Here is a 57,671-nt window from a genome sequence, read left to right on the forward strand (position 1 = left end):
GACGTGGAAGGTTCCAACCCTCGCTCGTGTGGTCAACGGCTGGTCGATGAACACCGACACCATGGGCGTCTATGGCAACTACTACCTCAAGCGCGCGATCGTTGCGCAGATCGGGCTCGGTGCCAACTTGCCCGAGGATGCGATTTATCCGCTGAACATCGGCGATGTCGAAGGCAAGCCACTCGATGGCTCGAACAAGTACGTGCTGCATTTCGACAAGGGTGAAACGCCACCGGTAAACGCTTTCTGGTCGATCACCTTGTACGACCCCGAGGGTTTCCAGGTCGGCAATGCGCTCAACCGCTTTGCAGTCAGTAGCTGGATGCCGTTCAAGACTAATGCCGACGGTTCGCTGGACATCTACCTCCAGCACGAAAACCCCGGCAAGGACCTTGAAGCCAATTGGCTGCCGGCACCGAAGGGCGGTTTCAACCTGACCATGCGTTTGTATGGGCCCAAGCCCGAGGTTTTGAACGGCAAGTGGAATCCGCCACCGGTCAAGCCAACCTAGTTCCGCGTTTCAGGCCTAAAAGCAGCCGACGATCATCGGCTGTTTTTACGCGTCCAGCTTCCCGTCCCGCCGCCGGCACCGCCCGTTCCACCGCCCGCCGCGCCCGTGCCACCTCCCGCGCCAGAGCCGCTGTTCCCGGCATTGCCACCATTTCCGCCATCCGAGGAGCCCGATCCGCTATTGCCGCGGTTAGTGTTTTGATCGCTCGAGGGTTGGCCAGGGTTATTGTTGGGCACCATGGTCGAGCCGCCGAATGAGCCCGACCGGGTACCTTTCGCATCAGCGCCATCTCCTGGGGCAGCAAAAATACCGACGCACAGGGCGCACAGCACTCCCGCGAGTAACAGCGAAGTCATTTTGATGGTCATCAGGATGCGCCTCCAAAGATGAGTCGTTACCTGATGATGGTATGAAGGGCAGGGCGGTGGGTGCCGGCTGGTTGACGAGTGGCTGGTGTGCAATTACAGGGCAGCAGCCGTCGATTGGCGATGGTTGTGTCAACGGTTCTTCAATTGCTGCAATGGCTTGCGTTATCCAGGCGCCAGGGCCCAGCATGGCTGCTATGGTCAGTGAACGTTCGGCGAGTGCGTTGGTAAAAAAGCATTGCGAGCGTCGCATCCCGATCAGGCAATCGATTTGACAGGATCAAGTGCATGGATATGACTGCCGTTACCCTCGTCACCGCTCCCCGTCATACGCCGATAACCCGTAACCTGGTGTTTGTCGTCGGCCTGCTGTTTGTTCTGGGGGTGCTGATCGCGTTGTTGGCCTTGTTCAACATTGCCGGACGGCTGGATGCGCAGGACCTGGCCAAGACCACTTTCTACACCCAGCGTGCGCTGGAAAATCGCATCACCGCCTCGAAAAACTACATCGCCAGTTATGCAAACTGGACGAGCGCCTACGACCATTTGGACGGCAAGGTTGATGTGCAATGGGCTTACGTCGAGCAGAACCTGGGCAAAACCCTGTTCAGCATCGATCACTACGATGGTGTCTTCGTGGTCGATCGTCAGCAAACCAAATACGCCTTGGTGCGCGGGCTTCAAGTCCAGGAGGCGGCGACCACCTATCTTTCGGCATCCATGGCGACACTGATAGAAGCAGTCCAGCGTCAGGAAAGCCTCATTGACCCGATCAGCCAGTTCACGCTGTTCGAGGGCAAGCCGGCATTGCTGACGGCTGCTGCAATCGTTCCCAATGACGAAAGGCCGGCGGTCGATCCCCAAAGCACCTCGGTGCTGGTGTTCGTCGACCAATTAAGCCCTGACAAGCTCAGCACCCTGAGCACCGATTACGGTTTGCATGATTTAAACCTGACGCCTGATAACGCCATCGCGCCCGGCAGCCCGGCCGTGGCACTGGCGGACACCGGCTACAGTCTGGTTTCCCGACTTGAGCAACCGGGTCATCAGTTGCTCTGGTCGTTGCTGCCGCCATTGGGCGGCGCGCTGTTGGTGCTGGCGTTGTTAACGGCTTATTTCTTCCGGTATGTCTTGCGCACGTCCGGGCACGTGGATGCCAGCTACACCAGCCTCGATTTATCGAACCAGGCGCTGGAGGCCAGTGAAGAACGTTTTCGTGCAGTGGCTGAGGCTGCTTCCGACTGGATCTGGGAAATCGATGACAAACATTGCATCTCTTATCTGTCAGGACGTTTCGCCACCGTCACCGGTTTTTCCGATCAGCAATGGATAGGGCAGGACATCGGGCAACTGCTCAATTGCGACACGCTGCCCTTGTCGCTGTGGCTGCATAAGCTCAATGAAGAACAGCCCGTCAGCCATTTGCGCTGCTCCTATCGCGATCAGTCGGGGCAACAGCGTATCTGCCGGGTTTCGGCACGACCGATCCATCGCAAGGGCGCGGTAGTGGGCTATCGCGGAACGGCCAGCGACATCACCGATGAAGTCGCCGCCCATGCCCAGATCCAGCATCTGTCGTTGCACGATGCCCTGACGGGGCTGCCGAATCGCAACAAACTGGCGCGTTTCCTCGACGAGGCCCTGGCGCTTAAAGAGCATTCGGCAGCGCTGGTGCTGCTGATGATCGATCTGGATAACTTCAAGCCGATCAACGATTCCCTCGGTCACCCGGCCGGCGACGCGGTATTGCTGGAAGTGGCCACCCGATTGCGCGAGTGCACGCGGGACATCGATCTGGTCGCGCGGCTCGGTGGTGATGAGTTTGTGCTGGTGCTCAACGGCATGGACAGCCACGCCGAAATCGACCGGTTCTGCGAACGTTTGCTCGAAAGCCTGCAGCAGCCGATTCATTACGAGCATCACACGCTGCACATCGGCGCGAGCATCGGTGTGGCCTTGAGTCGGCGTCAGGGGCACATTCCCAATGAGCTGATCCGGTGTGCCGACATTGCGCTGTATCAGGCTAAATCCGACGGCAAGAGGACCTGGTGCTACTTTGCGCCGCACATGAACGATCAGATCCAGCACCGTCGGCAACTGGAAAACGACCTGCGCCGGGCGATCAAGAACAACGAGTTCCTGATGCACTACCAGCCGCGCTACAACATGGACGGCAAGCAGGTGGTCTCGGTGGAAGCGTTGCTGCGCTGGCAGCATCCGGAGCAGGGGCTGCTGAGCCCCGACGAGTTTATTCCTTTGGCCGAGCAGACTGACCTGATCGTGCCTTTGGGGCGCTGGGTGTTGCGCGAAGCCTGTGAAACGGCCCTGACCTGGCCCGGTGCGTTGATGGTGTCGGTCAATTTGTCGCCTGTTCAATTTGCCCGCAGCGATGTGGTGGAGGACGTCAGGGAGGCATTGATCCAGAGCCGTTTGCCGGCCAGTCGCCTGGAGCTGGAGATCACCGAAAACGTGATGCTCATCGATGTGGAGGGCGCGTTGACGACCATGAATGCGCTCAAGGAGCTGGGCGTGCGGTTGAACATGGACGACTTCGGTACCGGCTATTCGTCCCTGGGTTACCTGCGCACGTACCCGTTCGACGGGATCAAGATCGACAAGCGTTTCATCTCGTCCATGAGCGGCGGCGGCAATGACCGCGCCGTGGTGCAGGCGATCATCAACCTTGGCAAAGCCATGGGCCTGACCGTGACCGCAGAGGGCGTCGAGACCCTCGAGCAACTGGACTTCCTGGTCTCGGACCAGTGCAACGAGGTGCAGGGTTTCTACTTGAGTCGGCCTATGGAAAAGCAGGCGTTACTGCCATTGCTCAAGGCGTCGCATGACGAGTTTCCCGTGTAGCGCCGCGCCTTTAGTCGCCTGACTCGCTCGGAGAGGCAACTGCCAGCACGCCCCCCGGTCACAACTGGATATCGACCCTGCGTTGCGAGCGTTGGCCCATGAAGAACCTGAAAATCGCGACATTCAACGTCAACGGCATGCGCGCCCGACTGCCGAACTTGCTGGCCTGGCTTGAGCGAGAGCAACCAGACATCGCCTGTTTGCAGGAGCTCAAGTCAGTCGACAGTGCATTTCCCGTCGCCGAGCTTGAGGCCGCGGGTTATGGCGCGCTCTGGCAAGGACAGTCGTCGTGGAACGGCGTGGCAATTCTGGCGCGGGACGCGCAGCCGCTGGAGAGACGTCGAGGCCTGCCAGGCGATGACAGCGACACCCATAGCCGGTATCTGGAGGCCGCCGTGCACGGGATTCTGGTGGGCTGTCTGTACCTGCCCAACGGCAATCCGCAGCCGGGGCCGAAGTTCGATTACAAGCTGGCGTGGTTCGAACGGCTGATCCACTACGCGCAGACGCTTCAGGCCAGCGAGCATCCTGTGGTCCTGGCCGGTGACTACAACGTGGTGCCCACCGACCTCGACATTTACAACCCGCGATCCTGGCTGAAGGATGCGTTGCTGCAACCTGAAAGCCGCGAGTGTTATCAGCGCCTGCTGGCCCAGGGCTGGACCGATTCCTTGCGCCATCTGTATCCGCAGGATCGGCTCTATACCTTCTGGGATTATTTTCGCCAGCACTGGCAAAAAAACTCGGGGCTGCGCATCGATCATCTGTTGCTTAATCCGGTGCTGAGCCCTTATTTGCAGGAGGGCGGAGTGGATGCCTGGGTTCGCAACGAGCCCCACGCGAGTGATCACGCGCCGGCGTGGATTCGATTGAGTCCGCGTAAGCGGCGTTGAGTTTGAAGTGTGTGGCGATTGGCTAAATCAATTGTCGGTCGAACCGCTTTTTCCCTTATACATGGCGCCCATCGGTGGAGAAATCCGGCCCCTGCATAAGGACTGAGCAATGAGCGAGCCACAGCTGACGAATCTTGCGTTGTACCTGCAGCGCCTGGGCTTCGACGCGCCTCCGGCGCCGACCCTGGAAACCCTGCACCAACTTCAACTGCGCCACACTGGCGCCTTTCCGTTCGAAAACCTCAGCACGTTGTCGGGCCAGCCGGTGCTCATTGACCTGCCGTCTATCGAGCAAAAGGTCCTGCACGACGGTCGCGGCGGTTACTGCTACGAACTCAACAATCTGTTCCTGGCCTTGCTCCAGGCACTGGGCTTCGATGCTCGCGGTTTCTCCGGCCGAGTGGTCATGGGCCAACCCGAAGGCGCATGGACCGCCCGCACACACCGCTTGAGCCTGGTCACCCTGGACGGCGTGCGCTACATCACCGACGTTGGCTTCGGCGGCATGGTGCCCACCGCACCGCTGATGCTCGATACCGTGGTTGAACAGTTCACACCTCACGAACCGTATCGCATCGAGCAGCACGAGGATGGCTACACCCTGCGCGCCAACGTCGCCGGAGAATGGCGGGCGATGTACATTTTCGATTTGCAGCGCCAGGAAGACATCGATTACGCCGTTGGCAACTGGTATGTCTCGACCCATCCGGAATCGCCGTTCGCCAGGCAACTGATGGTGGCGCGCACCGGCGAAGGGTGGCGCCGCACCCTGAACAACGGCAGTTTTGCGATTCATCGGATCGGCCGTGAGACTGAACGACGGCAAGTGGCTGATGTGGACGAATTGATGGATTTGTTGCGCAACGAATTCGACATTCGGGTGCCGCGGGAAGTGGCGTTGCGTCGGGTTATTGAAGGGCTGATTCAACAGCCCTGAACCTCACAGCTCAAGCCCCTCCTGCACCACCGACAGCAGGGTGTCTTCGGTCATGGCGATCGCATCCGGTTGTTGCCCGGATTGATCGATCGCCTGCAGCCACCACTGTGTCTCGCCGTGTTCGCTCACGGTTCGCAGCATCGAGAGTGCTTTTCCTTGAGTGTGGATTTCGATCCGCCCGGCACCATCCTCGGTGAAACGAGCGACAGGGTCGAAAGTGATGCAGTGGTGATTGCCTTCAATCAGTAACTGGTCGATCGCGTAGTCATAGGTCTCACCGTCGGGATGACGCTCGAAGACGTGCGTGGGCACTCGCCGAATGTTCAGGCCCGCTTCGCTGAGCGGCGCCAGCCAGGCTTCGACGAGGTGGTACAGCTCGTAAACCTGTGCAGGCCAACTGTCGATCTGCTGGTCGGCGCAGTGTGTCGCGTCGGCACTGGACTGCTGGGTTTGCTTCAGTTTCGCAGCGAGTTGGTCAGCCTTACTCATATCGATTTCCTATCGTGGTCTCAAAAAGAGCGTACCCCTATCAAGGTAGTGCACGTCTTGCCTTGCGTCATGTTGTCGGGAGGTTTTGGCTTCAAGGGGCTTGCCGACAATGAGTCTCGCGGGCTTGGAATGGCCATCTGTCCATAATCTGACTGATTAGTTGTATACAACTCTATAGACATTTGTCCTGAGTCTTGCATACAGTGTGCGCATAACAAAAACCAGGGAACCCCCCAACCATGAAAACGCCCCATGTTTCACACCAACGGCCCGAGGACGAAAATCTCGGGATCGGCGCGAATATGGCTTACGGCCTGCAACACGTTCTGACCATGTACGGCGGCATCGTCGCGGTGCCTTTGATCATCGGCCAGGCAGCCGGGCTCTCGCCGGCGGACATCGGTTTGTTGATTGCTGCTTCACTGTTTGCGGGGGGCTTGGCGACATTACTGCAAACGCTGGGTTTACCGTTTTTCGGTTGCCAATTGCCGCTGGTACAGGGCGTGTCGTTCTCTGGCGTCGCGACGATGGTGGCAATTGTCAGCAGTGGCGGGGAAGGCGGGTTTCAATCGATTCTCGGGGCGGTGATTGCCGCGTCGTTGATCGGCTTGCTGATCACGCCGGTGTTCTCGCGAATCACCAAGTTTTTCCCGCCGCTGGTCACCGGCATTGTGATCACCACCATCGGCCTGACGCTGATGCCGGTGGCCGCACGCTGGGCCATGGGTGGCAACAGCCATGCCCCGGACTTCGGCAGCATGGCGAACATCGGTCTGGCGGCGGTGACGCTGGTGTTGGTGCTGCTGTTGAGCAAGATCGGCAGCGCGACCATCTCCCGCTTGTCGATCCTGCTGGCGATGGTCATCGGTACGGTGATTGCGGTGTTCCTTGGCATGGCTGACTTCTCGTCCGTCACTCAAGGCCCGATGTTTGGCTTCCCGACGCCGTTCCACTTTGGCATGCCGACCTTCCACTTCGCCGCGATCCTGTCGATGTGCATCGTGGTGATGGTGACGCTGGTGGAGACCTCGGCCGACATTCTGGCGGTGGGTGAAATCATCGGCACCAAAGTCGACTCCAAACGCCTGGGCAACGGTCTGCGTGCCGACATGCTGTCGAGCATGTTCGCGCCGATCTTCGGTTCCTTCACTCAAAGTGCCTTCGCCCAGAACGTCGGACTGGTGGCAGTGACCGGGATCAAGAGCCGCTTCGTGGTGGCTACCGGCGGTTTGTTTCTGGTGATCCTCGGCTTGCTGCCGTTTATGGGCCGCGTCATCGCCGCCGTACCGACTTCTGTCCTTGGCGGCGCCGGTATCGTGCTGTTCGGCACCGTGGCCGCCAGCGGTATTCGTACGCTGTCCAAGGTCGACTACCGCAACAACGTCAACCTGATCATCGTTGCCACCTCCATCGGCTTTGGCATGATCCCCATCGCCGCACCGACTTTCTACGACCACTTCCCAAGCTGGTTCGCCACGATCTTCCACTCGGGCATCAGCTCGTCGGCGATCATGGCCATCGTGCTGAACCTGACCTTCAACCACCTCACTGCCGGTAACTCCGATCAGCAGTCGGTGTTCGCGGCGGGCACTGAGCGCGTCCTGCGTTATCAGGATCTGGCAGCGTTGCGCGAAGGGGATTATTTCAGCGAAGGAAAACTGCGTGATTGCGACGGGAATGAGATTCCGGTGGTGGAGACGGACCATGAGCATGCAGAGCCGCGGGCGATGCATGCAAAAAGCAGTGAGCATGTTTGACGCCGGCACTCGCTGAAAAAGGCCGATCTGTTGAAGAGACAGATCGGTTTTTTTTGCTTTTCCGTCAGCCACAAAAAAGCCCCCGAACCTTTCGATTCAGGGGCTTTTCGATTTTTCTGTCTGGCTCCACGACCTGGACTCGAACCAGGGACCCAGTGATTAACAGTCACTTGCTCTACCAACTGAGCTATCGCGGAATGGCGTGTATGTTACTGATTCAAAAAGAGAAGTCAAGCACCTGTTGGCAATTTGACGGGTTCATGGGGACGGGCGGTGGTTTATCGACCGCGGGCGGTTACCAGAACCGCCTCAGAGGTCTACCATGGCGACCCGGAAGTGGTTACACGCGCTGCCGGCCATTCGCCGAAAAGGTACGCGCCATGAATTACCCAGCCACCACACCTCGCCACAACGGGGTGTTCGCATGAGCATCGCTCAGATCAGCCTGCCCAAAGGCGTCGGCCCGCACGCCGAAAAACTGTTCGACGCAATCACTCAGGCCAGCACCGCTGATGAATTGAACCGTGCCGGTGGCAAGGCCGAAGGGTTTGTCCTGGGCCTGGAAAGCACCAAGGCCATCAAAAGCCAGGTCGCTGAATCGCTCTACGTCGCCTATGACGACGCTGCCAGCCAGCGGGCAACCGAACTGGCTTAACCGCCGAAGGTGACGGTGGCGAGCATCAGTTTGGCGTACAGCATGGTTGCGGCCAGTTGCACCAGCCACAAGGCCAGGCCGCCGAGAAACACGCCGGCAGCGACTTGCATCACCAGGTTGTTACCGCGTTTGGCTGGGGTGCGAGGCACGAAGTGGTCCAGCTCATCGCGGTCGGCGCGTAGGTCATCGTTTTTCATGTGGGTTCTCAAGAATTCTCGGGTGTACATAAAACCTGTGGGGGCGAGCCTGCTCGCGATGGCGGCGGCACATCTTGTATCTATATGACAGAAAGACCGCTATCGCGAGCAGGCTCACTCCCACATTTAATTTGTGTGGAGTTTAAAGGGCGCAGCTGCTGCTTTGAGATTTATCTGCGGCCAATAAAAACGGGAAGCCATGTGGCTTCCCGTTTTTCGTATCACTGGGCGATTCAGATCACCGCAACGATGGCCTTGGTCACGACGTCGATGTTGCTCTGGTTCAGCGCGGCCACGCAGATGCGGCCGGTGTCCAGGGCGTAGATGCCGAACTCGCTGCGCAGGCGGGTCACTTGCTCAACCGTCAGACCGGAGTAGGAGAACATGCCGCGCTGACGGCCGACGAAGCTGAAGTCGCGTTGTGGCGCGTTTTTCGCCAGCAGGTCGACCATCTGGATGCGCATGCCGCGAATCCGCAGACGCATTTCAGCCAGTTCTTCTTCCCACTGGGCACGCAGTTCCGGGCTGTTCAGTACAGCGGCGACGATGCTTGCACCGTGGGTCGGCGGGTTGGAGTAGTTGGTGCGGATCACGCGTTTGACTTGCGACAGCACGCGCGCGCTTTCTTCTTTCGATTCGCTGACGATCGACAGGGCGCCCACGCGCTCGCCGTACAGCGAGAACGATTTGGAGAAGGAGCTGGAGACGAAGAAGGTCAGGCCCGATTCAGCGAACAGGCGCACGGCAGCGGCGTCTTCGTCGATGCCATCGCCAAAGCCCTGGTAGGCCATGTCGAGGAACGGTACGTGACCTTTCGCTTTGACGACTTCCAGCACGTTGTTCCAGTCCGCCGGGCTCAGGTCCACACCGGTCGGGTTATGGCAGCAAGCGTGCAGGACGACGATGGAACCGGACGGCAGGGCGTTCAAGTCTTCCAGCAAGCCAGCACGGTTCACGTCGTGGGTCGCGGCGTCGTAGTAGCGATAGTTCTGCACCGGGAAACCGGCCGTTTCGAACAGCGCGCGATGGTTTTCCCAGCTCGGGTCGCTGATCGCCACGACGGCGTTCGGCAGCAGTTGCTTGAGGAAGTCGGCACCGATTTTCAGGGCGCCAGTACCGCCAACGGCCTGGGTGGTGATGACGCGGCCAGCGGCGATCAGCGGCGAGTCATTGCCGAACAGCAGTTTTTGCACGGCCTGGTCATAGGCGGCAATACCGTCGATTGGCAGGTAGCCACGGGATGCGTGTTGAGCGACGCGAATCGTCTCGGCTTCGACAACGGCGCACAGGAGTGGAATTCGCCCCTCCTCGTTGCAGTAAACACCGACCCCCAGGTTGACCTTGTTGGTACGGGTATCGGCGTTGAATGCTTCGTTGAGGCCCAGGATTGGATCGCGTGGTGCCATTTCGACAGCGGAGAACAGGCTCATTTTGCGGCGGCTCTGAATGGAAAATGGAGGGACGTGTCGCGCTCCAGCCGAATGCACTAGAGCGGTGCACAAACGGGGAGCTAGTATAGAGGCCATCTGCGATTAATGGCGACAGACGATTCGGCTTTTGCGGTAAGTTTTTCCGATTATTTCTCGACCGTTAGTCGATTGGCACCGTCAAAGGTTTTACCTGATGTAGGACGATTGCCTTGAAAGCGAGGGCAATCGGCTCCACATTGAGCACAATCCAGTTTTTTCCTCGGGCGACATCGGTCGTTTGCGGTCTTTCCGTTGCTGCCCGGCTCACCCGGACAGGCGCGAACCCAGAGGTTTTTCATGTCTGAATTCCAGCTAGTCACCCGTTTCGAGCCCGCCGGCGATCAGCCGGAAGCCATCCGCCTTATGGTCGAGGGCATCGAAGCCGGGCTGGCGCACCAGACGTTGCTCGGTGTGACCGGCTCGGGCAAGACCTTCAGCATCGCCAATGTAATCGCCCAGATTCAGCGTCCGACCCTGGTGCTGGCGCCGAACAAGACCCTGGCTGCGCAGTTGTACGGTGAGTTCAAGGCATTCTTCCCGAACAATGCCGTCGAATACTTCGTTTCGTATTACGACTACTACCAGCCCGAAGCCTACGTGCCGTCATCGGACACGTTCATCGAGAAAGACGCCTCGATCAACGATCACATCGAGCAGATGCGATTGTCCGCGACCAAGGCGCTGCTGGAGCGCAAGGACGCGATCATCGTCACCACGGTGTCGTGCATCTACGGTCTGGGCAGTCCGGAAACCTATTTGAAGATGGTTCTGCACGTGGATCGCGGCGACAAGCTCGATCAGCGTGCATTGCTGCGTCGCCTGGCAGACCTGCAATACACCCGCAACGACATGGAGTTTGCCCGTGCGACCTTCCGGGTCCGCGGCGATGTGATCGATATCCACCCGGCGGAATCCGATTTCGAAGCGATCCGCATCGAGCTGTTCGATGACGAAGTCGAGAGCCTGTCCGCCTTCGATCCGCTGACCGGTGAAGTGATCCGCAAGCTGCCGCGGTTCACGTTTTATCCGAAAAGCCACTACGTCACCCCGCGAGAAACCCTGCTGGATGCCGTCGAAGGGATCAAGGTCGAGTTGCAGGAACGCCTGGAATACTTGCGCTCCAACAATAAACTGGTGGAAGCCCAGCGCCTGGAGCAGCGCACCCGTTTCGACCTCGAGATGATCCTTGAGCTGGGTTACTGCAACGGCATCGAAAACTACTCGCGCTACTTGTCCGGTCGCGAATCGGGCCAAGCGCCGCCCACCTTGTTTGATTACCTGCCGGCCGATGCCCTGCTGGTGATCGACGAATCCCATGTCAGCGTGCCGCAGGTTGGCGCCATGTATAAGGGCGACCGTTCGCGTAAAGAGACGCTGGTGGAATACGGTTTCCGCCTGCCGTCCGCACTGGATAACCGGCCGATGCGCTTCGACGAGTTCGAAAGCATCAGCCCGCAGACGATCTTTGTCTCGGCCACGCCGGGCAATTACGAGGCAGAGCACGCCGGTCGCGTGGTCGAGCAACTGGTCCGCCCGACTGGCCTGGTGGACCCGCAAATCGAAATCCGTCCGGCGTTGACCCAGGTCGACGATTTGCTTTCGGAAATCGGCAAGCGCGTCGCGCTGGAAGAGCGGGTGCTGGTCACCACGTTGACCAAGCGCATGTCTGAAGACTTGACCGATTACCTGGCCGACCACGGTGTGCGGGTGCGTTATTTGCACTCCGACATCGACACGGTGGAGCGGGTCGAGATCATCCGTGACTTGCGTCTGGGCACCTTCGATGTGCTGGTGGGGATCAACCTGCTGCGTGAAGGCCTGGACATGCCGGAAGTGTCGCTGGTGGCGATCCTCGATGCGGACAAGGAAGGCTTCCTGCGTTCCGAGCGCTCGCTGATCCAGACCATTGGCCGGGCGGCGCGCAACCTCAATGGTCGGGCGATTCTTTATGCGGATCGCATCACCGGTTCCATGGAGCGGGCGATCGGCGAGACCGAGCGTCGTCGCGACAAGCAGATTGCCTTCAACCTGGCCAATGGCATCACGCCCAAGGGCGTGTTCAAGGACGTTGCCGACATCATGGAAGGCGCCACCGTGCCGGGTTCGCGCAGCAAGAAGCGCAAAGGCATGGCCAAGGCCGCCGAGGAAAGCGCCAAGTACGAAGCGGAATTGCGTTCGCCGGGGGAAGTCGCCAAACGCATCAAAGCCTTGGAAGAGAAGATGTACGCGTTGGCGCGGGATCTTGAATTCGAAGCGGCGGCGCAGATGCGCGATGAAATTGGCAAGTTGCGTGAGCGGTTGATCACCGTCTGATTTGCTGCGCTCGTACTGGCCTCTTCGCGGGCAAGCTCCACAAAGTCTATGGTGCACCTTGGCTTAAATGCCCTGCTCACTGGAGCCGGGCGGGCAACGCCTGTTACCATTCGCCCCTTGTTTTATCTTCATTTCGAGACTTGCCATGACCACCGTCCGCACTCGCATCGCGCCATCGCCTACCGGGGATCCCCACGTAGGTACCGCTTACATCGCTTTGTTCAACTACTGCTTTGCCAAGCAGCACGGCGGTGAGTTCATCCTGCGGATAGAAGACACCGACCAATTGCGTTCGACTCGCGAGTCCGAACAACAGATTTTCGACGCCTTGCGCTGGTTGGGTATCGACTGGAGCGAAGGCCCGGATGTTGGCGGTCCGCACGGTCCTTACCGTCAGAGCGAGCGCGGCGACATTTATCAGAAGTACTGCCAGCAGTTGGTCGAAATGGGCCATGCATTCCCGTGCTTCTGCACCGCTGAAGAACTCGACCAGATGCGCGCCGAGCAAATGGCCCGCGGCGAAACCCCGCGTTACGACGGCCGTGCGCTGTTGCTGTCCAAAGAAGAAGTCGCGCGTCGCCTGGCCGCTGGTGAGCCGCACGTGATCCGCATGAAAGTGCCGAGCGAAGGCGTTTGCGTGGTGCCGGACATGCTGCGTGGCGACGTCGAGATCCCGTGGGATCGCATGGACATGCAAGTGCTGATGAAGACCGACGGTCTGCCGACGTACTTCCTGGCCAACGTCGTCGATGACCACCTGATGGGCATCACCCACGTCCTGCGTGGCGAAGAGTGGCTGCCGTCGGCGCCGAAACTGATTCTGTTGTACGAGTACTTCGGCTGGGAGCAACCCGAGTTGTGCTACATGCCGCTGCTGCGTAACCCGGACAAGAGCAAGCTGTCCAAACGCAAGAACCCGACCTCGGTGACGTTCTACGAGCGCATGGGCTTCATGCCGGAAGCGATGCTCAATTACCTCGGTCGCATGGGCTGGTCGATGCCGGACGAGCGGGAGAAGTTCTCGCTGCAGGAAATGGTCGACAACTTCGACCTGAGCCGCGTCTCCCTCGGCGGGCCGATTTTCGACATCGAGAAACTGTCGTGGCTCAACGGCCAATGGCTGCGCGACCTGCCGGTGGAAGAGTTCGCTTCACGCCTGCAAAAATGGGCGCTGAACCCGGAATACATGATGAAGATCGCGCCCCACGTGCAGGGCCGCGTCGAAACCTTCAGCCAGGTTGCACCGCTGGCCGGTTTCTTCTTCGCCGGTGGCGTGAACCCGGACGCCAAGCTGTTTGAATCCAAAAAACTGTCGGGCGATCAGGTGCGTCAGTTGATGCAGTTGATTTTGTGGAAGCTGGAAAGCCTGCGTCAGTGGGAGAAGGACAGCATCACCGCAACGATCCAGGCGGTGGTCGAATCCCTGGAACTGAAATTGCGTGACGCCATGCCGCTGATGTTTGCCTCGATCACTGGCCAGGCCAGTTCGGTGTCGGTGCTCGATGCGATGGAAATCCTGGGGCCGGACCTGACCCGTTTCCGTCTGCGCCAGGCGATCGACTTGCTGGGCGGCGTGTCGAAGAAGGAAAACAAGGAGTGGGAAAAACTCTTGGGCAACATCGCCTAAGGTTGTTTGATCCTGCGTAGGAGCTGCCGAAGGCTGCGATCTTTTGATCCTGCTCTTCGGCGCCACCCCGGTTTTGCAGGGGGAGGGCGGTAAGTGATTGTTATGTCGGCAAAAAACTTTGAAATATTTTAAAAATAAGTTTGACAGCCTTCCGATGCGCCATTAAGATTCGCCCCGTCCTCAGCGATGAGGGGCTATAGCTCAGCTGGGAGAGCGCTTGCATGGCATGCAAGAGGTCGACGGTTCGATCCCGTCTAGCTCCACCAATTTACACTTCAAGGTCTGGCCACACCGGCCTTGAAGCGATCACCACTCAGCGGTGATCTGTTGTATAGAAGGGTTTGCGTCCCCTTCGTCTAGTGGCCTAGGACACCGCCCTTTCACGGCGGTAACAGGGGTTCGAGTCCCCTAGGGGACGCCAGTTTTACAGAAGCGATGTTGCAAGATGTCGCTCCGCCGCGAGGCGAAAAATCCGGGGCTATAGCTCAGCTGGGAGAGCGCCTGCATGGCATGCAGGAGGTCAGCGGTTCGATCCCGCTTAGCTCCACCAATTTTACAGTTCAAGGTCTGGCCACACCGGCCTTGAATCGATCAGCTCTCAGCACTGATCAGTTGTATAGAAGGTTTTGCGTCCCCTTCGTCTAGTGGCCTAGGACACCGCCCTTTCACGGCGGTAACAGGGGTTCGAGTCCCCTAGGGGACGCCACGATTACCCGCTCTGCGGGATTTTATAAGGGTCATTCAATTATTGAATGGCCCTTTTGTTTGTCTGGCGTTTGGCCAAATCCCCCTATTTCTTTCAAACTGTTCTTCAGACCAGCGGTCACAATCACGACTTGCGTAAAATTATTATGAGAATAATATTCTAGTCGTAATATTCGGAGGCAACGATGAACGATAAAAAAGCTCAAACCCGCGAACGCATCCTCAAGGCTGCCAGCGCAGCGCTGATTCAGCGCGGCCCGGCCGAACCGAGCGTGGGCGAAGTGATGGGCGCGGCCGGCCTGACCGTCGGCGGCTTCTACGCGCACTTCGAAAGCAAGGACGCGATGATGCTGGAAGCGTTCAAGCAACTGCTCGGTCATCGCCGTGGCTTGATCGCCGACATGGATGCCGAATTGACCGGCGAAGAACGTCGCGCGTTGGTTGCTGCGTTTTATCTGTCGCGCAAACACCGCGATTCCTCTGAGTCAGCCTGCCCGATTCCGGCTTCTGTCGGTGAGCTTGGCCGCCTGCCGGACGCGTTTCGCGTGGCGTTGAACGAGCATGTGGAAATGATGGTCGCGCAGTTGGCGGCCAGCCCGGAAGACACCGACAAGGCCCTGGCCGATATGGCTCTGATGGTCGGTGGTTTGGCTTTGGCTCGCGCGTTGGGGCCAGGAGAATTGTCCGATCGATTGCTGCGCGCCGCCAAGTCTGCGGTGCTGTGACCTAAAGGCATTGGCCTGAGGAGTGAGAGCGATGAGCACGTTGAAGTGGGTTCGCGGCGTTAATGGCACCTTGGGCTGGTTTGCACCGAAACTGGTTGCGAGCAAAATGCGATTGGCATTCATGACGCCGCGGGAACTGCCGCCGCGTGATTGGGAATTGCCGCTGCTGGCGAAGTCCGAGCGAATCACCCTGCGCTTCGGCCTCTCGGCGCTGCGTTGGGGGCAAGGTCCCGCGGTATTGCTGATGCACGGTTGGGAAGGCCGGCCGACTCAATTCGCCAGCCTCATCACCGCTCTGGTCGATGCCGGTTACACGGTGGTTGCGCTGGACGGTCCGGCCCACGGTCGCTCGCCGGGTCGCGAGGCCAATGTGGTGCTGTTCGCCCGGGCCATGCTTGAGGCTGCTTCCGAGTTGCCACCGCTGCAAGCCGTCATCGGCCACTCCATGGGCGGCGCCAGTGCCATGCTCGCCGTGCAGTTGGGCTTGCGTACCGAAACCCTGGTCACTATCGCGGCCCCGGCGCGGATACTCGGCGTATTGCGCGGTTTCGCCCGCTATGTACGGCTGCCACCGAAAGCCCGCTCGGCATTCATTCGTCAGGTCGAAAGAGACGTCGGCATGCGCGCTTCGGCACTGGATGTCGCGCACTATCAGCTCGACATGCCCGGCCTGATCGTTCACGCCGAGGATGACTGCTTTGTTCCGGTCAAGGAATCGCAGCTGATCAACGAGGCCTGGTTTGACAGCCGTCTGTTGCGCCTGGAAGAGGGTGGTCATCAGCGGGTGCTGGCTGACCCTCGGGTGATCGAAGGCGTTCTTTCGTTGCTCGCCGGACGCAGTCTGCAATCGCGCCAATCGGCCTGAGCATCCGTTACACTCCCCGGTGAAAATTTTCTGACCGGGAGTGGGGCATGGGCTGGGATCGGGCAACGCCATTTATCATTGACCTGGAAGTCGGCGCAGAGGACATCGATGGGTTGGGTCACGCGAACAACGCGGTGTACGTGACCTGGCTCGAACGCTGTGCCTGGCGCCACTCCCAGCGGCTTGGCCTGGACCTGGTCGAGTATCGTCGGCTGGATCGGGCGATGGCGGTGGTGCGGCACGAGATCGATTACCTGGCGGCTGCCTATGAAGGCGATGAGTTGCAATTGGCGACCTGGATCGTCGATTGGGACCAACGCCTGAAAATGACCCGGCACTTCCAGTTGAAGCGCCCCAGCGACAACACCACGTTGCTACGGGCGCAGACCACCTTCGTCTGCATCGAACTGTCGACCGGCAAGCCCAAGCGCATGCCGGCGGAGTTCATCGAGGGCTACGGCCCCGCGTTGTTATCGCAAAATCCCGAAGCATCCAAAATCTAATGTAGGAGTGAGCCTGCTCGCGATAGCGTTGTGTCAGCCAACAGTGATGCTGCTGATGCACCGCTATCGCGAGCAGGCTCACTCCTACAGGGGAATCTGCGATGTTCTGCAGATTCCTCGCGCAATCCAGTAAACTGCCGCACGTTTTTCGTTGAGTGTGTTTTTCATGCAAATTGCTTTGGCGCCCATGGAGGGGTTGGTTGACAACATCCTGCGGGACGTGCTGACTCGTGTGGGCGGTATCGATTGGTGCGTGACCGAGTTCATTCGGATCAACGATCAACTGCTCACGCCTGCCTATTACCATAAATTCGGCCCGGAACTGCTGACCGGCGCCCGCACCGCATCCGGTGTGCCGCTGCGGGTGCAACTGCTCGGTTCCGATCCGGTATGCCTGGCGGAAAACGCCGCGCTGGCCTGCGAACTGGGATCAGAGGTCATCGACCTGAACTTCGGCTGTCCGGCCAAGACCGTGAACAAGTCCCGCGGCGGCGCCGTGCTGCTCAAAGAGCCTGAGCTGCTGAACCAGATCGTGGAACATGTACGTCGCGCCGTTCCGGCGCACATTCCGGTGACAGCCAAGATGCGCCTCGGTTTTGACAGCCCCGACGGTGCGCTGGTGTGTGCCACGGCCCTGGCCGAAGGTGGCGCGGCGCACATCGTGGTTCACGCGCGGACCAAAACAGACGGCTACAAGCCCCCGGCCCATTGGGAGTGGATCCCCCGGGTGCAGGATGTGGTCAAGGTGCCGGTGTTCGCCAATGGCGACATCTGGAGCGTCGAGGATTGGCGTCGTTGCCGTGAAATCAGCGGCGTTGAGGACATCATGCTCGGTCGCGGCCTGGTTTCGCGCCCGGACCTGGCACGGCAAATCGCAATGGCGCGGGCCGGTGAGGACGTCGTCGAGATGACCTGGGCCCAATTGCTGCCGCTGATTCAGGACTTCTGGCTGCAAGCCAAGGCGCAGATGACAGCCCGCCAATCGCCGGGTCGCTTGAAGCAGTGGCTGGCAATGCTGACCCGCAATTATCCCGAAGCGGTCGAGCTGTTTACCGTGCTGCGTCGTGAGACCGAACTGGATCAGGTCTCGCGTTTACTGGGCTTGCAGGTGTCCGAAGCCGCCTGAAAAAAATCTGAAAATAATCTCTTGAAAAGCAATCAGCGGTCCTTATGTAAGGATTACGCGATGCCGAATCCGGGTCGCGGAGACAAAAAAACTTGCTGATATGTTTCAGGAGATTTGAATCATGAGTACTGCATTTTCCATGGCACCACTGTTCCGTTCCTCGGTAGGTTTCGATCGTTTCAATGACCTGTTCGAAACCGCCCTGCGCAACGAGCCAGGCAGCACCTACCCACCCTACAACGTGGAAAAACACGGCGACGACCAATACCGCATCGTCGTAGCGGCCGCCGGCTTCCAGGAAGAAGACCTGGAGCTGCAAGTGGAAAAAGGTGTGCTGACCATCAGTGGCGGCAAACGTGACGCGACCGAAGACGTCACCTATCTGTACCAGGGCATCGCACAGCGTGCCTTCAAACTGTCCTTCCGTCTGGCGGACCATATCGAAATCAAGGCCGCCGGTCTGAGCAACGGTTTGTTGAGCATCGACCTGTTGCGGGTAATTCCGGAAGAGGCGAAAGCCAAACGCATCCCGATCAACGGGGCGCAAAAACCTGCGCTGCAGCACTGAGGCAGGGCAATGAAAAGGGCGCCATCGGCGCCCTTTTTTGTGCCCGTCACTTGAGCAGTTTCTGGAAGTCCTCCACAGGCAGCGGAGGGCTGTGCAAATACCCCTGATAGAAATGGCAGCCCAGCCCCTGCAAGAATTCCAGCTGCTCCGGCGTCTCGACCCCTTCGGCAATCACTTTCAATTCCAGGCTGCGGGCCATGGCAACGATGGCGCGGATGATCTCGGCGTCATTGGGGTCGGTGGTGGCGTCGCGGATGAACGATTGGTCGATTTTCAGGGTGTCGACCGGCAGACGCTTGAGGTAGGTCAGCGAGGAATAACCGGTGCCGAAATCGTCCATGGCGAAACTCACGCCGAGCTTTTTCAGGCTGCGCATTTTGTTGATGGTGTCTTCCAGGTTCTGGATCACGATGCCTTCGGTAATTTCCAGTTTCAGCAGCGAGCAGGGCAGGCCGTGGCTGACGAGGCTGTGTTCGATGCGTTCGACAAAGTCATTCTGGCGAAATTGCCGTGGGCTGATGTTGACGCACAGGCTGAAGTCCAGCGGATCGACCAGGCCGCTGGCAATCAGCTGTTTGAAGGCGCTGCAGGCCTCGTCGACGATCCAGGTACCCACTTCCAGAATCAGTCCGCTGTCTTCCAGCACCTTGATGAACTCGGTGGGCGATTGCTCGCCGAGTTCCGGATGGTTCCAGCGCACCAGGGCCTCGGCGCCGACGATGCGCTCGTTTCGGGCGTCGACCTGGGGTTGGTAATGCACGCGGAACTCGCCCCGGGAAAGGGCCAGGCGCAGGTCGGTTTCCATGCGCAAGCGTTCGCTCGCCGCCTTCTGCATGGTGTTGTGGTACATCTGCGCGGTGTTGCGGCCCGAATCCTTGGCCCGGTAGAGGGCAATGTCGGCGCGTTTGAGCAGGTCGGTCGGGGTTGAGCCGTGATCGGGAATCAGCGCGATGCCGATGCTTGGGGTTACTTGCAGGCGTTGTCCGTCGAGGAACATCGGCTCTGACAGCAGTTCACGCAAGGTGTCCGCCAGTTGCAGGACTTGTTCGCTGACCTCGTTGCGAGAGCCTTCGAGTCCGCTGAGCAGCACCACGAATTCGTCACCGCCCAAACGCGCGACGGTGTCTTCCATGCGCACGCTGGCTTCGAGGCGCGCGGTGATGATTTTCAGCACGGTATCGCCCACCGGATGACCGAGCGAATCATTGATGTGCTTGAAGTGATCAAGGTCGAGAAACATCAGGGCGCCGCGCAGGTTGTGGCGCTTGAGCAAGGCAATCTGCTGGCTCAGGCGATCCATCAGCAGGGCGCGGTTGGGCAGGTTGGTCAGCGGGTCGTGGTAGGCCAGGTGACGGATCTGCGCTTCGGCGTTTTTCAGCAGGCTGACGTCCCGCGCGGTCAGCAGCAGGCACGCGGTTTCGTTGAGGGTAATTGGTTCTATCGAGACTTCGACGGTCAGCAACTCGCCGCGTTTATTGCGCCCGAGCATTTCCTGATGAAGTACCCGGCCCTTGATCTGGAGTTCGGCGAGCAGCGCTGAACGTTGTTTTTCCTCGGCCCAGATGCCGACCTGGTACACCGTGCGGCCGACCACTTCATCGGCGCGGTAGCCGGTCAGGCGGCAAAAGCCATCGTTAACCTCCAGATAACGCCCGGTGTCGCGCTCGGTGATGGTGATGGCGTCGGGGCTGGAGTGGAAGGCCTTGGCGAACTTCTCTTCGCTGGCCTTGAGCGCGGCTTCCGAGCGTTGCTGCTGAGTGATATCGCGCAGGGTGGTAACAATGCACGGCTGGTCGCCGACGCTGATCTGGCGGCTGGAAATCACGCAGGTCAGGGCTTGCCCGTCTTTGTGCTGAACGAGGATCGCCACGTTGTTCAGGCCCTGTTCGCGGATGACCTGCTCGATGCGTCGCAGGCTTTGTGCCGAAGCGTCCCATAGACCGATTTCGTCGGCGCCGCGGCCAATCACGTCGGCGGCGCTCCAGCCGAAGGTCTGGGTGAAACTGGAATTGATCTCGATAAATTGGCCGGTGTCCTGACGGGTCACGCAAATCGGGTCCGGGCTGACCTGGAACAGGGTGGCGAACTTCTCTTCGGACGCCACCAGCAGTTGCTCCCGCTCCACCTGATCGGTGATGTCGAGCAGGGTGCCGGCCATGCGCAGCGGGGCCCCGTTTTCGTCGCGATAGAGCCGGGCGCGGCTTTCCAGGTAGCGTGAGCTGCCGTCCTGCAGTTGTACGCGGTAGGTCAGTTGATAATTGCCGGCCGGGCCTTCTCGCAGGCTGCGATAGGCATCGCGCATGGAGCCGCGCTCTTCGTCGGGTACGCCTTCGAAAAACTCGTCGAAGGATTCATGGAAAGGTATGGCTTCCAGCCCATGTAGCTGGGCGGCGCGCGCCGAGCCGTACAGCATGCCGCTGGGGATGTGCCAGTCCCAGGTACCCAGTTGCGCCGAATCCAGCGCCAGGTCGAGGCGCTCCTGGCTGTCTTTCAGGGCAAGCTCGGCGGCTTTGCGTTCGGTGGTGTCCAGAAACGTGCTCAGCAGATACGGCTGGCCTTCTAGCTCGACTTTTTGTGCGCTGAGGATGCCGTCGTGGATCTGGCCGTTGCTGGCACGAAATTGCACCTCCATGTTGATCAGTTCGCCCTTGGCCTTGGTGGCTTTGACCAGTTGCGTCCGTTGTTCCGGATGCACCCAGAGACCCAGTTCCAGGGTGGTACGACCAATAGCGTTCTGAACTGGCCAGCCAAACAGGCTTTCGAAATACTGGTTGGCTTCGCTGATCAGGCCGTCTTCCTGGCGAGTCAGCAGGACCATGTTCGGACACAGGTGGAACAGCGTGGCAAAGCGTTTTTCTGAGCTGGTCAACGCCTGTTCGCGCTGACGCTGGTGGGTGATTTCGCGGATGACGCCGATCATGCGTGGCCGGCCGTGTTTGTCCGGCAGCAGGCTGCCGTTGATCTCCAGCCAGTGCAGGCTGCCGTCGGGCCAGCGAATGCGGTGATGCATCGCCTGTTCCAGCGGGGCGCCGGCGATCACCGCGTCGAAGGCGCGAATGGTTTTCGCCCGATCCTCTGGCGGCAGCAAGTCGAGGTATTCCAGATCCGCCGGCAGCGGTTGCCGGGGATCGAAGCCGAACAGCGCCTGGGTCCCCCGCGACCAACTGATCTGCCCACGCTCGATGTCCCAATACCAGGCGCCCAGTCGTGCACCGTTGAGGGCGGCCAGCAATTGTGGGGCGCTCTCCCAACTCTGCTCGGACCGTTTTGGGTCAAGCGCCTGTATACGCGGCATCGGCGGAATACGGTCAACAGATTTCGGCATTGGCAAGCCTTGGCTGAGTGGGGGTCAGGTCAGTGACTCGAAGCTCTATAGACGTAGCACAGCTTAGCCGAGAGTCCCTGGCAGATCGATTTGTGCATCCAGCAAGGCCATGAAGGCTCGCGCCGCATTCGATAGTGTCCTTTCTGTGTGCAGGATATAGCCTAGCTGGCGAGTGAGTTGTATGCCTGGTAAAGGTATTCGCGCCACTTGATCGTCAAGCATAGTGCGAGGCAACACGCTCCAGGCCAGGCCGATCGAGACCATCATCTTGATGGTTTCCAGATAATTCGTGCTCATGGCAATGTTCGGCGTCAGGCCTTGAGCTTCGAACAGGCGCCGGACGATGTGGTGAGTAAAGGTGTTGCCGCCGGGGAAAACCGCCGGGTGCAGGGCAATGTCCGCCAGGCTGACCGGGCCGTGGCTGATCAGCGAGTGCTCCGGGGCGACCACGAAGTCCAGCGGGTCGTCCCACACCGGCGTGGCCTTGACCAGTGCGTGGGGCTCCGGCGCCAGGGTGATGACCGCCAGTTCGGCGCGGCCATGGAGGATTTCTTCGTAGGCCACTTCCGAATCAAGGAACTGAATATCCAGCGCCACTTGCGGGTAACGTCGGGTGAACTCCCTTAGCAAGGGGGGCAAACGGTGCAGGCCGATGTGGTGGCTGGTGGCCAGGGTCAGGCGGCCAGTCACTTCGCCGGTCAAGTTGGTCAGCGCGCGGCGGGTGTCGTCCAGCACATTCAGGATCTGATAGGCCCGCGGCAGCAAGGCGCGTCCGGCCTCAGTCAGGCTGACTTCACGGCCCAGGCGATCGAACAGGCGCACCTTCAATTGCTGCTCCAGCCCGGCAATGCGCTTGCTGATGGCCGGTTGCGTCAGGTGCAGCCGTTCACCAGCGCCGGAGAAACTACCGGTCTCGGCAATCGCGATAAAAGCATTGAGGTTGGCGAGGTCCATTGCAGTATTCCAATTGGTTATCCAAAGCATGAAAAATATGAATTTGAGTTATTTAATGTAACCCCCTAGGATCGACCTCACAAGCCAAGGGGTTATTGAACTGTTCAAAACCCAAGGCATAGAAATACGCTGATGAGGACCGTCTGATGGCCGGCAAAACGCTTTACGACAAGCTTTGGGATTCCCATGAAGTGAAACGGCGCGACGATGGGTCGTCGCTGATCTATATCGACCGCCACATCATCCATGAAGTGACTTCGCCCCAAGCTTTCGAAGGCCTGCGTCTGGCCGGGCGCAAGCCTTGGCGCGTCGACTCGATCATCGCGACCCCGGACCACAACGTACCGACCACCCCGGATCGCAAGGGCGGCATCGAAGCGATTACCGACCAGGTCTCGCGTTTGCAGGTTCAGACCCTCGATGACTACTGCGACGAATATGGCATCACCGAATTCAAGATGAATGACGTGCGTCAGGGCATCGTTCACGTGATCGGTCCGGAGCAGGGCGCCACCTTGCCGGGCATGACCGTGGTCTGCGGCGACTCGCACACCTCGACCCACGGCGCGTTTGGCGCATTGGCCCACGGCATTGGCACTTCCGAAGTCGAGCACGTGTTCGCCACGCAATGCCTGGTGGCCAAGAAGATGAAAAACATGCTGGTGTCGGTCGAAGGCAAATTGCCGTTCGGCGTGACCGCCAAGGACATCGTCCTCGCCGTCATCGGCAAGATCGGCACTGCCGGCGGTAACGGCCACGCCATCGAGTTCGCCGGCAGCGCTATTCGCGATTTGTCCGTCGAAGGCCGCATGACCATCTGCAACATGTCCATCGAAGCCGGCGCTCGTGTTGGCCTGGTGGCTGCCGACGAAAAAACCGTGGCTTACGTCAAGGGTCGTCCATTTGCCCCGAAAGGCGCGGAATGGGACATGGCGGTCGAAGCCTGGAAAGACCTGGTGTCCGACGCCGATGCCGTGTTCGACACCGTCGTCGAGCTCGACGCTACTCAGATCAAGCCGCAAGTCAGCTGGGGTACTTCGCCCGAGATGGTCCTGGCGGTTGATCAGAACGTGCCGGACCCGGCGAAGGAAATGGACCTGGTCAAGCGCGGCTCCATCGAGCGCGCCTTGAAATACATGGGTTTGAGCGCCAATCAGGCGATCACCGACATTCAACTGGACCGCGTGTTCATTGGTTCCTGCACCAACTCGCGGATCGAAGACTTGCGCGCTGCGGCGGTGATCGCCAAGGGCCGTAAAGTCGCTTCGACCATCAAGCAAGCCATCGTGGTGCCGGGCTCGGGCCTGGTGAAGGCGCAAGCCGAGGCCGAAGGCCTGGACAAGATTTTCCTCGAAGCCGGTTTCGAGTGGCGTGAACCGGGTTGCTCGATGTGCCTGGCGATGAACCCGGACCGCTTGGAGTCGGGCGAGCATTGCGCCTCGACCTCCAACCGCAACTTCGAAGGGCGTCAGGGCGCCGGTGGCCGTACGCACCTGGTCAGCCCGGCCATGGCCGCGGCGGCTGCCGTCCACGGTCGTTTCATCGACGTTCGCGAACTGATCTGAGGAACCGCACATGAGAGCTTTTACCCAACACACCGGTTTGGTCGCGCCATTGGACCGTGCCAACGTCGACACCGACCAGATCATTCCGAAGCAGTTCTTGAAGTCGATCAAGCGCACCGGTTTTGGTCCGAACCTGTTCGACGAATGGCGCTACCTGGACGTGGGCTATGCCTACCAGGACAACTCCAAGCGTCCGCTGAACAAGGACTTCGTGCTCAACGCCGAGCGTTATCAAGGCGCCAGCGTGCTGCTGGCCCGCGAAAACTTCGGTTGCGGCTCCAGCCGTGAACACGCGCCGTGGGCGCTGGAAGAGTACGGTTTTCGCAGCATCATTGCGCCAAGCTACGCCGACATCTTCTACAACAACAGCTTCAAGAACGGCTTGTTGCCGATCATTTTGACCGACGCTGAAGTGGATGAGTTGTTCCAGCAAGTCGAGGCCAATCCGGGTTACGAGTTGACGGTCGACCTGCAAGCCCAGACCGTGACCCGTCCGGATGGCAAGGTCTACAAATTCGAATTGGACGAATTCCGTAAACACTGCCTGGTGAATGGCCTCGACGATATCGGTCTGACATTGATGGATCACGAAGCGATTGCGGCGTTTGAAGCCAAACACCGTGCGAGCCAGCCGTGGTTGTTTCGCGACGTTTGATTCTCGGTAGGTAGTGCCGGCCTCATCGTCGGAACGCCGCCCGGAGCAGGCTCGCTCCCACAGTGGATTTGCGGCGTACACAAAACCCCTGTGGGAGCGAGCCTGCTCGCGATAACGGCAGCCCAGACAACACAAATATCAGGACATTACGATGACCAGCACCGCCCACAGCCAAGTCGTACAAAAGCAATTCGGCGAACAAGCCTCGGCCTACCTGAGCAGCGCCGTACATGCTCAAGGCACCGAATTTGCGTTGCTACAGGCTGAACTGGCAGGGCAGGGCGATGCCCGAGTGCTGGACCTGGGCTGCGGCGCCGGTCACGTGAGTTTTCACGTGGCGTCGCTGGTCAAGGAAGTGGTGGCCTACGATTTGTCGCAGCAGATGCTCGACGTGGTGGCCGGTGCTGCCGTCGATCGCGGCCTGACCAACGTGTCCACCGTGCTGGGCGCCGCCGAGCACTTGCCATTCGCCGATGGCGAATTCGATTTCGTCTTCAGCCGTTATTCGGCGCACCATTGGAGCGATCTCGGCCTGGCCCTGCGAGAGGTTCGCCGGGTGCTGAAGCCGGGCGGCGTGGCGGCGTTCATCGACGTGTTGTCACCGGGCAGTCCGCTGTTCGACACTTACCTGCAAAGCGTCGAAGTGCTGCGCGACACCAGCCATGTGCGCGATTATTCCGCCGGCGAGTGGTTGCGGCAGGTCAGTGAAGCGGGGTTGCATACCCGCAGCACCACCCGTCAACGGTTGCGTCTGGAGTACACCTCCTGGGTCGAGCGCATGCGCACCCCAGAAGTGATGCGCGCGGCAATCCTCGAGCTGCAGCAATCGATGGGCAATGAAGTACGCGAATATTTCGAGATCGAGGCCGATGGCTCGTTCAGTACCGATGTGTTGGTACTGATGGCTGAAAGATAAGCGTCAAACCAATTTTTCCGGGTGTGCCCCAGGGCGCACCGACTGATGACATGAGGAAAGCATGAGCAAGCAGATTCTGATTCTCCCAGGTGACGGTATTGGCCCGGAAATCATGGCCGAAGCGGTCAAGGTGCTGGAGCTGGCGAACGACAAGTACAGCCTGGGCTTCGAGCTGAGCCATGACGTGATCGGTGGCGCTGCCATCGACAAACACGGCGTGCCGCTGGCTGACGAAACCCTGGACCGTGCACGCGCAGCTGACGCTGTACTGCTGGGCGCCGTGGGCGGCCCGAAATGGGACACCATCGAGCGTGACATTCGCCCTGAGCGCGGCCTGCTGAAAATTCGTGCGCAACTGGGCCTGTTCGGCAACCTGCGTCCGGCGATCCTGTACCCGCAACTGGCCGAGGCTTCGAGCCTGAAGCCTGAAATCGTGGCTGGCCTGGATATCCTGATCGTCCGTGAACTGACCGGCGGCATCTACTTCGGCGCGCCACGTGGCGTTCGCACCCTGGAAAACGGCGAGCGTCAGGCTTACGACACCCTGCCGTACAGCGAAAGCGAAATCCGCCGTATCGCCCGTGTCGGTTTCGACATGGCCATGGTTCGTAACAAGAAACTGTGTTCGGTAGACAAGGCCAACGTGTTAGCGTCCAGTCAACTGTGGCGTGAAATCGTCGAGCAAGTGGCCAAGGATTACCCGGAAGTCGAACTCAGCCACATGTACGTCGACAACGCCGCCATGCAGCTGGTGCGCGCACCAAAGCAGTTCGACGTGATCGTCACCGACAACCTGTTCGGCGACATTCTTTCCGACCAGGCGTCGATGCTCACCGGTTCCATCGGCATGCTGCCCTCGGCGTCCCTGGATACCAACAACAAAGGCATGTATGAGCCGTGCCACGGTTCGGCACCGGACATCGCTGGCAAAGGCATCGCCAACCCGCTGGCGACCATTTTGTCGGTGTCGATGATGCTGCGTTACAGCTTCAATCTGCAGGATGCGGCCGATGCCATCGAGCAGGCCGTCAGTCTGGTATTGGACCAGGGCCTGCGTACGGGCGACATCTGGTCGGCCGGTTGCACTAAAGTCGGTACGCAGGAAATGGGCGACGCAGTAGTCGCCGCGCTGCGGAATCTGTAATCTCTTTGGCCCGCTGCAACTTTCAACCATGAAGGCAGCGGCCCACTTTTGAAGAAGGTGTAGTTGCGATGAAACGTGTAGGTCTGATCGGTTGGCGCGGTATGGTCGGTTCCGTGCTCATGCAGCGGATGCTGGAAGAGCAGGATTTCGATCTTATCGAGCCGGTGTTTTTCACCACTTCCAATGTCGGTGGCCAAGGCCCGTCCGTGGGTAAGGATATTGCTCCGCTCAAGGACGCTTACAGCATTGAAGAGCTGAAAACCCTCGACGTGATTCTGACCTGCCAGGGTGGCGACTACACCAGTGAAGTGTTCCCGAAGCTGCGCGAAGCCGGCTGGCAGGGTTACTGGATCGACGCCGCTTCCAGCCTGCGCATGCAGGATGACGCGGTAATCGTGCTGGACCCGGTTAACCGCAAGGTCATCGACCAGCAGCTCGACGCGGGCACCAAGAACTACATCGGCGGCAACTGCACCGTCAGCCTGATGCTGATGGGCCTGGGTGGCCTGTTCGAGGCGGGTCTGGTCGAGTGGATGAGCGCCATGACTTATCAGGCCGCCTCCGGTGGCGGCGCGCAGCACATGCGTGAACTGATCAAGCAAATGGGTGTGACCCACGCCGCTGTCGCCGATCAACTGGCCGACCCGGCCAGCGCGATCCTCGACATCGACCGCCGTGTTGCCGAAGCCATGCGCAGCGACGCGTACCCGACCGAGAACTTCGGCGTACCGCTGGCCGGCAGCCTGATCCCGTGGATCGACAAGGAACTGCCGAACGGTCAGAGCCGCGAAGAGTGGAAGGCCCAGGCCGAGACCAACAAGATCCTCGGTCGCTTCAAGAGCCCGATCCCGGTGGACGGCATCTGCGTGCGTATCGGCGCCATGCGCTGCCACAGCCAGGCGCTGACCATCAAGCTGAACAAAGATGTGCCGATCGCTGACATCGAAGGGTTGATCAGCCAGCACAACCCTTGGGTCAAACTGGTGCCGAACAACCGCGAAATCAGCATGCAGGAGCTGAGCCCTACAAAGGTCACCGGTACCCTGAACGTGCCGGTTGGCCGTCTGCGCAAGCTGAACATGGGCACGCAGTACGTCGGCGCGTTCACCGTCGGCGACCAACTGCTGTGGGGCGCGGCCGAACCGCTGCGTCGCATGCTGCGGATCCTGCTTGAGCGTTGATCGGTTGAAGTCATAAAAGAACCCGTGCCTTGAAAGAGGCGCGGGTTTTTTGTTCCTGCCGATCGTTCCCACGCAGAGCGTGGGAACGATCGGGGTGGGTGTGAATTGCCTGCATGCCAACCACCCGGTAAAGTGCCGCTCCCCCCGTTTCGCCAGAGGTAGAACCATGAGCCAGTCCTTTGATATTGCCGTGATCGGCGCCACCGGTACTGTCGGCGAAACGCTCGTGCAGATTCTCGAAGAGCGCGACTTCCCGGTCGGCAATCTGCACCTGCTCGCCAGCAGCGAATCCGCCGGGCATTCGGTGCCGTTTCGCGGCAAGAACGTGCGGGTGCGGGAGGTCGATGAGTTCGACTTCAGCAAAGTCCAGCTGGTGTTCTTCGCTGCCGGCCCGGCGGTAACCCTGAGTTTCGCCTCGCGTGCCACCGCCGCCGGTTGTTCGTTGATCGACTTGTCCGGCGCCTTGCCGGCTGATCAGGCGCCACAAGTCGTGCCTGAAGCCAACGCGCAGGTGCTGGCCGGTTTGAAAAAGCCGTTCCAGGTCAGCAGTCCAAGCCCTTCGGCCACCACATTGGCGGTCGTGTTGGCGCCGTTGCTCGGTTTGCTCGATCTGCAACGGATCAATTTGACCGCCAGCCTGGCCGTCTCCGCCCAGGGCCGCGAAGCCGTCACCGAGCTGGCGCGGCAAACAGCCGAGCTGCTGAATGTGCGTCCGCTGGAGCCGACCTTCTTTGATCGGCAGATGGCCTTCAACCTGCTGGCGCAAGTGGGCAAGCCTGATGAACAGGGTCACACGCTGCTGGAAAAACGCCTGGTACGCGAGCTGCGTCAGGTCATGGCGCTGCCTTTATTAAAGATTTCCGTGACTTGCATTCAAGCCCCGGTGTTTTTTGGCGATAGCTTTAACGTGACCTTGCAGTCATCGAGCGACATCGACCTGGCAAAAGTCAACGCTGCCCTGGAAGACGCGCCCGGTATCGAGCTGGTGGAAGCCGGTGATTACCCGACGCCGGTAGGCGATGCGGTAGGGCAGGACGTGGTTTACGTTGGTCGGGTTCGCCACGGGATCGACGACCTGTCGGAACTTAATTTGTGGCTGACGTCAGATAACGTACGCAAAGGCGCAGCGCTCAATGCTGTGCAGGTGGCTGAATTGTTGATAAAAGGCCTGCTGTAAAAGATACTTGGCAACAATTTGTCGAATGAATCCAGTCGGGCGCTATGCTTGGCTGGACTGCTGAAGGCGGGCTCCCTGCGGGGTTTTGCGTGGCATGAATGAAATGATCGCGCGCGATGACTCTTCGCCGCCGCGCGCAATGCCTTACGGCAGCGACTATAAACACCTTCTCGCTGGCCGAGGAATGTTCAAACAAAGGATGAGGCTATGGTTCAAGTTCGCAAACTGGTGTTAGCAATAGCGGCCGCCTCGGCGCTGTCCTCCGGTATGGCGCATGCCCTCGGGCTCGGGGAATTGACCCTGAAGTCGACGCTGAACCAACCCCTGGTGGCAGAAATCGAGTTGCTCGACGTCAAGGAACTCACCGCTGCCGAAGTGGTGCCGAGCCTGGCTTCGCCCGAAGATTTCGCCAAGGCCGGCGTTGATCGCCAGGCCTTTCTCAATGACCTGACCTTTACCCCGGTGCTCAATGCCAGCGGTAAAAGCATCTTGCGTGTGACATCCAGCAAGCCACTCTCCGAACCCATGGTGAAATTCCTGGTTCAGGTGATGTGGCCCAACGGTCGCCTGCTGCGCGATTACAGCGTGCTGCTCGATCCGTCCAAGTTCTCGCCGCAAACCGCTGATGCGGCTGCGCAACCTGCTCCGACGCAAACCGTCACCGCTCCGGTGACCGGTGGCACCAAACCCTCCCAATACACCACCGCGCCGCGCGATACCCTGTGGGAAATCGCCGAGAAGACGGGCAATGGCGGCTCGGTCCAGCAAACCATGCTGGCCATCCAGGCGTTGAATCCGGATGCCTTTATCGACGGCAACATCAACCGGTTGAAAGCCGGTCAGGTGCTGCGTCTGCCGGATCAGGCACAGAGCACCAGCCTGCCGCAACCGAAAGCCATTGCCGAAGTCTCCGCGCAGAACACTGCGTGGCGACAGGGGCGTCGCTACGTGGCGAAGCCCGGGACCGGACAGCAGCAGCTCGATGCCACCAAACGCGCTCGCGGTGAAGGCCCTTCGTCGCAAACAGCGACAGACAAGCTGAGCCTGGTCTCTGCCGAGTCCGGCAAGGCCGGTGGCAAAGGCGCTGCGGGTGATGCCAAGAATTTGAGCAACAAGCTGGCCGTGACCCAGGAAAGCCTCGACACGACCCGTCGTGACAACGCCGAGCTGAAAAGCCGCATGACCGATCTGCAAAGTCAGCTGGACAAGCTGCAACGCCTGATCGAGCTGAAAAACAATCAACTGGCCAAGTTGCAGGCTGAAGGCGCGGCGGGTGCGCCGGCACCCGATGCGACCGCTCCGGCAATGTCAGCCGAACTCGCAGCCAATCCTGATGCAGCGCCTGCACCTGCGCCAGAAGCGGCTGCTCCCCAGGACGCTGCGCCTCCAGCCGAGAAGCCTGTCGAGCCAACGCCGGCAGCCTCTGACGATCAGCAATTCAAGGAGCTGCTGACCAATCCGTGGCTGCTGGGTCTGGCAGGGGGCGCCGCCGTGGTGGCGCTGTTCCTGCTGCTGTTGCTGGCGCGTCGCCGCAAAGCCCAGCAAGAAGCCGAAAAGCATTTGCGCATGGCCCGTGATTTGGCCGAGGAGCAGGCGTTCTCCGCTGAACTCGACCTGCCAAAAGGCATCTTTGATGACCTGGAAGTGCCGCCGCCGAGCGTGAAGCTCGCTACCGCGCCAACCCCAACGCCACCGCCTGCACCAGCCCCTGCGCCCGCGCCGGTGTTTGCTCCGGTTGTGGTGACGCCGCCGATCGCTGCGCCATTGGTTTCGCCTGCTGGCGAGCGCAATGACGATGTATTGAGCAAGGCGCAGTCGCACATCACTGCCGGTCGTCTGAATCAGGCGGCCGCCTTGCTGGAAGACGGAATCAAGCAAGAGCCTCAACGCAGCGACTTGCGCCTCAAGCTGATGGAAGTCTACGGTCAGCAAGGTGACCGCGATGCATTCGTTGCCCAGGAACGCCAACTGGTGGCCAATGGCGACAACTTTGCTCAGGTCGAAAAACTCAAGAGCCGCTTCCCGGCCATGGCCGTTGCGGCAGCCGGTGGTATCGCAGCCGCTGCGATCGCTGCCGAACTGGACGCGCAATACGTCAAGGATCTACTGCTGGACGAGCCAGAAGCGCCGGCGCCGGCAGTGCCCGATGACTTCGACAATGCCTTCGATTTGAGTCTGGATGATCTGGAAACTGCCTCGGCGGCAGGGGTTGCATCAGAGCCAGAACCAGAACCGGAACTCGATGATCTCGACAGTGCTTTCGATTTGAGCCTGGATGATCTGGAAACTGCCTCGCCGGCAGTGGTTGCACCCGAGCCAGCACCCGAACCAGCACCAGAAAAACCTGAACCTGAGCTCGATGATCTCGACAGTGCCTTCGATTTGAGCCTGGATGATCTGGAAACTGCCTCGCCGGCAGTGGTTGTACCAGCACCAGTGGCTGCAGCAGATCTGGACGAATTCCCGCTGGACGACGACCTGAGCTTCGAGTCGGTGTTGCAGCAGCAGACCGACATCAAGGAAAACCTCGATGACCTGTCGGACTTCGACCTGGATATGGATCTTGGTGGGGATGCCTCGCCGGCGACCCTGGCCGAAGACGACTTCCTGTTGAGCCTGGATGACGGCGTCAAGGACCTGGACTTGCCTGTCGCTGAAGCGCCGGCTGTTCCTGCGGCTGCGCTGGACGATCTGGAGCTGCCAGCCGATTTCGACCTGTCGCTGGCTGACGAAATGGATGCGCCAGACGCTCCGGACGCGTTTGCAGCCGAACTGGAAGACGTCAACGCCGAGCTCGATCGCCTGTCCCAGAGTCTTGGCGAGCCGAGTTTCACCGCGGAAGACGCCATGGCCTCCGCCGCTGACGAGCCGGAATTCGATTTCCTTTCCGGCACCGACGAAGTGGCGACCAAGCTCGATCTGGCCCAGGCCTACATCGACATGGGCGACGCCGACGGCGCCCGGGACATCCTCAATGAAGTGGTGACTGAGGGGGATGCAGGTCAGAAGAGCGAAGCCAACGAAATGCTTTCGCGTCTGGCTTGATTGATCGGTAAGGCGTAAACAAAACGGCAGCCCATTGAGGCTGCCGTTTTTGTTTCAGTCCACGACAGCTCGTTCCCACGCTCTGCGTGGGAGCGATCAACCCCGACACGTCAGGCCACAAAAAACATACGCCTCTGGCGTCCCTGCCTGACAGCCTTATAATGCCCGCCTTTGCGTATATCAGCAGGCTGTCACTCCTTGGCAAATATAGATAATCCGGCCGCCGAACTGGCGGCCGAGGGCTTTTTCCGGATCGCGTTGGGCGTTGAATACAAAGGCTCGCGCTATCGCGGCTGGCAGCGCCAGGCCTCCGGCGTACTCACCGTGCAGGAGACGCTCGAAAAGGCCTTGTCCAAAGTCGCCGACTCACCGGTGTCACTGCTCTGCGCCGGGCGTACGGATGCCGGCGTGCATGCGTGCGGTCAGGTGGTGCATTTCGATACTCAGGTCGAGCGTTCGATGAAAGCCTGGGTCATGGGCGCCAATATCAATTTGCCTCACGACGTCAGTGTCAGCTGGGCCAAGGTCATGCCGGCGCATTTCCATGCGCGGTTCAAGGCCATTGCCCGACGCTATCGCTACGTGATCTACAACGATCAGATCCGTCCTGCGCACCTGAACGAAGAAATTACCTGGAATCACCGTCCGCTGGACGTCGAGCGCATGGCCGAGGCGGCGCAGTACCTGGTTGGCACCCACGATTTCAGCGCTTTCCGTGCCGGCCAGTGTCAGGCCAAGTCGCCGATCAAGGAGCTGCATCACCTGCGCGTCACGCGCCACGGCAAGATGATCGTGCTGGACATCCGCGCCAGCGCCTTCCTGCACCACATGGTGCGCAACATTGCTGGCGTGCTGATGACGATCGGTGCCGGCGAGCGCCCGGTAGAGTGGATGAAAGAAGTGCTGGAGAGTCGTATTCGTCGTTCCGGTGGGGTGACGGCGCACCCGTACGGCCTGTACCTGGTGCAGGTCGAGTACCGCGACGAGTTCCAATTGCCCGAGCGTTACATCGGGCCGCACTTCCTGACCGGTTTCTCGGAACTTGACGGCTGACGCCCTCGAACGCTTTTGTTACCATCCGGGACTTTCTCGGATTTACCTTGGGGTTCTATCGACATGTCGGCCGTTCGCAGCAAGATTTGTGGGATTACCCGCATGGAAGATGCGTTGGCGGCGGTTGAGGCCGGGGCAGATGCGATCGGTTTCGTGTTCTACGCCAAAAGCCCTCGGGCCGTGACGTTTCAGCAGGCGCGCTCGATCATCGGGGCGTTGCCGCCGTTCGTGACCACCGTAGGGTTGTTCGTCAACGCCAGCCGCTGCGAGTTGGGGGAAATCCTCGACGCCGTGCCGCTGGACCTGTTGCAGTTCCATGGCGATGAAACCGCGGCGGAGTGCGAAGGCTGGCACCGTCCGTACATCAAGGCGCTGCGGGTCAAGGCCGGTGACGACATCGCGGCCGCCTGCGATGCGTTTCCAGGCGCCAGCGGTATCCTGCTCGACGCCTACGTTGAAGGTATACCCGGCGGAACCGGTGAAGCGTTTGACTGGTCTCTGATACCGCAAGGCTTGAGCAAACCGATCATCCTGGCCGGTGGCTTGACGCCGGACAATGTCGCTGAGGCGATTGCCCGGGTTCGGCCTTATGCCGTGGACGTCAGCGGCGGGGTGGAGGCGAGCAAGGGCATCAAGGATCACGCAAAGATTCAAGCATTCATTAAAGCGGTACGCAGTAGCACGTAGCTGATGTGACGGCTGGCACACTGCCGCCGTCCCAAAATGCACTGCGCTGCACAAAGCAGGTACGGCTGAGGATTGATGGGTTGTACGCAGGTCACGCTTCACTGACCCGGCCATTCATCGATCATCGCCACACACACATGAATTTAGCTCAAGGGCATACGCGGGGCTGCGAACCAGAGCGTTCGGGCCGCCGGTACTGGAGAAAGAAAGCATGAGCAACTGGTTAGTAGACAAACTGATCCCTTCGATCATGCGTTCCGAGGTCAAGAAGAGCTCGGTGCCTGAAGGTCTGTGGCACAAATGCCCGTCTTGCGAGGCTGTGCTGTATCGTCCGGAGCTGGAAAAGACCCTGGACGTTTGCCCCAAGTGCAACCACCACATGCGTATCGGCGCACGCGCCCGCATCGATATCTTCCTCGACGCTGAAGGCCGTGCCGAACTGGGCGCGGACCTGGAGCCGGTTGACCGTCTGAAGTTTCGCGACGGCAAGAAGTACAAGGATCGCCTGACCGCTGCACAGAAGCAGACCGGCGAAAAAGACGCCCTGATCTCCATGAGCGGCACCTTGCTGGGTATGCCGGTCGTGGTGGCGGCCTTCGAATTTTCCTTCATGGGTGGTTCGATGGGCGCCATCGTTGGCGAGCGTTTTGTTCGCGCCGCCAACTACGCACTGGAAAACCGCTGCCCGATGATCTGCTTCTCCGCTTCCGGCGGTGCGCGGATGCAGGAAGCCCTGATCTCCCTGATGCAAATGGCCAAGACCTCTGCGGTGCTGGCGCGTCTGCGTGAAGAAGGCATTCCGTTCATCTCCGTACTGACCGACCCGGTCTACGGCGGTGTTTCCGCCAGTCTGGCGATGCTCGGCGACGTGATTGTCGGTGAGCCCAAAGCCCTGATCGGCTTCGCCGGTCCGCGCGTTATCGAGCAGACCGTTCGCGAAAAACTGCCGGAAGGTTTCCAGCGCAGTGAGTTCCTGCTGGAGCACGGTGCGATCGACATGATTATTCACCGCCAGGAACTGCGTCCGCGTCTGGGCAATCTGCTGGCACAAATGATGGGCCTGCCGACACCGCAATTCGTCGCCGCGCCAATCGAGCCAATCGTGGTCCCACCGGTGCCCGCCAACCTATGATCGAACGTACCCTTGGCGAGTGGCTCGCCTACCTTGAGCAGTTGCACCCTTCGGCCATCGACATGGGCCTGGAGCGCTCGCAGCAGGTAGCGTCCCGCATGGGACTGGGCAAGCCGGCGCCTCGGGTGATCACGGTCACCGGCACCAACGGCAAAGGTTCTACCTGCGCATTCGTGGCTTCGTTGCTGCGGGCGCAGGGCCTGAACGTAGGTGTCTACAATTCTCCGCACCTGCTGCGTTATAACGAGCGGGTGCAGGTCAATGGCGTCGAAGCCACTGACGCCGAGCTGTGCGAAGCCTTTGCTGCGGTCGAGGCGGGTCGTGGCGATACTTCGCTGACGTACTTCGAAATGGGCACCTTGGCGGCGTTCTGGCTGTTTCAACACGCCAGTCTCGATGCGGTGGTGCTGGAAGTCGGGTTGGGCGGGCGTCTGGACACGGTCAATGTGGTCGACGCCGATATGGCGCTGGTCACCAGCATTGGTGTCGATCACGCGGACTATCTGGGCGATACCCGAGAATCCGTCGCGTTCGAAAAGGCCGGCATCTTCCGCCAGAGCGCGCCTGCGCTGTGTGGCGACCTGAATCCTCCACAACCCCTGCTGGATAAAGCGCGCGAGCTCAATTGCCCGTTTTTCCTGCGTGGGCGCGATTTCGACCTCGGTATCACCGATCACAACTGGCAATGGCGCGGTCTTGACGCTCAAGGGCGTGCTGTCGAGCTGCATGATCTGCCGTTGCTCGATCTGCCGATGGAAAACGCCGCGCTGGCGTTGCAGGCTTACCTGTTGCTCGGGTTGCCGTGGGTGGATGCGCAAATTATTGCTGCGCTGAAAGCCACTCGGGTGGTCGGTCGCCTCGATCGCCGTCAATTCGACTGGCAGGGCAAGCGTCTGAATTTGTTGCTGGACGTGGGGCATAACCCCCATGCGGCAGAGTATCTGGCTCGTCGCCTGGCCAGCCGTCCACCGGCCGGCAAGCGTTTGGCAGTGTTCGGACTGTTGGCAGACAAGGATCTGGATGGTGTCGTCGGTGAATTGAGTGCTAGTGTCCAGCACTGGGCCGTCGCGCCGCTGGATTCGCCACGAGCACGCCCGGTTGCCGATTTGCACGCAGCGTTGCATAACCTTGGCGCCTCGGTAACATCTTATGACAGCGTGGCCGCCGCCCTGGAAGGGCAGTGCGCGCTGGCGACGAGCGACGACGAGATTCTGTTGTTCGGATCATTTTATTGTGTCGCCGAGGCCCTAGAATGGCTGTCCCGGCGCTCCACGGAGGAAGCGGCAAATGGCATTGCTGGATAAGGCATACAAACAGCGCATGGTCGGCGCCCTGGTTCTGGTGGCGCTGGCGGTGATTTTCCTGCCGATGCTGTTTTCCCGCCAGGATGAACAGCGTCAAGTGACGGTTGAAGCCCCGGCTGCGCCGCAAGCGCCTGCGGTGCCGCAAGTTCAGGTCGAGCCGGTGGTGGTGCCTGAACCGCAAGCGCTGCCTCAGGAACCTGTGCCGAGTGATGATGAAATCGCTCAGCAAGAAGCACCGTCGACAGCGATTGCCCCGAGCGTACCGGTGACGCCTGCGCCTGCCGCCAAACCGGTCGCGCCACCTCCGGCCAACAAACCAACGGTTGCACCTAGCCAGCCCATCACGGCTGCACCGGGCAAGCCGGACACGACTCAAAGCCGCGTCGATGCCAATGGCCTGTCGGTCAGTTGGTCGGTGCAACTGGCCAGCCTGTCGAGCCGTGCCAGTGCAGAAAGCCTGCAGAAATCCCTGCGCAGCCAGGGTTACAACGCCTACATTCGAACTGCCGACGGCAAGAATCGGGTGTTTGTCGGGCCGCTGATCGAGCGGGCAGAAGCCGATCGTCTGCGTGACTTGTTGAGCCGCCAGCAGAACCTCAAGGGTTTTGTGGTGCGTTTCCAGCCTGAGCGTGGTTAAAACTATCGCCTCGATTTGAAATGCACTGACAATCGCAGCTTACCGATAGCCATGCGCTCTGCTAAAATGCGCCGCCTTATCCGTCTGTAGGCTGCACTGTGCCATTTACCTGGGTTGACTGGGCGATCGTTGCAATCGTCGCCATCTCCGCATTGATCAGTCTGAGCCGCGGCTTCGTCAAAGAAGCACTGTCGCTGGTGACCTGGATCATCGCAGGAGTCGTCGCCTGGATGTTCGGTGGTTCATTGTCCGAGTACCTCGCCGGATACATCCAAACGCCGTCGGCCCGTGTGATCACGGGCTGTGCCATCATGTTTGTCGCCACGTTAATCGTAGGCGCGATGATCAATTATCTTATCGGCGAATTGGTTCGCGTCACCGGGCTATCCGGGACCGATCGATTCCTCGGCATGGCCTTCGGTGCTGCGCGTGGCGTGTTGCTGGTGGTCGTGGCGGTCGGGCTGTTGAGCCTGGGGCCGGTACAGCAGGACGGGTGGTGGCAAGAGTCACAGCTCGTGCCAAAATTTCTATTGGTTGCAGACTGGTCCAAAAACCTGATTCTCGGGTGGAGCAGTCAGTGGCTTGCCAGTGGTATCAGCGTACCCGCTGAGATACCGTTCAAGGAGCACCTCTTGCCGATGGCCAAAACGCCTCAGTGAGTTGTGTTCAGTTCAGATCCATTAAGTAGGGGTTGCGTCGCATGTGTGGCATCGTCGGTATCGTCGGTAAGTCGAACGTCAATCAGGCGCTGTATGACGCGCTAACCGTCCTCCAGCACCGCGGCCAGGACGCTGCCGGTATCGTGACCAGCCATGATGGCCGGTTATTCCTGCGCAAGGACAATGGCCTGGTGCGTGACGTGTTCCATCAGCGTCACATGCAGCGCCTGGTCGGCCACATGGGCATTGGCCATGTGCGTTACCCGACCGCGGGCAGTTCGACTTCGGCCGAAGCCCAACCGTTTTACGTCAACTCGCCTTACGGCATCACTCTGGCGCACAACGGTAACCTGACCAACGTTGAACAGCTGGCCAAGGAGATTTACGAATCTGACCTGCGCCACGTCAACACCAATTCCGATTCGGAAGTGCTGCTCAACGTGTTCGCGCACGAACTGGCCCAGCGCGGCAAGTTGCAGCCAACCGAAGAAGACGTGTTCGCCGCTGTAACTGACGTGCACAACCGTTGCGTCGGTGGTTACGCGGTTGTAGCGATGGTGACCGGTTACGGCATCGTCGGTTTCCGCGACCCGCACGGCATCCGTCCGATCGTCTTCGGTCAGCGTCACACCGACGAAGGCGTCGAGTACATGATCGCCTCCGAAAGCGTTTCGCTGGACGTGCTCGGTTTCACCCTGATTCGCGACCTGGCACCGGGCGAAGCGGTCTACATCACTGAAGACGGCAAGCTGCACACCCGTCAGTGCGCGACCAACCCGTCCCTGACCCCGTGCATCTTTGAACACGTTTATCTGGCGCGTCCGGACTCGATCATCGACGGCGTGTCGGTCTATAAGGCACGTCTGCGCATGGGTGAGAAACTCGCCGAGAAGATTCTGCGCGAGCGTCCGGATCACGACATCGACGTGGTCATCCCGATTCCGGACACCAGCCGCACCGCGGCCCTGGAGTTGGCGAACCACTTGGGCGTCAAGTTCCGCGAAGGCTTCGTGAAGAACCGCTACATCGGCCGGACCTTCATCATGCCGGGCCAGGCTGCACGGAAAAAATCCGTACGCCAGAAGCTCAACGCCATCGAGCTGGAATTCCGCGGCAAGAACGTGATGCTGGTGGACGACTCCATCGTTCGTGGCACCACCTGCAAGCAGATCATCCAGATGGCCCGCGAAGCCGGCGCCAAGAACGTCTATTTCTGCTCCGCGGCACCGGCCGTTCGTTATCCGAACGTCTACGGCATCGACATGCCGAGCGCTCACGAGTTGATCGCGCACAACCGTTCGACCCAGGACGTGGCTGATCTGATCGGCGCTGACTGGTTGATCTATCAGGACTTGCCTGACTTGATCGAAGCGGTCGGTGGCGGCAAGATCAAGATCGAGAAGTTCGATTGCGCGGTGTTCGACGGCCAGTACGTCACCGGCGACGTCGACGAGGCTTACCTGAACAAGATCGAGCAGGCACGTAATGATGCCTCCAAGGTCAAGACGCAGGCAGTCAGTGCGATCATTGATCTGTATAACAACTGAGTAACTACCGGCCCTGAGGGGCCGGTTTTGTATCTACTAAAAAGAGCAAGGCAAGGAGTGACAGCATGAGTCAGGATTGGGATGCCGGTCGGCTGGACAGCGACCTCGAAGGCGTAGCGTTCGATACCCTGGCCGTACGCGCCGGTCAGCACCGCACGCCGGAAGGCGAACACGGTGATCCGATGTTCTTCACTTCCAGCTACGTATTCCGTACTGCAGCCGACGCGGCCGCACGTTTTGCCGGTGAAGTGCCGGGCAACGTTTACTCGCGCTACACCAACCCGACCGTGCGTGCGTTCGAAGAGCGCATTGCCGCGCTGGAAAGCGCCGAGCAAGCCGTGGCCACGGCGACCGGCATGGCCGCGATCATGGCGGTGGTGATGAGCCTGTGCAGTGCCGGCGATCACGTGCTGGTATCGCGCAGCGTGTTCGGTTCGACCATCAGCCTGTTCGAGAAGTACTTCAAGCGCTTTGGCATTGAAGTCGATTACGTGCCTCTGGCGGATTTGTCCGGCTGGGATGCGGCGATCAAGGCCAACACTAAATTGCTGTTCGTCGAATCGCCCTCCAACCCGCTGGCGGAGTTGGTGGACATCGCCGAGCTGTCGAAAATCGCTCATGCCAAAGGCACGATGCTGGTGGTCGACAACTGCTTCTGCACCCCGGCATTGCAGCAGCCGCTGAAGTTGGGCGCGGACATCGTCGTGCACTCGGCGACCAAGTTCATCGACGGCCAGGGCCGTTGCATGGGCGGTGTTGTGGCCGGTCGCAGCGAACAGATGAAAGAAGTCGTCGGTTTCCTGCGCACTGCCGGGCCGACCCTGAGCCCGTTCAACGCCTGGATCTTCCTCAAGGGCCTGGAAACACTGAGCCTGCGCATGAAGGCTCACTGTGCCAATGCCCAGCAACTGGCCGAATGGCTGGAGCAGCAGGAGGGCATCGAAAAAGTCCATTACGCCGGTCTCAAAAGCCATCCGCAGCACGAGTTGGCCCTGCGTCAGCAGAAAGGCTTCGGTGCGGTCGTGAGTTTCGAGGTCAAGGGCGGCAAAGAGGGCGCCTGGCGCTTTATCGATGCGACCCGCTTGATTTCCATCACCGCCAACCTCGGTGACAGCAAAACCACCATTACCCACCCAAGCACCACCTCTCACGGCCGTCTGGCGCCGCAAGAGCGTGAAGCCGCGGGCATTCGTGACAGCCTGATCCGCATCGCGGTCGGTCTGGAAGACGTGGCCGACCTGCAAGCCGATCTGGCGCGCGGGTTGGCTGCCTTGTGATCGAGTTGTCCGCGCCGGGTACTGGCACCAATGGCCGCGTTGCACTGGTCACGGGTGCTGCGCGGGGCATAGGTCTGGGGATCTCGGCCTGGCTGATCAGCGAAGGCTGGCAGGTGGTGCTGACTGATCTTGATCGAGTGCGCGGTTCGAAAGTGGCGAAGGTGCTCGGCGACAATGCCTGGTTCATCGCCATGGACGTCTCGAACGAAGGGCAGGTGGCATTGGGCGTCGCGGAGGTGCTGGGGCAGTTTGGGCGTCTGGATGCGCTGGTGTGCAACGCGGCGGTTGCCGATCCGCACAACATCACCCTTGAAAGCCTCGATCTGGCGTACTGGAATCGGGTGCTGGCGGTGAATCTCAGTGGGCCGATGCTGTTGGCCAAGCACTGTGCGCCGTATCTGCGCGCTCACAGCGGCGCGATCGTCAACCTGGCCTCGACCCGCGCCGGGCAGTCGGAACCCGACACCGAGGCTTACGCGGCGAGCAAGGGCGGCCTGTTGGCCTTGACTCATGCCTTGGCCATCAGCCTCGGGCCGGAAATTCGCGTCAATGCGGTCAGCCCCGGCTGGATCGATGCGCGAGATCCCTCTGCGCGCCGTGCCGAACCTCTGACCGATGCTGATCATGCCCAGCATCCGGCGGGCAGGGTAGGGACGGTCGAGGACGTGGCGGCGATGGTCGCCTGGCTGTTGTCGAAGAACGCCGGTTTCGTCACGGGCCAGGAGTTCGTGGTCGATGGCGGCATGACCAAGAAGATGATTTACAGCGAGTAATTCGGGCAGGGGCCGCGACAGCGGCGTCTTGAGGTTGCAGACCGCCATTGGCAGCGCTGCGGGAAATGACATGATTTTGTCTTTTTCAGAAAAACTTCAAGCGGGGTATTGACTTAGCTTCGGTACCTGCGTAAATTTCGCGGCCTCGGAGATGCAAACGGGTGATTAGCTCAGCTGGGAGAGCGTCTGCCTTACAAGCAGAATGTCGGCGGTTCGATCCCGTCATCACCCACCACTTCCGAGAGTCTTGCGAAAGCAAGATGGAAGCTTTTAAAAGCCTCCACCGACGCGCAGCGGTAGTTCAGTCGGTTAGAATACCGGCCTGTCACGCCGGGGGTCGCGGGTTCGAGTCCCGTCCGCTGCGCCATATTTTCCGAGTCAGGGTTTATTCTGGTTCGAGATTGAAAGCCTCGAAGCTTTCAGTCAGACGAGTTACTTGGACGCAAGTCCAAAGCGATACGCAGCGGTAGTTCAGTCGGTTAGAATACCGGCCTGTCACGCCGGGGGTCGCGGGTTCGAGTCCCGTCCGCTGCGCCATATCTGCCTCAAGGCCCACTGAACGCCTTGGAGCTACGAAGAAAGCTGCTGGTAAAGCCAGTGCCTACTTCGAGTCGATAGCAAAGACCCTGGTCGAAAGACCGGGGTTTTTTGTGCCTGCGATTTGGCTTTTCTCCTTGTCTTCGCAACCAAGGGCATTTGAATCTGCCAGCCAAATGCCGCCGCGTGTCTGATTCTTCCTCCTCTCGACGATATCCCGCCATAACGCCCAGCCCTGACTAACCGGTGGCTGCGTGGCAGAAACCCCTGTCTTTCATTCGCGGAGTCAAATTTTTCCTGAGGGCAAAACGCATAAAGCGCTTGGTTTGAAGTATCAACACTAATTAGAATGAGTCGCATTTAAAATATTTCTTCGCGCAGGGTTCCTTTAGATGAGTGATGCAGCGATGCCGGCGGCGCAAACCTTTCACGACCTGTACCGCGACCATCGTGGCTGGCTCGAAAGCTGGTTGAGTCGACGCATGAGCAATGGCCATGATGCGGCGGATTTGAGCCAGGACACGTTCGTGCGTTTACTCGCCAGCTCCCAACACATCGCTGATCTGAAAGAACCTCGCGCCTATCTGGCGACCGTCGGCAAGCGACTGCTCACCAACTTCTATAAGCGTCGCAGCCTGGAACAGGCCTACCTCAGTGCGCTGGCGCTGCTGCCTGAGGACTGCGTGCCGTCTCCCGAGCAACGCTGGTTGCTGCTGGAAACCCTGCAAGCCCTGGATGAGTTGCTCGATGGATTGCCGACCGCGGTGCGACGAGCGTTTCTCTGGAGCCAGTTGGAGGGTTTGGGTTATCACGAGATTGCTGAACGCCTGCAAGTCTCGGAGCGCACAATCAAGCGCTACATGGCGCAAGCCTATGAGCATTGCCTGCTGGTGGAATTGTGATCGGTTCGCCACCTTCGGCTGAAGCCCGGCAAGTCGTGCGGGCTGCCGCTCAATGGCTGGCACTCATGGAATCAGGCGCCGCCAACGAGCGCGATCGCGCCAATCTCCAGCACTGGCGTGACAGCCACCCTAGTCACGAACAAGCCTGGCAGAAAGCCCAACTCTTGCGTCAACGCTTTGCCGACCTGCCGTCGGCACTGGCCATGGCCAGCCTGGATCGGCCGCAGACGAGTCGGCGCACGGTGCTCAAGCGCGCCGTGGGGGCGGTGGCGCTGGTGCCAACTGCCTGGCTGATCAGCCGGCAGCTACCTCTGGATGTCTGGCGCGCTGACCTGCGGACCGCGACCGGGGAGGGCAAAAAAGTCCAGTTGGCCGATGGCAGCTCGCTGCAATTGAATACCGCGAGTGCCGTCGATATCGACCTGAAGAATCGGCGACTGACACTTGTGGAAGGCGAAATAGCGCTGAAGGTGCCCGGCACATCGCCACTGACGATCCAGACGCACTTCGGGCAAGTAGTCGTCAGTCAGAGCGAAGTGTGCGTTCGCCAGGGACAGACAGGGTGCAAGGTGTCGGTGCTTAAAGGCGCGGTGCAATTGCAGCCGTTGCGCGGACCAGTCTTTTCGTTGCGTGCAGGTCAGCAAGTCAGCCTTCAGGCGATGGGGGCAGGGCGCGTCGAACCTTTCGATGTGCTTGCTCCAGGCTGGCGCGACGGCGTGTTGATGGCGCAGAACCAGCCCCTGGGCGATTTTCTGCGCGAACTCAGCACCCATCGGCCGGGATTGTTGCGCTGGGAACCGGAGCTCGAATCCCTGCGCGTCACCGGCAGTTTCCGTCTGGAAGACACCGATCGCATCCTGACGTTGCTGGCCGCCAGCTTGCCGCTGGAAGTGCAGAGACGAACCCGTTACTGGGTCACGTTACTGCCGCGTAAAAATAATGTCTGAAGCTTGTCCCCTTTTTTCGCGTCGCTTGTCATTCAAGGCAAGTGAAACGAAATCAGAGAGATTCTCAATGCCCGTAGTGATGCCCTGCAATTCGCGTCTGGGTTCTTCCAGGTTGCGCCCGTTGTTGCACTTGAGTCTGATGCTGAGTCTGAGTGCCTGTCCGTTGTTCATCACTGCCGGTTGGGCCGAAGACGCGCCTCGACGCAGTTACCAGGTGCCGGCAGGAAGCCTCAGTGCAGCGCTGACCCGTTTCGCCGGGCTGGCCGGGGTCAATCTGTCAGTGGACCCGGCGCTGGTAGGCAGTCGCACCAGTCCTGGTCTTTCCGGCGAATATGCGGTCGAGGAGGGCTTTGCCCGACTGTTGCAGGGTTCCGGTCTGCAACTGCAGCCAGTGGGTGAAGAGGCGTACATCCTGACCCCGGCGCCAGAAGGCGGCAGCCTGCAACTGGGCGCCACCTCGATTGTCGGTGCCACTGACTCGGAGCACGGCGATCCGTATGCCGGCGGCCAGGTCGCGCGTCGCGGGTCGCAAGGCTTGCTGGGCTCGAAAGACTTTATGGAAACGCCGTTCAGCATGACCACCTACACCAGCGAGGTGGTCAAAAACCAGCAGGCGCGTACCTTGGGCGACCTGATCGCCAGCGATCCTTCGGTTCGTGTCACCAACCCGGCGGGTGGGCGCTATGAGCAGTTCACCATTCGAGGGTTGAGCCTGTTCAACAGTGATGTTTCCTACAACGGCCTCTACGGCGTCCTGCCGACCTATACGATCGACATGGAGATGGCCGACCGCGTCGACGTCATCAAAGGCCCGACCCAGCTCATCAACGGCATTTCGCCGCGGGGCAGCGTGGGCGGCGGGATCAACGTGGTGCCCAAGCGCGCGACCGACAAGCCCATCACTTCGTTTACCGGTATGTACGCTTCCGACAGCCAGGTCGGCGGTGCCGTGGATGTCGGCCGGCGCTTTGGTGAAGACAACAAGTTCGGTCTTCGTTTCAACGGGGTGAAGCAGTCCGGCGACACCGAATGGGATCACCAGAATGTCGACCGCGAGATGGCCGTACTGGGCCTGGATTTTCGCGGTGAACGCCTGCGACTCTCGACGGACATCGGGCGCACCGAGCGGGATACCGACGCACCGCAGGAGCGCGTACAGATTGGCCCGAACGCGCAGGTGCCGCATGCCAGCGATGTGCGCCGCAACTATGCGCAGCCCTGGAGCAAGGCGAGCACCAACGACACGTTCGGCACGGTGAACGCTGAATTCGATGTCAATGACTCCGTCATGTTGTACGGCGGCGTGGGCGCGCGCAAAAGTAACCATGAATTCCTCCGACATGCCGTTTCGGTCATCAACAACGCCGGCAATTTCAGCGTTCTACCCCGTGACTTCACCCGTGACGAAAATGTCCGCACGGCCACGGCGGGTGTGCGCAACTGGTTCCATACCGGCCCGGTAAGCCATGAAATAAACCTGGCCGCCAGCTATTACTACATGGACTTCGAAAATGGCGGCGCCCGTTATGCCGCGGGCAACAGCAACATTTATAACCCCGTTGAAACACCAACGCCTGGCAGGCCCACGCGACAGGATTCGGAGGTCTATACCGAGAACCGGTCCACCGGCGTGGCGTTGTCCGACACCCTGGGTTTCTTCGATGACCGCTTGCTGCTGACCCTCGGCGCCCGCTGGCAGCGCGTGAAGGTTGACGACTGGACCGATAACGTCAGAGGCGATACCGCCTACGACGAGGAAAAGGTTTCGCCGTCGGGCGGCATCCTGTTCAAGGCAACCGACAAGCTGTCGCTGTATGCCAACTACATGGAAGGCCTGAGCCAAGGCAAGATCGCGCCGTCGACTTCGATTAACGAGGACCAGATTTTCCCGCCGTTCATCAGCCGCCAGGTCGAAGTCGGTGCCAAGTACGACGCTGGTGCGTTCGCCGTCACCGCCGCCGTGTTCCGCATCAAGCAGCCGGCCTACGAGACCAATGCCACGACGCGCGTTTTCGGCCCCAACGGCAAGCGTGAGAACACCGGTGTGGAACTGAGTATGTTCGGTGAGCCGCTCGATGGTTTCCGCCTGCTCGGCGGCGTCATGTACATCGACAGCGAGTTGAATGACACCACCAATGGCACCTTCGACGGCAACCGGGCCCCGGCCACACCGAAATACAACGTCAACCTGGGCGCCGAGTGGGACGTGCCGACTGTACAGGGCCTGACCCTGACCAGCCGCGGCATCTATTCCAGCTCGCAGTACCTGGACCAGTCTAACAACAAGGAAATCGACTCCTGGGAGCGTTTCGACGTGGGCGCACGCTATGCGTTCAAGGTCGAGGAAAAGAACATCACCCTGCGTGCCAATGTCGAGAACGTGGCGGACAAGCGCTACTGGAGTTCGGCCGGAGCCTCGGATGACAGCGAGCCTGGCTTGACGCTGTCGACCCCGCGCACCTATCTCCTTTCGGCGACCGTCGACTTCTGATTAACCCGTGTCATACGCCCCAGGGATCGGGGCGTCTTCGTTGGACCATGACCTGATTCGTATTGAGAAAGGACATATGCACACCCTCTGTTAATGAATAATCAAGACACTTGCGTATAAGTCGCTATTTGTCGATAGCCTATATATAAGTTGTCAGTAGCATTACAAGATCATGGCCAGATAATGGCACTTTCGGAATTCATACCAGGTTTATTAACTTGGTTTTTTGCGTGCCTGATTATTTTTAATGTAGTTCAAATCGCTATATGTAAATGTCCAAATAGGTTGTAAGAATTAGTTGCAACAACTTCTAAATGAGAATAAGTTGCATATCGAATTTAACGAGGGTGAAACGATGTTGAATGATGGCGTATTGCACTCTAATCCTTTGCAAAAAACCAATGCCGACTATTTGGTACGACAAAATAAGTTCGAATCTAATGTGCGCAGTTATCCACGCAAGTTGCCGCTGGCCATCGCCAAGGCGAACGGGCTCTGGGTGACTGATGTCGAGGGCAATACTTACCTCGATTGCCTGGCCGGCGCCGGTACTTTGGCCTTGGGGCACAATCATCCGGCCGTCATGGCCAGCCTCGACAGCTTCCTCGCCTCAGGCCTGCCGATGCACACGCTGGACCTGACCACCGTGGTCAAGGACGCCTTCAGCGAAACCCTGCTCAGCCTGTTGCCGAACCAGGGGCGCGATTACTGCCTTCAGTTTTGTGGGCCGTCCGGGGCGGATGCGGTGGAGGCTGCGCTGAAACTGGCCAAGACCTATACCGGGCGCAACAACATCATCAGTTTCTCCGGGGCCTACCATGGCATGACCCACGGCGCCCTGGCCCTGACCGGCAACACGGCGCCGAAAAATGCCATTGCCAGCCTGATGCCCGGGGTGCAGTTCATGCCGTACCCCCACGAATACCGTTGCCCACTGGGCATTGGCGGTGAGGCCGGGGTCGAGGCCTTGACCCACTATTTCACCCAGTTCATCGAAGACGTTGAAAGCGGCGTGTCACTGCCCGCGGCGGTGATCCTTGAAGCGGTGCAGGGTGAGGGCGGGGTCAACTGTGCCCCGGCGGGCTGGCTGCGGGCGATCCGTGAGGTGACGCGCAAGCACGGCATCCTGCTGATCCTCGACGAAGTGCAGACCGGTTTCGGTCGCACCGGCAAGATGTTTGCCTTCGAACACGCCGGCATCGAGCCGGACCTGATCGTCATGTCCAAAGCGGTCGGTGGCGGTTTGCCCATGGCGGTGCTGGGCATCCGTCGTGAATTCGACGCCTGGGAGCCAGGCAATCACGCCGGGACGTTCCGTGGCAACCAGATGGCCATGGCCGCCGGGCTGGCCACATTGCTGGTGCTGCAACAGCAAAACCTCGCCGCCCAGGCCGAGCGCCAGGGCCAGTGGCTCAAGGATCGACTGGTCGAATTGCAGGCGCATTATCCGGCCCTCGGACAAGTGCGCGGTCGTGGCCTGATGCTGGGCATCGAGATCGTCGATGAGCGCCAGCCGGCTGATCGCCACGGGCATTTCCCGACGGACCCGGCGCTGGCCGTGGCCATCCAGCAACAGTGCTTCAAACAAGGCCTGTTGCTGGAACGCGGCGGTCGCAAGGGCAATGTCATCCGCTTGTTGCCGCCCTTGATTATCGACGATGAACAATGCCAGCAAGTCATCCAGCGTTTTGATAATGCAATGGCGGCAGCGTTATTGCAGTTGCGCCCTTGAATGAATCAATCGAAGTTCCGTTGGCAGTCCGCTGAGTTGCAGTTTGATGGCGTTGCTGCAAATAACTTGATGTTCATCTGATTGTTTAAAAAGGTTCAATGAAGTGATGTCGTTACGTGGGGTTTCGTCGGCTGTTAAACAGGCCGGTCAGCAACTAATTTTTTCGCCATATAACGTGTCCAGTAGCCTCGCGGGTTACTGTGGAGCACCCATGAATCATCCAGATCGCAGTGTTTTATCGAATATGGTCAGTGAGTTGGCGACGACGCGCGCGTTGCTTAATTGTTTGATCAAAGAGTTCGCCTTACCGGAAAACTGCCTCAGTTACAGTTGGCCGACACAGATGCAAGGTATCCCCCCGGGCAGTTACCTCGAGGGCCTGGAATGGAAAGGCATTCCCCTGACCGTCAGCCTGCCCAACCAGCAGCAGTTCTTTGTGATGGTGGACCGCCGTGATGGTCTGGGCAGTCACCGTTACCTGTCGGACGTTTATGCCCGGCGTGGCGAGGGCGACTGGTCGTGCCTGAGATTCACCGAATTCGTCGAGCAGTTGCTCGCGGCCTGCGAACACATGACCCGCGCCAGCAACGACGAGTTGCTGGATCAGGTGTTGCAAAGCCAGTTGCTGACCGCGGCCATCGTCGGCCACAACATGGACGGTCAGCACCCGGCACCGCTCAGTGGTTACCTCGCCAGCGAACAGGGCTTGTGGTTCGGTCATCCGAACCACCCGGCACCCAAGGCGCGCCTGTGGCCAGCGCATCTGGCCCAGGAAACCTACGCCCCGGAATTCCAGGCTCGCACGCCGTTGCACCTGTTCGAGGTGCCGCTGGAAGGATTGAACGTCGGGGCCAACGGCCTGAGCAAGGCCCAAGTGCTGGCCGGTTTTGCCGATCAAGCGCAGGCACGGCCAGGGCACGCGGTTATCTGCATGCACCCGGTGCAGGCGCAGTTGTTCATGCAGGATGGTCGGGTTCAGCGTTTGTTGAAATCCGCTGCCATCGTCGATCTTGGCGCCACAGGGCTGATGGCCAACCCCACGGCGTCGATCCGGACCTGGTACATCGAGGGCCATGAGTTTTTCATCAAGGGCTCGCTGAACGTGCGCATCACCAATTGCGTCAGGAAAAACGCCTGGTACGAACTGGAAAGCGCACTGATGATCGACCGGGTCTTTCGTAACCTCCAATTGACCCAACCCGAAACCCTGGGCGGGCTGTCGGTGGTGGCTGAGCCGGGCAACCTGAGCTGGGCGCCGCAACAGGCCAGCGAAGCCGATAACCACTGGTTCCGCGAACAGACCGGGGCAATCCTGCGGGAAAACTTCTGCCTCGACACCGGCACCGACTGCAGCATCATGGCCGGTACGTTGTTCGCTCGAGGCCTGCATTTGCCGCCGTTGGTGCATGAGTTCCTGAGCCGGTTCAACGGCAATGACATCGACGATCAAACGCTGTTGAGCTGGTTCGACGACTATCAGGCGCTGCTGCTACGGCCGGTGCTGGCACTGTTCTTCAACCACGGCATCGTCATGGAGCCGCATTTGCAGAACAGCGTGCTGGTGCATGACAACGGCCGTCCACAACGCTTGCTGCTGCGGGATTTCGAAGGGGTCAAACTGACCGACGAGCTGGGTGCTTCCCGGATCGACGCAGACGTTCATCCACGGGTGCGCGAGTCACTGCTGTATTCGCGCCAGCAAGGCTGGAATCGCATCGTCTATTGTCTGTTCGTCAACAACTTGTCCGAGGCTGTACTGGCCTTGAGTTGGGAACGTCCGCACCTGGCGCCGCTGATGTGGCAACGGGTGGAGCAGCAATTGGTCAGCATCCGCGCCGAATTGACCCGCGCTGCGCCGGAGTTGGATGCCTTGATCGCCGGTCAGCCGATTGCCTGCAAAACCAACCTGAAAGTCCGCCTCGCAGCCAAGGCCGATCGCCAGGCCAGCTACGTCAGTCTGGTGTCCCCGTGGGGCAAGGAAGCCAAGCATGGATAAGTTGCCCGAAACGGTATTGGCCGCCATCGACGAAGCCCGCGTGCAACACGAAGATCCGCTGGCGCTGTTCATCTATGACCTGGACGCGCTGAAACAGCACGTGACGCAGGTGATGGCGGCGCTGCCCGACGGCGTGGAGCTTTATTACGCGATCAAGGCCAACAGCGAACCGCAAATCCTCGCCGCCGTCGCGCCGTTGGTCCACGGCTTCGAGATCTCTTCCGGCGGCGAGATCGATCGCCTCCAGGCCTGCCCGACGCGCAAGCCATTCATCTTCTCCGGCCCCGGCAAACTGGACTCCGATCTGCGTTCGGCGCTGCAACATCAGGTCGAAGCGATTCACATCGAAAGCCTGAATGAGATCGTCCGCCTGCAACGGTTGGCACTGGAAGCGGGACGCGTGCAAGACGTCTTGCTGCGGATCAATCCTGAACTGCCGTCGCCGCTCTCCAGCAAACTGGCGATGGCCGGCACGGCGACACCGTTCGGGATCGATGAGTCGCAACTGGCTCAAGCGGTCAGTTGGGTCGATAACGCCAGCCACCTGCGGCTCAAGGGTTTCCATGTGCATGCCATGTCCCATCAGTCGCTGGTGGAACGCCATGAACAATTGCTCGATCTGTACTTGCAGCGCTGGTCGCAATGGAAGGCGTTGTCGGCCGATCCCGCAGCGGTCACTCACCTCAACGTGGGCGGTGGCATCGGCGTCAATTACCTCGGGCCGCAGCAATTCGACTGGCAGCGCTTGTGTACGCATTTGGCGCAGAGCCTTGCCGCCTGTGTCGATGCGCCCATCGTGCGCTTTGAGCCCGGTCGTTTCATCAGCGCCTTCTGCGGCTATTACGCCATTGAAGTGCTGGACAGGAAAACCAGTCACGGCAAGCACTTCCTGGTCTGTCGGGGCGGCACTCATCAGTTCCGTTTGCCGGTTGCCCAGGGCCATGATCACCCGGTCATTCATCTGCCCCGGCATCGCGTCACTTCAACGGCGCCACAACAGGAGTGGACCGTCGTTGGGCAACTCTGTACGCCCAAGGATGTGCTGAGCCGCGATTGCCCGCTCACGGACGTGGAGATCGGCGACATGCTGGTACTGCCCCTGGCCGGTGCCTATGGCTACAACATCTCCCACGCCGATTTCCTCTGTCATCCGCGACCACCGCAGGTGTTTGTGCAAGAAGCCGGAGTCGCAACGTGGGATTGACGTTTGCCGTGCCGCGCTGGTTGGTGGTGGTCAACGTGCTGTTGGGCACGTTGACGGTCAGCCTGAACAACAGCTCGCTGAATCCGGCGTTGCCAGCGTTCATGGAGGCCTTTGATATCGGTCCGCTGTTGGCCACCTGGATCGTGGCCGCGTTCATGGTGAGCATGGGCATGACCATGCCGCTCACCAGTTTTCTCAGCCAGCGGGTGGGGCGAAAATCCCTTTATTTGTGGGGCGTGGCGTTGTTTGTCTGCGGTTCGCTGCTGGGGGCGTTGGCCAACTCCATCGCGCTGGTGATTGCCGCACGCGTGGTGCAAGGCATCGCCAGCGGGCTGATGATTCCGCTGTCGCTGGCGATCATTTTTTCGGTGTACGCCAAGGGCGAGCGGGGCAGGGTCACCGGCCTGTGGGGCGCGGCGGTCATGTTGGCGCCGGCGTTGGGGCCCTTGTGCGGGAGCCTGATGCTGGAGTGGTTCAGTTGGCGTTCGCTGTTCCTGATGAATGTGCCGATTGGCCTGTTGGCGCTGATCCTTGGCGTCGGCGTGCTGCCGGCTTGCGAAGCATCGGAACGCAAACCTTTCGACCTGGCGGGTTACCTGTTGATCGCGACGGGCATCGGCCTGCTGATGATTGCCGTTGGCCGCCTGCGCCATGCCGAGGCCCTCACTGATCCGATCAACCTCGGCATGCTACTGACAGCCATTGTGTGTCTGGTCGCGTTTGTTCGACTGGAACTGAACCGGACTTCGCCGCTGCTCAACCTGCGCATCTTTGCCCTGCGCGGTTATCGCTTGAGCGTGATCATCGCCGTGGTGCAGTCGGTCGGCATGTTCGAATGCCTGGTGCTGCTGCCGCTGCTGGTGCAAGTGGTGATGGGCTACAGCGCTATCTGGACCGGCCTGTCGCTGCTGTGCACGGCGTTGTTCGCCAGCCTGTTCGGGCATCTGGGCGGCAAGTGGCTGGACCGTCACGGCCCGCGCGGCGTGGTGCTCTGGGGGCTGCTGCTGACCGGGGGCGCCACGCTGGGGTTGGGCATGCTGGGGGCTGGCGCTTCAATCGGTGTGGTGTTTTTCCTGATGATGGTCCGCGGCGCCGGGCTGGGCCTGTCCTACATCCCCATCACCACCGCCGGGCTCGATGCGCTGCCGGAACCGATGGTCACTCAAGGCGCGGCGATGAACAACATTTCCCGTCGTCTCGTCTCGTCGCTGGCCATCGTGATTGCTTCCCTGTGGCTGGAACTCCGGCTGACTGCCGAGACCGGGGGCGGGGTAGCTTCGATGGCCAGCTCGGGGGCAATCAGCGAGGTCTTCTTGGCCACCGGCATCCTCATCCTGTTGGCATTGCCCTGTGCCTGGCGTTTTCCCGTTCACGCATCCGACGAGCCGGCCGAGGCATTGCCCTCCGCCCTCGAACACCGTTAATTCTTTCATGGACAAGGTTATGACTATGGCGACTTCTTCACAGGCAACACAACAGGCTGCGGATTCTGCGCCAGGCGTCTGGCTGGCGACGGCCGATCCGCGCCACTATCAGCAAGTGGAACAGCGCGTGGTGGGTCAACTGCTGCAAACGCTGTTGTATGAAAACGTCTTGCCGTATCGCCATTCGCCCCTCGATGGCGGCCAGTACCGTTTTGTTGTCAGCGGTATCGACGCGCAGCAACAACCGGTGGAGTACCACTGCAATGGATTGCTCAGCGAAAGCTTCGAGCTGATCCGCGTCGACTATGCCAGCCTCGAACGCGTTGATGCGTTGGGCGCACGCCGCCGGCCGCACCTCCATCAAGCATTGGCGGAGCTGCTGAGCGAACTCCAGGACAGCCCGCACCTGCCACGCTTCACCCATGAACTGGAGCAGACCCTGCTCAAGGATCTGCAATCGCGCAGTCAGGGTTATCAAGCGGCCAAGCCATCCCATCAACTGGACGTCGATGCGCTGGAACAGCACTTCATGGACGCCCACAGCTATCACCCTTGCTACAAATCGCGCATCGGCTTCTCGCTGAAAGACAACGCGAGCTACGGACCGGAATTTGCCGCGCCTGTTGCCATCGTCTGGCTGGCGGTGGCGAAAACCTGCGGGGCGATGAACATCTCGCGGCACCTGAATTACGACGATTTTATCCAGCAGGAATTCGGTCTTCAGCGCTGGCAGCAACTGGCTGAAAGCCTCGCCGATCAAGGCAAGGCGATGGGCGATTACTGGCTGATGCCGGTGCACCCGTGGCAGTGGGAAAACATCATCGTTCCGGTGTTCTACCCGGAGCTGGTCAGCGGTGAAGTGATCCATCTGGGCACCACCAATGACCGCTATCAGGCGCAACAGTCGATCCGCACCCTGGCCAACGTCACGGAGAAAAAGCGGCCTTACGTCAAGCTCGCGCTGAGCATGACCAACACCTCCAGCACGCGAATTCTGGCCCGGCATACGGTGATGAACGGCCCGATCATCACCGACTGGTTGCAGCAGTTGATCGGCAGCGACAGCACCGCCCGCGACCTTGGCTTTGTGATTCTCGGCGAAGTGGTCGGCGTCAGCTTTGATTACGATCACCTGCCCGCCACGCGGATGTCCCAGGCCTACGGCACGATGGGCTCCCTGTGGCGCGAGAGCATTCACCAATACCTGCAAGACGACGAGCAAGCGGTGCCGTTCAATGGTTTGAGCTCCGTGGACAACCGCTACGGCAGCGGTGAACAGAAGCCGTTTATCGATGCCTGGATCAAGCAATACGGCCTGCACGCCTGGACCCGCCAACTGCTGCAAGTCGCGGTGTCGCCGATCATCCACATGCTCTACGCCGAAGGCATCGGCATGGAGTCCCATGGGCAGAACATCGTCCTGATCGTGAAGCAGGGCTGGCCGCAACGTATCGCCCTGAAAGACTTCCATGACGGCGTGCGCTATTCGCCGCAACACCTCGGTCGCCCCGAGCTGTGCCCGACTCTGGTGCCGCTGCCCGCCAGCCACGCCAAGCTCAATCGCAACTCGTTCATCCTCACCGACGACCTGGATGCGGTCCGGGATTTTTCCTGTGATTCATTCTTTTTCATCGCCCTGGCCGAGATGGCGATCTTCCTGCATCAGCACTATCAGCTCGAAGAGGCCCTGTTCTGGCAGATGACTGCCGAGGTCATCACTGCTTACCAGGCTGAACATCCGCAACACCGTCCGCGTTATGCAGCGTTTGATGTGTTCGCGCCGTTCTATGAAGTGGAAGAGCTGACCAAACGCCGACTGCTGGGCGACGGCGAACGTCGTTTCAAATCGGTGCCGAATCCGCTGCACGCGTTCCGGCCGCAATCATGCTGAGGACCAATCTGCTCAAGCAGAAGCTCGGAACAGGCGAGCCGGTCTACGGCCTGATCAGCTCGATTCCGTCGCCAGCGGCCATCGAACTGATTGCCGAGGCGGGTTTTGATTTTGTGATCATCGATATGGAACACGTGCTGATCAATCCCGAGACCGTGGAGAACATGATCCGCACCGCCGAAAGTTACGCGCTGACCCCGCTGGTGCGGGTGGCGGACCTCAACCCGAAAACCCTGCTGCGCCTGCTCGATGGCGGCGCCCAGGGCATTGTCTTGCCGATGATCGAAGGCCCCGAGCCTTTGGCCGACAGCATTCGAGCCTGCAAATACCATCCGCAGGGCACCCGCAGCCTGAATGCCGGTCGCCCCGGTGCCTTTGGCAAACACAGCCTGGCGGAGTACGTCGCGCTGGCCAACGAGCAAACCATGGTCGTAGCGATGATCGAAAGTGCCGAAGGTGTGCTGCGGGCGGCAGAGATTGCCGCCGTGCCCGGCCTCGACATGATCCTCGAAGGGGCCGCCGACTTGTCGCAATCGATGGGCATGCCCTGGCAGATCGACCGACCCGAGGTGCAGCAAGCGCTGCTCAGCAGTTGGCAGGCAGCCAGTGCCGCGGGCGTGCCGTATTGCGCGATTCCACGTCAGCCGGGCGACCACGAACGGTGGTTGAGCCGGGGCGTTAAAAGTTTTGTTTTGGGTGACGAGCGTGGCATCGCTTTTCGTGCCCTCCAGGCCAAATTGGCCGCCACTTCAGCAGAAGGAAAATAATCGGATGAACTTCACCACAATGGCCGCCGACAAGGTGATGCAGGATCTGGTCGATTGTTTGCTGGCCGAACATTTTTTCGGGACTGAGCCGCTGAACCTGGTGGCGCCCTCGTCATCGGTCGATCAGCCGTTTACCGGGTTGAGCGCCGAACAACGGATCTGGGAATGGCCCAGCGATCCCCAAGGTTGCATCGTCATTGCCCTGCGTCCCGGCATTACCCAGCAATGGGAAAAGGTACCGGGCACGCCGGTTTGGGCTCGACAGAATGATCAGCTGACTGCGTTGTCACCCGAGGCTTTCACGACCCAGGTGTTGGCCGGCATGACTGATCGCTACCCGGACAATGAAAAAGGCTTCGCCCTGTTTCTGGATGTGCTGCGCACCAGCGTTCGGCAAACCGAGTTGTCCCTGGCCCATCGGGTCGACAGCGAACGCTTGCTAGAAAAGAGCAACGCGGACTTCTTCCTGGCGATGGAACAGTGGGCTTCGCTGCGTGATCGTCCTTACCACCCACTGGCCAAAGCCAAGCAGGGTTTGAGCGAAACCGAATATCAACAGTATCAGGCGGAATTCGCCCGTCCGGTGGCGCTCAATTGGGTCGCGGTCGACCGCACGTTGCTGCAATGCGGCGACGGTGTGACTGACCTGGCGCAGAGCTATCCCGCCCAGTACCTGTTGCCGCCGCCGTTGCAGGCCAACTTGCAACAAGAGTTGCAGCAGCGGGGCATTGCCCACAGCCACATCGCGCTGCCGGTACACCCGTGGCAGTTCGAACATGTGCTGGAGGCGCAACTTGGCGACGCGTTCGCCAAGGGTGACTGCCATCGCCTGGACTTCAGCGACGCTGATTTCTTCGCCACTTCGTCGTTGCGCTCGATGACGCCGTGCTTCAACAGTGCCGATTACCTCAAGTTGCCGATGGCGATCTATTCGCTGGGCGCTTCGCGTTATCTGCCTGCGGTGAAAATGATCAACGGCGGCCTGAGTGAGGCGCTGCTGCGTCAGGCGCTGAACAAGGATCAAACCCTGCAACAGTCCCTGCACCTGTGCGACGAAACCAAATGGTGGGCATTCATGCCGCCAGACGCGACGCTGTTTGACGAAGCGCCGCGTCACCTGTCGGCCATGGTGCGCGGCTATCCGCCCGCGTTGCTCGAAGACCCGGACACCCGACTGGTGCCCATGGCTGCATTGGGCACACCGCTGCCGGGCAGCAACCAGCACTTCTTCGATGACTGGATGGCCTACCGTCAACTGCCGGCCAACGCCGCGTCGGTGATGACCCTGTTCCGCGAGCTGTGCCACAGCTTCTTCGATATCAATCTGCGGATGTTCCGCATCGGCATGCTGGGTGAAATTCACGGGCAGAACGCGGTGCTGGTGTGGAAGGCCGGTTACGCCCAGGGCTTGCTGTTGCGCGATCACGATTCGTTGCGCATCTTCGTGCCGTGGCTGGAACGCAACGGCCTGGCCGACCCGGCTTACCGGTTGAAGAAGGGGCACGCCAACACGCTGTACCACGATCGCCCCGAAGACTTGTTGTTCTGGTTGCAGACACTGGGTATTCAGGTCAACCTCCGCGCCATCATCGATACGCTGGCTGAGGTCTACGCATTGCCGGCCACCCAATTGTGGAAGGCGATGGGCGAAGTGCTCAACGAGTTGATCGATACCATCGAATTTGATGCCGAGGCGCGGATCATGATCAAGCACCAGTTATTCGAATCGCCGCACTGGCCGCAGAAATTGCTGCTCACCCCGATGATCGAACGCGCGGGCGGCCCCGGCAGCATGCCGTTTGGCAAAGGCCATGTGGTCAACCCGTTTCACAGGCTCGATCGTAATGCCTGAACCGCGACATGAACCCTCCAGGCGCACGCTGTTGCGCCTGTCCCTGGGGGCGCTCGCCCTCAGGTTTTCTGCGCCGGCGTGGGCCGCGGCCGACACCGCGCCGCTGCGGGTGGTCACCCTGTTCCAGGGCGCCACCGACTGCGCCGTGGTGTTGGGCGTGACCCCGTGTGGCGTGGTCGATTCCTGGAGCGAAAAACCGACCTATCGCTATTTGCGCACGGCACTGGAGCAGGTACCCCATGTTGGACTGGAAACTCAGCCCAGCCTTGAAGACATCGCGTTGCTCAAGCCGGACTTGATCGTTGCCTCGCGCTTTCGCCATGAGCGCATTGC

At 60.0% G+C, this 57,671-nt stretch carries 46 protein-coding genes and 8 tRNA genes (2 of these 54 running past the window's edge); 47 read left to right on the forward strand and 7 right to left on the reverse strand.

All coding sequences use genetic code 11. The annotated features are described in order from the left end of the window. Positions 1–511, forward strand: partial view of a DUF1254 domain-containing protein gene (locus PFAS1_RS21215; RefSeq protein WP_076030407.1) — the final stretch only. It extends 896 nt beyond the left edge of the window; the window shows 511 of its 1,407 coding nt (coding positions 897–1,407); its start codon lies off the left edge, out of view; it ends in the stop codon at positions 509–511. A gap of 32 nt (positions 512–543) precedes the next feature. On the opposite strand, the gene PFAS1_RS29970 is transcribed toward PFAS1_RS21215, so the two are convergent. Then, positions 544–882: a hypothetical protein gene (locus tag PFAS1_RS29970; protein ID WP_076031564.1), complete on the reverse strand. Its 339-nt coding sequence runs from the start codon at positions 880–882 to the stop codon at positions 544–546. A gap of 282 nt (positions 883–1,164) precedes the next feature. Here PFAS1_RS29970 and PFAS1_RS21225 point away from each other — a divergent pair, with 282 nt between their 5' ends. The 3 genes from PFAS1_RS21225 to PFAS1_RS21235 all read left to right on the forward strand — a co-directional run bounded on the left by PFAS1_RS21225 (position 1,165) and on the right by PFAS1_RS21235 (position 5,565). Beyond that, a complete protein-coding gene (locus tag PFAS1_RS21225) occupies positions 1,165–3,735 on the forward strand; it encodes a bifunctional diguanylate cyclase/phosphodiesterase (protein ID WP_076030408.1) in 2,571 nt (856 codons plus the stop codon). 98 nt (positions 3,736–3,833) lie between these two features. Beyond that, positions 3,834–4,628, forward strand: a complete 795-nt coding sequence (gene xth, locus PFAS1_RS21230; protein WP_076030409.1) for an exodeoxyribonuclease III — start codon at positions 3,834–3,836, stop codon at positions 4,626–4,628. Between the two features lie 109 nt (positions 4,629–4,737). Continuing rightward, on the forward strand, positions 4,738–5,565 hold the full coding sequence (locus PFAS1_RS21235) for an arylamine N-acetyltransferase family protein (protein ID WP_076030410.1): 828 nt from the start codon (positions 4,738–4,740) through the stop codon (positions 5,563–5,565). 3 nt (positions 5,566–5,568) lie between these two features. On the opposite strand, the gene PFAS1_RS21240 is transcribed toward PFAS1_RS21235, so the two are convergent. Beyond that, positions 5,569–6,054: a hypothetical protein gene (locus tag PFAS1_RS21240; protein ID WP_076030411.1), complete on the reverse strand. Its 486-nt coding sequence runs from the start codon at positions 6,052–6,054 to the stop codon at positions 5,569–5,571. 239 nt (positions 6,055–6,293) lie between these two features. Between PFAS1_RS21240 and PFAS1_RS21245 the strand changes: the two genes are divergently transcribed. Continuing rightward, the gene (locus PFAS1_RS21245) at positions 6,294–7,811 is read left to right on the forward strand and encodes a nucleobase:cation symporter-2 family protein (RefSeq protein WP_076030412.1); all 1,518 of its coding nucleotides are present in this window, start codon (positions 6,294–6,296) and stop codon (positions 7,809–7,811) included. Between the two features lie 121 nt (positions 7,812–7,932). Here the strand turns inward: PFAS1_RS21245 and PFAS1_RS21250 are convergent. Then, a tRNA-Asn gene (locus PFAS1_RS21250) sits at positions 7,933–8,008 on the reverse strand. A gap of 227 nt (positions 8,009–8,235) precedes the next feature. On the opposite strand from PFAS1_RS21250, the gene PFAS1_RS21255 reads away from it, so the two are divergent. Next, a complete protein-coding gene (locus PFAS1_RS21255) occupies positions 8,236–8,466 on the forward strand; it encodes a hypothetical protein (protein WP_008007186.1) in 231 nt (76 codons plus the stop codon). On the opposite strand, the gene PFAS1_RS21260 is transcribed toward PFAS1_RS21255, so the two are convergent. Both PFAS1_RS21260 and PFAS1_RS21265 read right to left on the reverse strand, forming a co-directional pair. Beyond that, on the reverse strand, positions 8,463–8,663 hold the full coding sequence (locus PFAS1_RS21260) for a hypothetical protein (protein WP_008151298.1): 201 nt from the start codon (positions 8,661–8,663) through the stop codon (positions 8,463–8,465). The two genes, PFAS1_RS21255 and PFAS1_RS21260, sit on opposite strands and share 4 nt — an antisense overlap. A 233-nt stretch (positions 8,664–8,896) precedes the next feature. Beyond that, entirely contained in the window at positions 8,897–10,093 is a 1,197-nt protein-coding gene (locus tag PFAS1_RS21265; protein WP_076030413.1) for an amino acid aminotransferase, read from the reverse strand. 336 nt (positions 10,094–10,429) lie between these two features. Between PFAS1_RS21265 and uvrB the strand changes: the two genes are divergently transcribed. The 11 genes from uvrB to PFAS1_RS21320 all read left to right on the forward strand — a co-directional run bounded on the left by uvrB (position 10,430) and on the right by PFAS1_RS21320 (position 18,564). Beyond that, positions 10,430–12,445 (forward strand): excinuclease ABC subunit UvrB, encoded by a 2,016-nt coding sequence (uvrB, locus tag PFAS1_RS21270; RefSeq protein WP_074875214.1) that lies wholly within the window; start codon positions 10,430–10,432, stop codon positions 12,443–12,445. A 145-nt stretch (positions 12,446–12,590) separates the two neighbouring features. Next, positions 12,591–14,072: a glutamate--tRNA ligase gene (gltX, locus tag PFAS1_RS21275; protein WP_076030414.1), complete on the forward strand. Its 1,482-nt coding sequence runs from the start codon at positions 12,591–12,593 to the stop codon at positions 14,070–14,072. A gap of 190 nt (positions 14,073–14,262) precedes the next feature. Next, a tRNA-Ala gene (locus PFAS1_RS21280) sits at positions 14,263–14,338 on the forward strand. Positions 14,339–14,417: 79 nt separating this feature from the next. Continuing rightward, positions 14,418–14,493: transfer RNA gene (locus PFAS1_RS21285), tRNA-Glu, on the forward strand. A gap of 53 nt (positions 14,494–14,546) precedes the next feature. Further along, positions 14,547–14,622: transfer RNA gene (locus tag PFAS1_RS21290), tRNA-Ala, on the forward strand. A gap of 80 nt (positions 14,623–14,702) precedes the next feature. Then, positions 14,703–14,778: transfer RNA gene (locus tag PFAS1_RS21295), tRNA-Glu, on the forward strand. Positions 14,779–14,962: 184 nt separating this feature from the next. Beyond that, complete coding sequence (locus PFAS1_RS21300) at positions 14,963–15,502, forward strand: TetR/AcrR family transcriptional regulator (RefSeq protein WP_008028313.1); 540 nt, start codon at positions 14,963–14,965, stop codon at positions 15,500–15,502. Between the two features lie 31 nt (positions 15,503–15,533). Next, entirely contained in the window at positions 15,534–16,367 is an 834-nt protein-coding gene (locus tag PFAS1_RS21305; RefSeq protein ID WP_076030415.1) for an alpha/beta fold hydrolase, read from the forward strand. A 47-nt stretch (positions 16,368–16,414) separates the two neighbouring features. Then, complete coding sequence (locus PFAS1_RS21310; protein ID WP_076030416.1) at positions 16,415–16,870, forward strand: acyl-CoA thioesterase; 456 nt, start codon at positions 16,415–16,417, stop codon at positions 16,868–16,870. 166 nt (positions 16,871–17,036) lie between these two features. Continuing rightward, positions 17,037–17,996, forward strand: a complete 960-nt coding sequence (locus PFAS1_RS21315) for a tRNA dihydrouridine synthase (protein ID WP_076030417.1) — start codon at positions 17,037–17,039, stop codon at positions 17,994–17,996. Between the two features lie 121 nt (positions 17,997–18,117). Next, positions 18,118–18,564 carry an Hsp20 family protein gene (locus PFAS1_RS21320; protein ID WP_076030418.1) on the forward strand — a complete coding sequence of 149 codons (447 nt, stop codon included), beginning with the start codon at positions 18,118–18,120 and terminating at the stop codon, positions 18,562–18,564. Between the two features lie 46 nt (positions 18,565–18,610). Here PFAS1_RS21320 and PFAS1_RS21325 read toward each other — a convergent pair whose 3' ends face one another. Further along, a complete protein-coding gene (locus PFAS1_RS21325) occupies positions 18,611–21,889 on the reverse strand; it encodes an EAL domain-containing protein (protein ID WP_076030419.1) in 3,279 nt (1,092 codons plus the stop codon). 63 nt (positions 21,890–21,952) lie between these two features. Then, positions 21,953–22,843 carry a LysR family transcriptional regulator gene (locus PFAS1_RS21330; protein ID WP_008151271.1) on the reverse strand — a complete coding sequence of 297 codons (891 nt, stop codon included), beginning with the start codon at positions 22,841–22,843 and terminating at the stop codon, positions 21,953–21,955. A gap of 146 nt (positions 22,844–22,989) precedes the next feature. Here PFAS1_RS21330 and leuC point away from each other — a divergent pair, with 146 nt between their 5' ends. From leuC to PFAS1_RS21480, 30 genes are all read left to right on the forward strand, one after another. Next, positions 22,990–24,408: a 3-isopropylmalate dehydratase large subunit gene (leuC, locus tag PFAS1_RS21335; protein ID WP_008151269.1), complete on the forward strand. Its 1,419-nt coding sequence runs from the start codon at positions 22,990–22,992 to the stop codon at positions 24,406–24,408. 10 nt (positions 24,409–24,418) lie between these two features. Next, complete coding sequence (gene leuD, locus PFAS1_RS21340; RefSeq protein ID WP_074875228.1) at positions 24,419–25,063, forward strand: 3-isopropylmalate dehydratase small subunit; 645 nt, start codon at positions 24,419–24,421, stop codon at positions 25,061–25,063. 151 nt (positions 25,064–25,214) lie between these two features. Continuing rightward, positions 25,215–25,979 carry a class I SAM-dependent methyltransferase gene (locus PFAS1_RS21345; protein ID WP_074875230.1) on the forward strand — a complete coding sequence of 255 codons (765 nt, stop codon included), beginning with the start codon at positions 25,215–25,217 and terminating at the stop codon, positions 25,977–25,979. A gap of 61 nt (positions 25,980–26,040) precedes the next feature. After that, entirely contained in the window at positions 26,041–27,123 is a 1,083-nt protein-coding gene (gene leuB, locus PFAS1_RS21350; protein ID WP_074875232.1) for a 3-isopropylmalate dehydrogenase, read from the forward strand. 68 nt (positions 27,124–27,191) lie between these two features. Continuing rightward, positions 27,192–28,304, forward strand: coding sequence for an aspartate-semialdehyde dehydrogenase (asd, locus tag PFAS1_RS21355; RefSeq protein WP_074875234.1), 1,113 nt, complete (start codon positions 27,192–27,194; stop codon positions 28,302–28,304). Between the two features lie 166 nt (positions 28,305–28,470). Further along, positions 28,471–29,481, forward strand: a complete 1,011-nt coding sequence (locus PFAS1_RS21360; RefSeq protein WP_074875236.1) for an aspartate-semialdehyde dehydrogenase — start codon at positions 28,471–28,473, stop codon at positions 29,479–29,481. Positions 29,482–29,688: 207 nt separating this feature from the next. Continuing rightward, positions 29,689–32,526, forward strand: coding sequence for a FimV/HubP family polar landmark protein (locus PFAS1_RS21365; RefSeq protein ID WP_076030420.1), 2,838 nt, complete (start codon positions 29,689–29,691; stop codon positions 32,524–32,526). A 198-nt stretch (positions 32,527–32,724) separates the two neighbouring features. Then, on the forward strand, positions 32,725–33,579 hold the full coding sequence (gene truA / locus PFAS1_RS21370) for a tRNA pseudouridine(38-40) synthase TruA (protein WP_111450533.1): 855 nt from the start codon (positions 32,725–32,727) through the stop codon (positions 33,577–33,579). Positions 33,580–33,642: 63 nt separating this feature from the next. Then, entirely contained in the window at positions 33,643–34,266 is a 624-nt protein-coding gene (locus tag PFAS1_RS21375; protein WP_076030421.1) for a phosphoribosylanthranilate isomerase, read from the forward strand. Positions 34,267–34,477: 211 nt separating this feature from the next. Beyond that, positions 34,478–35,398, forward strand: a complete 921-nt coding sequence (accD, locus tag PFAS1_RS21380; RefSeq protein ID WP_074875242.1) for an acetyl-CoA carboxylase, carboxyltransferase subunit beta — start codon at positions 34,478–34,480, stop codon at positions 35,396–35,398. Next, complete coding sequence (gene folC / locus PFAS1_RS21385) at positions 35,395–36,702, forward strand: bifunctional tetrahydrofolate synthase/dihydrofolate synthase (protein ID WP_076030422.1); 1,308 nt, start codon at positions 35,395–35,397, stop codon at positions 36,700–36,702. Before accD ends, folC begins: the two co-directional genes overlap by 4 nt. Then, positions 36,686–37,339 (forward strand): SPOR domain-containing protein, encoded by a 654-nt coding sequence (locus tag PFAS1_RS21390; RefSeq protein WP_076030423.1) that lies wholly within the window; start codon positions 36,686–36,688, stop codon positions 37,337–37,339. The genes folC and PFAS1_RS21390 overlap by 17 nt, the downstream gene beginning before the upstream one ends. 98 nt (positions 37,340–37,437) lie before the next feature. Beyond that, positions 37,438–37,998: a CvpA family protein gene (locus PFAS1_RS21395; RefSeq protein ID WP_074875247.1), complete on the forward strand. Its 561-nt coding sequence runs from the start codon at positions 37,438–37,440 to the stop codon at positions 37,996–37,998. Between the two features lie 41 nt (positions 37,999–38,039). Further along, complete coding sequence (gene purF / locus PFAS1_RS21400; RefSeq protein WP_007905939.1) at positions 38,040–39,545, forward strand: amidophosphoribosyltransferase; 1,506 nt, start codon at positions 38,040–38,042, stop codon at positions 39,543–39,545. 65 nt (positions 39,546–39,610) lie between these two features. After that, positions 39,611–40,822 (forward strand): O-succinylhomoserine sulfhydrylase, encoded by a 1,212-nt coding sequence (locus PFAS1_RS21405; protein ID WP_074875249.1) that lies wholly within the window; start codon positions 39,611–39,613, stop codon positions 40,820–40,822. Next, on the forward strand, positions 40,819–41,595 hold the full coding sequence (locus PFAS1_RS21410) for an SDR family oxidoreductase (RefSeq protein ID WP_074875251.1): 777 nt from the start codon (positions 40,819–40,821) through the stop codon (positions 41,593–41,595). The genes PFAS1_RS21405 and PFAS1_RS21410 overlap by 4 nt, the downstream gene beginning before the upstream one ends. A gap of 159 nt (positions 41,596–41,754) precedes the next feature. After that, positions 41,755–41,830: transfer RNA gene (locus PFAS1_RS21415), tRNA-Val, on the forward strand. Positions 41,831–41,885: 55 nt separating this feature from the next. Then, positions 41,886–41,962 (forward strand) — tRNA-Asp (locus PFAS1_RS21420). A 93-nt stretch (positions 41,963–42,055) separates the two neighbouring features. Further along, positions 42,056–42,132 (forward strand) — tRNA-Asp (locus PFAS1_RS21425). Positions 42,133–42,524: 392 nt separating this feature from the next. Continuing rightward, entirely contained in the window at positions 42,525–43,034 is a 510-nt protein-coding gene (locus tag PFAS1_RS21430; RefSeq protein WP_076030424.1) for a sigma-70 family RNA polymerase sigma factor, read from the forward strand. Beyond that, positions 43,031–43,981 (forward strand): FecR domain-containing protein, encoded by a 951-nt coding sequence (locus PFAS1_RS21435; protein ID WP_076030425.1) that lies wholly within the window; start codon positions 43,031–43,033, stop codon positions 43,979–43,981. The genes PFAS1_RS21430 and PFAS1_RS21435 overlap by 4 nt, the downstream gene beginning before the upstream one ends. A 67-nt stretch (positions 43,982–44,048) precedes the next feature. Further along, complete coding sequence (locus PFAS1_RS21440; RefSeq protein ID WP_076030426.1) at positions 44,049–46,472, forward strand: TonB-dependent receptor; 2,424 nt, start codon at positions 44,049–44,051, stop codon at positions 46,470–46,472. Between the two features lie 355 nt (positions 46,473–46,827). Then, positions 46,828–48,204, forward strand: a complete 1,377-nt coding sequence (locus PFAS1_RS21445; RefSeq protein WP_076031566.1) for a diaminobutyrate--2-oxoglutarate transaminase — start codon at positions 46,828–46,830, stop codon at positions 48,202–48,204. Between the two features lie 211 nt (positions 48,205–48,415). Next, positions 48,416–50,200 carry an IucA/IucC family protein gene (locus PFAS1_RS21450; RefSeq protein ID WP_076030427.1) on the forward strand — a complete coding sequence of 595 codons (1,785 nt, stop codon included), beginning with the start codon at positions 48,416–48,418 and terminating at the stop codon, positions 50,198–50,200. Beyond that, complete coding sequence (locus PFAS1_RS21455; RefSeq protein ID WP_076030428.1) at positions 50,193–51,404, forward strand: type III PLP-dependent enzyme; 1,212 nt, start codon at positions 50,193–50,195, stop codon at positions 51,402–51,404. The genes PFAS1_RS21450 and PFAS1_RS21455 overlap by 8 nt, the downstream gene beginning before the upstream one ends. Beyond that, entirely contained in the window at positions 51,401–52,828 is a 1,428-nt protein-coding gene (locus PFAS1_RS21460) for a DHA2 family efflux MFS transporter permease subunit (protein ID WP_076031567.1), read from the forward strand. Before PFAS1_RS21455 ends, PFAS1_RS21460 begins: the two co-directional genes overlap by 4 nt. A 25-nt stretch (positions 52,829–52,853) precedes the next feature. Continuing rightward, positions 52,854–54,719: an IucA/IucC family protein gene (locus PFAS1_RS21465; RefSeq protein WP_418328780.1), complete on the forward strand. Its 1,866-nt coding sequence runs from the start codon at positions 52,854–52,856 to the stop codon at positions 54,717–54,719. Beyond that, a complete protein-coding gene (locus PFAS1_RS21470; protein WP_076030430.1) occupies positions 54,713–55,486 on the forward strand; it encodes an HpcH/HpaI aldolase family protein in 774 nt (257 codons plus the stop codon). Before PFAS1_RS21465 ends, PFAS1_RS21470 begins: the two co-directional genes overlap by 7 nt. A 4-nt stretch (positions 55,487–55,490) precedes the next feature. Continuing rightward, positions 55,491–57,338 carry an IucA/IucC family protein gene (locus PFAS1_RS21475; RefSeq protein ID WP_076030431.1) on the forward strand — a complete coding sequence of 616 codons (1,848 nt, stop codon included), beginning with the start codon at positions 55,491–55,493 and terminating at the stop codon, positions 57,336–57,338. Further along, positions 57,331–57,671 carry the beginning of an ABC transporter substrate-binding protein gene (locus PFAS1_RS21480; protein WP_076030432.1) on the forward strand. 580 nt of this gene lie beyond the right edge of the window, so only the first 341 of its 921 coding nucleotides appear in the window; the start codon lies at positions 57,331–57,333; its stop codon lies beyond the right edge, outside the window. Before PFAS1_RS21475 ends, PFAS1_RS21480 begins: the two co-directional genes overlap by 8 nt.

It is taken from the genome of Pseudomonas frederiksbergensis, from assembly GCF_001952935.1.
Lineage (GTDB): Bacteria > Pseudomonadota > Gammaproteobacteria > Pseudomonadales > Pseudomonadaceae > Aquipseudomonas > Aquipseudomonas frederiksbergensis.

What these genes read in the sequence shown, in the direction of transcription:
- PFAS1_RS21225 (WP_076030408.1), top strand. Translation starts at nt 1,165, where the DNA reads ATGGATATGACTGCCGTTACCCTCGTCACCGCTCCCCGTCATACGCCG.
- xth (WP_076030409.1), top strand. Translation starts at nt 3,834, where the DNA reads ATGAAGAACCTGAAAATCGCGACATTCAACGTCAACGGCATGCGCGCC.
- PFAS1_RS21235 (WP_076030410.1), top strand. Translation starts at nt 4,738, where the DNA reads ATGAGCGAGCCACAGCTGACGAATCTTGCGTTGTACCTGCAGCGCCTG.
- PFAS1_RS21240 (WP_076030411.1), bottom strand. Translation starts at nt 6,054, where the DNA reads ATGAGTAAGGCTGACCAACTCGCTGCGAAACTGAAGCAAACCCAGCAG.
- PFAS1_RS21245 (WP_076030412.1), top strand. Translation starts at nt 6,294, where the DNA reads ATGAAAACGCCCCATGTTTCACACCAACGGCCCGAGGACGAAAATCTC.
- PFAS1_RS21255 (WP_008007186.1), top strand. Translation starts at nt 8,236, where the DNA reads ATGAGCATCGCTCAGATCAGCCTGCCCAAAGGCGTCGGCCCGCACGCC.
- PFAS1_RS21260 (WP_008151298.1), bottom strand. Translation starts at nt 8,663, where the DNA reads ATGAAAAACGATGACCTACGCGCCGACCGCGATGAGCTGGACCACTTC.
- PFAS1_RS21265 (WP_076030413.1), bottom strand. Translation starts at nt 10,093, where the DNA reads ATGAGCCTGTTCTCCGCTGTCGAAATGGCACCACGCGATCCAATCCTG.
- uvrB (WP_074875214.1), top strand. Translation starts at nt 10,430, where the DNA reads ATGTCTGAATTCCAGCTAGTCACCCGTTTCGAGCCCGCCGGCGATCAG.
- gltX (WP_076030414.1), top strand. Translation starts at nt 12,591, where the DNA reads ATGACCACCGTCCGCACTCGCATCGCGCCATCGCCTACCGGGGATCCC.
- PFAS1_RS21300 (WP_008028313.1), top strand. Translation starts at nt 14,963, where the DNA reads ATGAACGATAAAAAAGCTCAAACCCGCGAACGCATCCTCAAGGCTGCC.
- PFAS1_RS21305 (WP_076030415.1), top strand. Translation starts at nt 15,534, where the DNA reads ATGAGCACGTTGAAGTGGGTTCGCGGCGTTAATGGCACCTTGGGCTGG.
- PFAS1_RS21310 (WP_076030416.1), top strand. Translation starts at nt 16,415, where the DNA reads ATGGGCTGGGATCGGGCAACGCCATTTATCATTGACCTGGAAGTCGGC.
- PFAS1_RS21315 (WP_076030417.1), top strand. Translation starts at nt 17,037, where the DNA reads ATGCAAATTGCTTTGGCGCCCATGGAGGGGTTGGTTGACAACATCCTG.
- PFAS1_RS21320 (WP_076030418.1), top strand. Translation starts at nt 18,118, where the DNA reads ATGAGTACTGCATTTTCCATGGCACCACTGTTCCGTTCCTCGGTAGGT.
- PFAS1_RS21325 (WP_076030419.1), bottom strand. Translation starts at nt 21,889, where the DNA reads ATGCCGAAATCTGTTGACCGTATTCCGCCGATGCCGCGTATACAGGCG.
- PFAS1_RS21330 (WP_008151271.1), bottom strand. Translation starts at nt 22,843, where the DNA reads ATGGACCTCGCCAACCTCAATGCTTTTATCGCGATTGCCGAGACCGGT.
- leuC (WP_008151269.1), top strand. Translation starts at nt 22,990, where the DNA reads ATGGCCGGCAAAACGCTTTACGACAAGCTTTGGGATTCCCATGAAGTG.
- leuD (WP_074875228.1), top strand. Translation starts at nt 24,419, where the DNA reads ATGAGAGCTTTTACCCAACACACCGGTTTGGTCGCGCCATTGGACCGT.
- PFAS1_RS21345 (WP_074875230.1), top strand. Translation starts at nt 25,215, where the DNA reads ATGACCAGCACCGCCCACAGCCAAGTCGTACAAAAGCAATTCGGCGAA.
- leuB (WP_074875232.1), top strand. Translation starts at nt 26,041, where the DNA reads ATGAGCAAGCAGATTCTGATTCTCCCAGGTGACGGTATTGGCCCGGAA.
- asd (WP_074875234.1), top strand. Translation starts at nt 27,192, where the DNA reads ATGAAACGTGTAGGTCTGATCGGTTGGCGCGGTATGGTCGGTTCCGTG.
- PFAS1_RS21360 (WP_074875236.1), top strand. Translation starts at nt 28,471, where the DNA reads ATGAGCCAGTCCTTTGATATTGCCGTGATCGGCGCCACCGGTACTGTC.
- PFAS1_RS21365 (WP_076030420.1), top strand. Translation starts at nt 29,689, where the DNA reads ATGGTTCAAGTTCGCAAACTGGTGTTAGCAATAGCGGCCGCCTCGGCG.
- PFAS1_RS21375 (WP_076030421.1), top strand. Translation starts at nt 33,643, where the DNA reads ATGTCGGCCGTTCGCAGCAAGATTTGTGGGATTACCCGCATGGAAGAT.
- accD (WP_074875242.1), top strand. Translation starts at nt 34,478, where the DNA reads ATGAGCAACTGGTTAGTAGACAAACTGATCCCTTCGATCATGCGTTCC.
- folC (WP_076030422.1), top strand. Translation starts at nt 35,395, where the DNA reads ATGATCGAACGTACCCTTGGCGAGTGGCTCGCCTACCTTGAGCAGTTG.
- PFAS1_RS21390 (WP_076030423.1), top strand. Translation starts at nt 36,686, where the DNA reads ATGGCATTGCTGGATAAGGCATACAAACAGCGCATGGTCGGCGCCCTG.
- purF (WP_007905939.1), top strand. Translation starts at nt 38,040, where the DNA reads ATGTGTGGCATCGTCGGTATCGTCGGTAAGTCGAACGTCAATCAGGCG.
- PFAS1_RS21405 (WP_074875249.1), top strand. Translation starts at nt 39,611, where the DNA reads ATGAGTCAGGATTGGGATGCCGGTCGGCTGGACAGCGACCTCGAAGGC.
- PFAS1_RS21430 (WP_076030424.1), top strand. Translation starts at nt 42,525, where the DNA reads ATGAGTGATGCAGCGATGCCGGCGGCGCAAACCTTTCACGACCTGTAC.
- PFAS1_RS21440 (WP_076030426.1), top strand. Translation starts at nt 44,049, where the DNA reads ATGCCCGTAGTGATGCCCTGCAATTCGCGTCTGGGTTCTTCCAGGTTG.
- PFAS1_RS21445 (WP_076031566.1), top strand. Translation starts at nt 46,828, where the DNA reads ATGTTGAATGATGGCGTATTGCACTCTAATCCTTTGCAAAAAACCAAT.
- PFAS1_RS21450 (WP_076030427.1), top strand. Translation starts at nt 48,416, where the DNA reads ATGAATCATCCAGATCGCAGTGTTTTATCGAATATGGTCAGTGAGTTG.
- PFAS1_RS21455 (WP_076030428.1), top strand. Translation starts at nt 50,193, where the DNA reads ATGGATAAGTTGCCCGAAACGGTATTGGCCGCCATCGACGAAGCCCGC.
- PFAS1_RS21465 (WP_418328780.1), top strand. Translation starts at nt 52,854, where the DNA reads ATGGCGACTTCTTCACAGGCAACACAACAGGCTGCGGATTCTGCGCCA.
- PFAS1_RS21470 (WP_076030430.1), top strand. Translation starts at nt 54,713, where the DNA reads ATGCTGAGGACCAATCTGCTCAAGCAGAAGCTCGGAACAGGCGAGCCG.
- PFAS1_RS21475 (WP_076030431.1), top strand. Translation starts at nt 55,491, where the DNA reads ATGAACTTCACCACAATGGCCGCCGACAAGGTGATGCAGGATCTGGTC.